At 60.9% G+C, this 57,671-nt stretch carries 44 protein-coding genes and 3 tRNA genes (2 of these 47 cut by a window edge); 17 read left to right on the top strand and 30 right to left on the bottom strand.

All coding sequences use genetic code 11. The annotated features are described in order from the left end of the window. The 6 genes from FGE05_RS22135 to FGE05_RS22110 all read left to right on the top strand — a co-directional run. Positions 1-1,351, top strand: the 3' portion of a protein-coding gene (locus FGE05_RS22135; RefSeq protein WP_139648258.1) for an OprD family porin. Its footprint begins 68 nt before the window's first position; the window shows 1,351 of its 1,419 coding nt (coding positions 69-1,419); its start codon lies off the left edge, out of view; the stop codon is at positions 1,349-1,351. A gap of 75 nt (positions 1,352-1,426) precedes the next feature. Continuing rightward, complete coding sequence (locus FGE05_RS22130; RefSeq protein WP_139648256.1) at positions 1,427-3,022, top strand: ABC transporter substrate-binding protein; 1,596 nt, start codon at positions 1,427-1,429, stop codon at positions 3,020-3,022. Positions 3,023-3,097: 75 nt separating this feature from the next. Beyond that, positions 3,098-4,108, top strand: coding sequence for an ABC transporter permease subunit (locus tag FGE05_RS22125; protein ID WP_072388476.1), 1,011 nt, complete (start codon positions 3,098-3,100; stop codon positions 4,106-4,108). A gap of 10 nt (positions 4,109-4,118) precedes the next feature. Continuing rightward, the gene (locus tag FGE05_RS22120; protein WP_041020610.1) at positions 4,119-5,030 is read left to right on the top strand and encodes an ABC transporter permease subunit; all 912 of its coding nucleotides are present in this window, start codon (positions 4,119-4,121) and stop codon (positions 5,028-5,030) included. Positions 5,031-5,040: 10 nt separating this feature from the next. Continuing rightward, positions 5,041-6,009 carry an ABC transporter ATP-binding protein gene (locus tag FGE05_RS22115; RefSeq protein WP_041020611.1) on the top strand — a complete coding sequence of 323 codons (969 nt, stop codon included), beginning with the start codon at positions 5,041-5,043 and terminating at the stop codon, positions 6,007-6,009. Beyond that, positions 6,009-6,989, top strand: a complete 981-nt coding sequence (locus FGE05_RS22110) for a peptide ABC transporter ATP-binding protein (protein WP_139648254.1) — start codon at positions 6,009-6,011, stop codon at positions 6,987-6,989. The genes FGE05_RS22115 and FGE05_RS22110 overlap by 1 nt, the downstream gene beginning before the upstream one ends. Positions 6,990-7,056: 67 nt before the next feature. On the opposite strand, the gene FGE05_RS22105 is transcribed toward FGE05_RS22110, so the two are convergent. Together FGE05_RS22105 and FGE05_RS22095 are read right to left on the bottom strand one after the other, a co-directional pair. Next, positions 7,057-7,305: a hypothetical protein gene (locus FGE05_RS22105; RefSeq protein WP_139648252.1), complete on the bottom strand. Its 249-nt coding sequence runs from the start codon at positions 7,303-7,305 to the stop codon at positions 7,057-7,059. Between the two features lie 356 nt (positions 7,306-7,661). Beyond that, complete coding sequence (locus tag FGE05_RS22095; RefSeq protein WP_139648247.1) at positions 7,662-9,245, bottom strand: peptide chain release factor 3; 1,584 nt, start codon at positions 9,243-9,245, stop codon at positions 7,662-7,664. Positions 9,246-9,576: 331 nt separating this feature from the next. On the opposite strand from FGE05_RS22095, the gene FGE05_RS22090 reads away from it, so the two are divergent. The 5 genes from FGE05_RS22090 to FGE05_RS22070 all read left to right on the top strand — a co-directional run bounded on the left by FGE05_RS22090 (position 9,577) and on the right by FGE05_RS22070 (position 14,955). Continuing rightward, positions 9,577-10,293, top strand: a complete 717-nt coding sequence (locus FGE05_RS22090; protein WP_055126890.1) for an ABC transporter permease — start codon at positions 9,577-9,579, stop codon at positions 10,291-10,293. Positions 10,294-10,317: 24 nt separating this feature from the next. Continuing rightward, positions 10,318-11,211: a glycine betaine ABC transporter substrate-binding protein gene (locus FGE05_RS22085; protein WP_139648245.1), complete on the top strand. Its 894-nt coding sequence runs from the start codon at positions 10,318-10,320 to the stop codon at positions 11,209-11,211. Between the two features lie 10 nt (positions 11,212-11,221). After that, the gene (locus FGE05_RS22080; protein ID WP_139648243.1) at positions 11,222-11,914 is read left to right on the top strand and encodes an ABC transporter permease; all 693 of its coding nucleotides are present in this window, start codon (positions 11,222-11,224) and stop codon (positions 11,912-11,914) included. 219 nt (positions 11,915-12,133) lie between these two features. Then, positions 12,134-13,291, top strand: a complete 1,158-nt coding sequence (locus tag FGE05_RS22075; protein WP_139648241.1) for a betaine/proline/choline family ABC transporter ATP-binding protein — start codon at positions 12,134-12,136, stop codon at positions 13,289-13,291. A 500-nt stretch (positions 13,292-13,791) separates the two neighbouring features. After that, a complete protein-coding gene (locus FGE05_RS22070; RefSeq protein ID WP_024781129.1) occupies positions 13,792-14,955 on the top strand; it encodes a type III PLP-dependent enzyme in 1,164 nt (387 codons plus the stop codon). A gap of 46 nt (positions 14,956-15,001) precedes the next feature. Here the strand turns inward: FGE05_RS22070 and FGE05_RS22065 are convergent, their stop codons facing one another. The 4 genes from FGE05_RS22065 to FGE05_RS22050 form a co-directional block, all read right to left on the bottom strand. After that, positions 15,002-15,880 (bottom strand): hypothetical protein, encoded by an 879-nt coding sequence (locus tag FGE05_RS22065; RefSeq protein ID WP_139648239.1) that lies wholly within the window; start codon positions 15,878-15,880, stop codon positions 15,002-15,004. A gap of 94 nt (positions 15,881-15,974) precedes the next feature. Beyond that, entirely contained in the window at positions 15,975-18,194 is a 2,220-nt protein-coding gene (locus FGE05_RS22060; RefSeq protein WP_139648237.1) for an alpha-xenorhabdolysin family binary toxin subunit A, read from the bottom strand. A 256-nt stretch (positions 18,195-18,450) separates the two neighbouring features. Further along, complete coding sequence (locus FGE05_RS22055) at positions 18,451-19,212, bottom strand: tetratricopeptide repeat protein (RefSeq protein WP_139648235.1); 762 nt, start codon at positions 19,210-19,212, stop codon at positions 18,451-18,453. Next, entirely contained in the window at positions 19,213-19,893 is a 681-nt protein-coding gene (locus FGE05_RS22050) for a Fe2+-dependent dioxygenase (protein WP_139648233.1), read from the bottom strand. A 206-nt stretch (positions 19,894-20,099) separates the two neighbouring features. On the opposite strand from FGE05_RS22050, the gene FGE05_RS22045 reads away from it, so the two are divergent. Together FGE05_RS22045 and FGE05_RS22035 are read left to right on the top strand one after the other, a co-directional pair. Then, a complete protein-coding gene (locus FGE05_RS22045) occupies positions 20,100-22,418 on the top strand; it encodes a TonB-dependent siderophore receptor (protein WP_139648231.1) in 2,319 nt (772 codons plus the stop codon). Positions 22,419-22,686: 268 nt separating this feature from the next. Continuing rightward, positions 22,687-25,212: a sulfite reductase flavoprotein subunit alpha gene (locus tag FGE05_RS22035; RefSeq protein ID WP_139648227.1), complete on the top strand. Its 2,526-nt coding sequence runs from the start codon at positions 22,687-22,689 to the stop codon at positions 25,210-25,212. A gap of 131 nt (positions 25,213-25,343) precedes the next feature. On the opposite strand, the gene FGE05_RS22030 is transcribed toward FGE05_RS22035, so the two are convergent. From FGE05_RS22030 to ptsP, 4 genes are all read right to left on the bottom strand, one after another. Further along, the gene (locus FGE05_RS22030; protein WP_139648225.1) at positions 25,344-26,885 is read right to left on the bottom strand and encodes an alkaline phosphatase; all 1,542 of its coding nucleotides are present in this window, start codon (positions 26,883-26,885) and stop codon (positions 25,344-25,346) included. Positions 26,886-27,072: 187 nt separating this feature from the next. Then, a complete protein-coding gene (locus FGE05_RS22025; RefSeq protein ID WP_139648223.1) occupies positions 27,073-28,833 on the bottom strand; it encodes a PTS fructose-like transporter subunit IIB in 1,761 nt (586 codons plus the stop codon). Positions 28,834-28,847: 14 nt separating this feature from the next. Beyond that, a complete protein-coding gene (gene pfkB, locus FGE05_RS22020; RefSeq protein WP_139648222.1) occupies positions 28,848-29,789 on the bottom strand; it encodes a 1-phosphofructokinase in 942 nt (313 codons plus the stop codon). Further along, positions 29,789-32,653 carry a phosphoenolpyruvate--protein phosphotransferase gene (gene ptsP, locus FGE05_RS22015; protein WP_139648220.1) on the bottom strand — a complete coding sequence of 955 codons (2,865 nt, stop codon included), beginning with the start codon at positions 32,651-32,653 and terminating at the stop codon, positions 29,789-29,791. Before ptsP ends, pfkB begins: the two co-directional genes overlap by 1 nt. Before the next feature lie 288 nt (positions 32,654-32,941). Here ptsP and cra point away from each other — a divergent pair, with 288 nt between their 5' ends. Both cra and FGE05_RS22005 read left to right on the top strand, forming a co-directional pair. After that, on the top strand, positions 32,942-33,937 hold the full coding sequence (gene cra / locus FGE05_RS22010) for a catabolite repressor/activator (protein ID WP_139648218.1): 996 nt from the start codon (positions 32,942-32,944) through the stop codon (positions 33,935-33,937). Positions 33,938-33,940: 3 nt separating this feature from the next. Then, positions 33,941-34,717 carry a TatD family hydrolase gene (locus FGE05_RS22005; protein ID WP_139648216.1) on the top strand — a complete coding sequence of 259 codons (777 nt, stop codon included), beginning with the start codon at positions 33,941-33,943 and terminating at the stop codon, positions 34,715-34,717. A gap of 547 nt (positions 34,718-35,264) precedes the next feature. Here the strand turns inward: FGE05_RS22005 and FGE05_RS30475 are convergent. From FGE05_RS30475 to FGE05_RS21985, 4 genes are all read right to left on the bottom strand, one after another. After that, positions 35,265-35,969, bottom strand: a complete 705-nt coding sequence (locus tag FGE05_RS30475) for a methyl-accepting chemotaxis protein (protein WP_373682515.1) — start codon at positions 35,967-35,969, stop codon at positions 35,265-35,267. 1,621 nt (positions 35,970-37,590) lie between these two features. Then, on the bottom strand, positions 37,591-38,427 hold the full coding sequence (gene ampE, locus FGE05_RS21995) for a regulatory signaling modulator protein AmpE (RefSeq protein WP_139648212.1): 837 nt from the start codon (positions 38,425-38,427) through the stop codon (positions 37,591-37,593). Further along, positions 38,424-38,984 (bottom strand): 1,6-anhydro-N-acetylmuramyl-L-alanine amidase AmpD, encoded by a 561-nt coding sequence (ampD, locus tag FGE05_RS21990; RefSeq protein ID WP_139648210.1) that lies wholly within the window; start codon positions 38,982-38,984, stop codon positions 38,424-38,426. Before ampD ends, ampE begins: the two co-directional genes overlap by 4 nt. Positions 38,985-39,047: 63 nt before the next feature. Next, positions 39,048-41,261, bottom strand: a complete 2,214-nt coding sequence (locus tag FGE05_RS21985; protein ID WP_139648208.1) for a DUF1631 domain-containing protein — start codon at positions 41,259-41,261, stop codon at positions 39,048-39,050. A gap of 253 nt (positions 41,262-41,514) precedes the next feature. Here FGE05_RS21985 and nadC point away from each other — a divergent pair, with 253 nt between their 5' ends. Then, positions 41,515-42,363 (top strand): carboxylating nicotinate-nucleotide diphosphorylase, encoded by an 849-nt coding sequence (gene nadC, locus FGE05_RS21980; RefSeq protein WP_139648206.1) that lies wholly within the window; start codon positions 41,515-41,517, stop codon positions 42,361-42,363. A 38-nt stretch (positions 42,364-42,401) separates the two neighbouring features. On the opposite strand, the gene FGE05_RS21975 is transcribed toward nadC, so the two are convergent. After that, positions 42,402-42,707, bottom strand: coding sequence for a DUF6388 family protein (locus FGE05_RS21975; RefSeq protein ID WP_024779938.1), 306 nt, complete (start codon positions 42,705-42,707; stop codon positions 42,402-42,404). Between the two features lie 298 nt (positions 42,708-43,005). Here FGE05_RS21975 and FGE05_RS21970 point away from each other — a divergent pair, with 298 nt between their 5' ends. Continuing rightward, entirely contained in the window at positions 43,006-43,551 is a 546-nt protein-coding gene (locus FGE05_RS21970) for a hypothetical protein (RefSeq protein WP_139648204.1), read from the top strand. A 15-nt stretch (positions 43,552-43,566) separates the two neighbouring features. On the opposite strand, the gene FGE05_RS21965 is transcribed toward FGE05_RS21970, so the two are convergent. The 15 genes from FGE05_RS21965 to ftsH all read right to left on the bottom strand — a co-directional run. Beyond that, positions 43,567-43,639 (bottom strand) — tRNA-Thr (locus FGE05_RS21965). 124 nt (positions 43,640-43,763) lie between these two features. Then, positions 43,764-45,869 carry a polyribonucleotide nucleotidyltransferase gene (pnp, locus tag FGE05_RS21960; RefSeq protein ID WP_024779940.1) on the bottom strand — a complete coding sequence of 702 codons (2,106 nt, stop codon included), beginning with the start codon at positions 45,867-45,869 and terminating at the stop codon, positions 43,764-43,766. Positions 45,870-46,045: 176 nt separating this feature from the next. Further along, positions 46,046-46,315: a 30S ribosomal protein S15 gene (rpsO, locus tag FGE05_RS21955; protein WP_002555121.1), complete on the bottom strand. Its 270-nt coding sequence runs from the start codon at positions 46,313-46,315 to the stop codon at positions 46,046-46,048. A 142-nt stretch (positions 46,316-46,457) separates the two neighbouring features. After that, on the bottom strand, positions 46,458-47,375 hold the full coding sequence (truB, locus tag FGE05_RS21950) for a tRNA pseudouridine(55) synthase TruB (RefSeq protein ID WP_024779941.1): 918 nt from the start codon (positions 47,373-47,375) through the stop codon (positions 46,458-46,460). 3 nt (positions 47,376-47,378) lie between these two features. After that, positions 47,379-47,774, bottom strand: coding sequence for a 30S ribosome-binding factor RbfA (gene rbfA / locus FGE05_RS21945; protein WP_053193010.1), 396 nt, complete (start codon positions 47,772-47,774; stop codon positions 47,379-47,381). Positions 47,775-47,933: 159 nt separating this feature from the next. Then, the gene (infB, locus tag FGE05_RS21940) at positions 47,934-50,462 is read right to left on the bottom strand and encodes a translation initiation factor IF-2 (protein ID WP_053193009.1); all 2,529 of its coding nucleotides are present in this window, start codon (positions 50,460-50,462) and stop codon (positions 47,934-47,936) included. A gap of 27 nt (positions 50,463-50,489) precedes the next feature. Beyond that, positions 50,490-51,971, bottom strand: a complete 1,482-nt coding sequence (gene nusA, locus FGE05_RS21935) for a transcription termination factor NusA (RefSeq protein WP_024779944.1) — start codon at positions 51,969-51,971, stop codon at positions 50,490-50,492. A gap of 59 nt (positions 51,972-52,030) precedes the next feature. Next, entirely contained in the window at positions 52,031-52,489 is a 459-nt protein-coding gene (rimP, locus tag FGE05_RS21930; RefSeq protein WP_024779945.1) for a ribosome maturation factor RimP, read from the bottom strand. 139 nt (positions 52,490-52,628) lie between these two features. Beyond that, a tRNA-Met gene (locus tag FGE05_RS21925) sits at positions 52,629-52,705 on the bottom strand. 99 nt (positions 52,706-52,804) lie between these two features. Beyond that, positions 52,805-52,890 (bottom strand) — tRNA-Leu (locus tag FGE05_RS21920). A gap of 22 nt (positions 52,891-52,912) precedes the next feature. Continuing rightward, positions 52,913-53,296, bottom strand: a complete 384-nt coding sequence (gene secG / locus FGE05_RS21915; RefSeq protein WP_024779946.1) for a preprotein translocase subunit SecG — start codon at positions 53,294-53,296, stop codon at positions 52,913-52,915. Positions 53,297-53,300: 4 nt separating this feature from the next. Further along, the gene (tpiA, locus tag FGE05_RS21910; protein ID WP_139648202.1) at positions 53,301-54,056 is read right to left on the bottom strand and encodes a triose-phosphate isomerase; all 756 of its coding nucleotides are present in this window, start codon (positions 54,054-54,056) and stop codon (positions 53,301-53,303) included. Positions 54,057-54,122: 66 nt separating this feature from the next. Further along, positions 54,123-55,460 (bottom strand): phosphoglucosamine mutase, encoded by a 1,338-nt coding sequence (gene glmM, locus FGE05_RS21905; protein WP_139648200.1) that lies wholly within the window; start codon positions 55,458-55,460, stop codon positions 54,123-54,125. A gap of 16 nt (positions 55,461-55,476) precedes the next feature. After that, complete coding sequence (gene folP, locus FGE05_RS21900; RefSeq protein ID WP_139648198.1) at positions 55,477-56,328, bottom strand: dihydropteroate synthase; 852 nt, start codon at positions 56,326-56,328, stop codon at positions 55,477-55,479. An 8-nt stretch (positions 56,329-56,336) separates the two neighbouring features. After that, positions 56,337-57,671 carry the 3' portion of an ATP-dependent zinc metalloprotease FtsH gene (gene ftsH, locus FGE05_RS21895; RefSeq protein WP_139648196.1) on the bottom strand. Its footprint extends 576 nt past the window's final position, so only the last 1,335 of its 1,911 coding nucleotides appear in the window; its start codon lies off the right edge, out of view; it ends in the stop codon at positions 56,337-56,339.

Here is a 57,671-nt window from a genome sequence, read left to right as displayed (position 1 = left end):
GTCGCAAAGCCAAGCGGTTACTCCGGTGACCCTCAAGACCACCAGCGCACAAAGCGAAGCCAAGGGTTTTGTGGAAGGCCAATCGGTGACCGGTTCGACCCGTAACTGGTACGCCAACGAGCAATTCAAGCGTGGTGCGAAACTCTCTTACCGCCAGAACGGCGAAACACGCCAGACCGACCGCCGTATCAACTGGCTGCAAGGTACCATCATCAAATATAACTCCGGCTTCACTGAAGGCACTGTTGGCTTCAGCACCGAAGTCGCTGCCTACAACGCTATTGCTCTGGAGCGCGACCGCAAGAACCTGGCATCTGGTAACGGCGGAGCACCCATTCCAGGCGTCGGTGGTCGAGGCAACAACCGCACCCTGACCGAGAACGGCGGTGACGCTCAGGACCAATGGAGCAAGTTGGGCCTGGCTAATGTCAAAGCGCGTATTTCCAACACCACGCTGACCGCTGGTCGCCAGAACTTCAGTAGCCCCATGGTCGACGTGATCGGCAACCGGGCACTGCCTTCCAGCTTCCAAGGTGTGAGTCTGCATAGCGAAGAACTCGAGAACCTATCGTTTGATTTGGCCACGTTCGACAGGAACTCTCCTCGTACCGAGGAAAGCCAGCGTAAATTCCGCGCTGAATATGCTGACCATCTTGTCGAAATCGATCATGTTTATACGGCCGGTATCAGCTATCAGCCGTTAGCTAGTTTGACCACCAGCTTGTGGGCCACTCAGGCCGAAGACATGTGGAATCAATACTACTTTGGCGCCACTCACGTCTTGGGTGACAGCTCAGTACTGAGCCTGACCACAGGCCTGAACTACTACAAGACCGTGGACGAGGGTAAAGCCGTACTGGGCGACATCGACAATGACACTTACTCCCTGTCATTCGGCCTGGCCCATCAGGCCCATAGCCTGACGTTCTCCTATCAGGAAGTGAACGGTAACGAGTACTTCGACTACCTGCATGAAACCAACGGCATCTACCTGGCCAACTCCCTGCTGTCGGACTTCAACGGACCGAACGAGAAATCTTTCCAGATTGCCTATGGCCTAAACATGGCTGAGTACGGGGTACCGGGCCTGAAGTTCAACATTTACCAGGCTCGCGGTTGGGGTATCGACGGTACACACTATAAGGGCGGCGAATACGCCAGCGTGCAGTCGATGGACGGTGAGCACCACTACGAATACGGCATCGGTGCATCCTATGCCGTCCAGAGCGGCCCGCTGAAAGCCACCGCGATCCGCGCGACCTACACCGCGCACCGCGCCAGTGAAAACCAGGCAGACGGCAGCCTCAACGAGTTCCGTCTCGTCACCACCATCCCGTTCAACATTCTGTAAACCCTGCGCCGGACGGTCGACTCACGAGGTCGGCCGTCCGGCTTTGCCGTTCCACCGATTGCAGAGGATATGACGATGAACATGATCCCCCTACGCGCAGCCATCGCCGCTGCGCTGCTGAGTGTCGCCGTTGGCGCCACGGCCAAACCCCTGGTGGTTTGCACAGAAGCCAGCCCGGAAGGCTTCGACATGGTCCAGTACACGACTGCAGTCACTGCCGACGCCGTGGCGGAAACCATTTTCAATCGCCTGGTCGATTTCAAGCCCGGCACCACCGAAGTGATTCCAGGCCTGGCCGAGTCCTGGGACATCAGCGACGATGGCCTGACGTACACGTTCCACCTGCGCAAAGGCGTCAAGTTCCATACCACCGAATACTTCAAGCCGACCCGCGACATGAACGCCGACGATGTGGTCTGGAGCTTCCAGCGCCAGCTGGACCCGAATCATCCGTGGCACAAACTGTCGAGCGTGGGCTTCCCCTACTTTGAAAGCATGGGCTTCAAAGAGCTGTTGAAAAGCGTCGAGAAAGTCGACGAACACACGGTCAAGTTCACCCTGACCCGCCGCGAAGCGCCGTTCCTGGCCGACGTTGCCATGGCCTTCTCCTCGATCTACCCGGCCGAATACGCCGACCAGTTGCTCAAGGCCAACAAGGCCGGCGACCTCAACAGCAAGCCGGTCGGCACCGGGCCGTTCATCTTCCAGCGCTACAACAAGGACGCCCAGGTTCGCTTCAAGACCAACCCGGACTACTTCCGCGGCAAGCCGCCGGCCGATGCACTGGTACTGGCCATCGCCACCGACAACAACGTGCGCCTGCAGAAGCTCAAGGCCAATGAGTGCCAGGTCGCGCTGTACCCCAAGCCCGATGACATCCCGAGCATCAAGAAAGACGCCAACCTGAAAGTCGATGAACTGGACGCCATGACCGTGTCCTACGTCGCCCTGAACACCCAGCACAAATACATGAGCGATGTGCGGGTGCGCAAAGCCATCGACATCGCCTTCGACAAGGAAGCCTACGTCAACGCGCTGTTCGGCAAGGGCAACGCCACCGTCGCGGTCAACCCCTACCCACCGACGCTGCTGGGCTTCAATCACGAGTTGAAGAACCCGCCGCGTGACCTGGACAAGGCCCGCCAGTTGCTCAAGGAAGCCGGCGTGCCGGAGGGCACCGTGTTCACTCTGTTCACCCGCAACGGCGGCGGCCCGACCAACCCCAACCCGATGCTCGGCGCGCAGATGATGCAGGCTGACCTGGCGAAAGTCGGGATCAAGGTCGACATCCGCGTCATGGAGTGGGGCGAAATGCTCAAGCGCGCGAAAAACGGCGAGCACGACATGGTCTCCGCCGGATGGGCGGGCGATAACGGCGACCCGGATAACTTCCTGACGCCTATGCTCAGTTGCGAGGCGGCCAAGAACGGCGAAAACTACGCCCGCTGGTGCAACGAGAAATTCCAGGCGCTGATCGATCAGGCCCGCGCCACAGTGAACCCCGAGGAGCGCACCAAGCTCTATGAACAGGCCCAGGTGATTTTCAACCAGGACCAACCGTGGATCAGCATGGCCCACACCCGGATGTTCACGGCAATGCGCAAGAACGTAGAGGGCTACTCCATTAGCCCGCTCACCACCAACAACTTCGCCACCACCCAGGTGAAGTAGATAAGAAAGCGTCCGGTATCCCCTGATCAAAGGGGTGCCGGACATGCCTAACCGGCTGATGAGGTACACCTGAAGATGTTTAGTTTTATTGCCCGCCGACTGGGATTATTGATCCCCACGTTCTTCGGCATCACCTTGCTGACCTTCGCGTTGATTCGCATGATCCCCGGCGACCCCGTGGAAGTGATGATGGGCGAACGTCGGGTCGATCCCGAAATGCATGCTCAGGCAATGGAACGCCTTGGCCTCAACAAGCCGCTGTACGCCCAGTACCTGGACTACATCGGCAAACTGGCCCACGGTGATCTCGGCGAATCGCTACGCACCCGCGAAAGCGTCTGGACCGAGTTCAGCTCCCTGTTTCCCGCGACCCTGGAATTGTCCATGGCCGCCCTGTTGTTCGCCGGAATCCTGGGCCTGCTGGCCGGGGTGATCGCGGCACTCAAGCGAGGGTCCCTGTTCGACCATGGGGTGATGGGCGTCTCCCTCGCGGGGTACTCGATGCCGATCTTCTGGTGGGGCCTGATCCTGATCATGTTCTTCTCGGTGTCCCTGGGCTGGACCCCGGTATCGGGACGCATCGACCTGCTCTACGACATCGAGCCGAAAACCGGCTTCATGCTGATCGACACCTTGCTCGCCGATGAACCGGGCGCGTTCCTCGACGCGCTGCACCACCTGATCCTGCCGGCCATTGTGCTGGGCACCATTCCGCTGGCGGTGATCGCCCGCATGACCCGCTCTTCGATGCTCGAAGTGCTGCGCGAAGACTACATCCGCACCGCCCGGGCCAAGGGTCTGTCGCCGGCGCGCGTGGTGTTCGTCCACGGCCTGCGCAACGCGCTGATCCCGGTACTGACCGTGGTCGGCCTGCAGGTCGGCACGTTGCTGGCCGGTGCGGTCCTGACCGAAACGATCTTCTCCTGGCCGGGCATCGGCAAGTGGTTGATCGAGGCCATCGGCGCCCGGGACTACCCTGTGGTGCAGAACGGCATCCTGTTAATCGCCTGCCTGGTGATTCTGGTCAACTTCGTCGTGGACATCCTCTACGGCTTTGCCAACCCACGCATCCGTCACCAGCGCTGAGATCAAATCCATGAGTACTCCAACTCCTTCGGTAGCAGTCGATCAAAGCCTGCTGTATCCGTCCCCGTACAAAGAATTCTGGCAGGCGTTTTCCCGTAACAAGGGCGCCGTGGCCGGGTTGATGTTCATGATCCTGGTGGTGTTCTGCGCGATCTTCGCCCCGTGGGTCGCCCCCCATGATCCGAGCGAGCAGTACCGCGACTTCCTGCTGACGCCGCCGGCCTGGCTCGAAGGCGGACAGATCCAGTTCCTGCTGGGCACCGATGAACTGGGCCGCGACCTGCTGTCACGGCTGATCCAGGGTTCGCGCCTGTCGCTGCTGATCGGCTTGTCGTCGGTAGTGATGTCGCTGATCCCGGGCATCCTGCTGGGCCTGTTCGCCGGGTTCTTCCCGCGCATCCTCGGCCCGACCATCATGCGCCTGATGGACATCATGCTGGCCCTGCCTTCGCTGCTGCTGGCCGTGGCGATCGTCGCCATCCTCGGCCCAGGCCTGATCAACACCGTGATCGCCATCGCCATCGTGTCGTTGCCGTCGTACGTGCGCCTGACCCGCGCCGCCGTCATGGGCGAACTGAACCGCGACTACGTGACCGCCGCCCGCCTGGCCGGTGCCGGTCTGCCGCGCCTGATGTTCATCACCGTGCTGCCCAATTGCATGGCACCGCTGATCGTGCAGGCGACCCTGAGCTTTTCCTCGGCCATCCTCGACGCCGCCGCCCTGGGCTTCCTCGGCCTGGGCGTCCAGCCGCCGACTCCGGAGTGGGGCACCATGCTGGCCTCGGCCCGGGACTACATCGAACGCGCCTGGTGGGTCGTGAGCCTGCCCGGTTTGACCATTTTGCTCAGCGTGCTGGCAATCAACCTGATGGGCGACGGCCTGCGCGATGCGCTGGACCCGAAACTCAAGAATGCCGCCTGAGGAGATTCCCATGTCACTGCTAGAAATCAAGAATCTCAACGTCCGCTTCGGCGACGCCAACGCCGTTCCGGTGGTCGATGGCCTGGACCTGAGCGTGGAAAAAGGCGAAGTGCTGGCCATCGTTGGCGAGTCGGGCTCGGGTAAATCCGTGACCATGATGGCGCTGATGGGCCTGATCGAGCACCCCGGCATCGTGACCGCCGATGCGCTGAACTTCGATGGCAAGAACATGCTCAAGCTGAGCGCCCGCCAGCGCCGGCAGATCGTCGGCAAGGACCTGGCGATGGTGTTCCAGGACCCGATGACCGCGCTCAACCCCAGCTACACCGTGGGTTTCCAAATCGAAGAAGTGCTGCGCCTGCACCTGAAGATGTCCGGCAAGGCCGCCCGCAAGCGCGCCATCGAACTGCTGGAAAAAGTCGAGATCCCGGGTGCCGCCAGCCGCATGGACGCCTACCCCCATCAGCTGTCCGGCGGCATGAGCCAGCGCGTGGCGATTGCCATGGCCATTGCTGGCGAACCGAAGCTGCTGATCGCCGACGAACCGACCACCGCTCTGGACGTGACCATCCAGGCGCAGATCATGGACCTGCTGCTGGCCCTGCAAAAAGAACAGGAAATGGGCCTGGTGCTGATCACCCACGACCTCGCCGTGGTGGCCGAAACCGCCCAGCGCGTCTGCGTGATGTACGCCGGTCAAGCCGTGGAAGTGGGCAAGGTGCCGGAGTTGTTCGACATTCCGGCCCACCCCTACAGCGAAGCATTGTTGGCGGCGATTCCAGAGCACAGCATGGGCGCCGAACGCCTGGCGACCTTGCCGGGCATCGTTCCCGGTCGCTATGACCGTCCACAAGGCTGCCTGCTGTCGCCACGCTGCCCCTACGTGCAGGACAACTGCCGTCAACAGCGCCCCGCCCTTGACCCGAAAACCAACAGCCTCGCCCGCTGCTTCTACCCGTTGAACCAGGAGGTGGCGTGATGGCCGTCGTACTTACCGCCCGTGACCTGACCCGTCATTACGAAGTGTCCCGTGGCATGTTCAAGGGCCACGCCACCGTGCGCGCCCTCAACGGTGTGTCGTTCGAACTCGAGGCCGGCAAGACCCTGGCCGTGGTGGGCGAATCCGGTTGCGGCAAGTCCACCCTCGCCCGGGCCCTGACCCTGATCGAAGAGCCGTCCTCCGGCTCATTGAAAATCGCCGGGCAGGAGGTGGCCGGCGCCAACAAGGCCGAACGCAAGCAGTTGCGCAAAGACGTGCAGATGGTGTTCCAGAGCCCTTACGCGTCCCTCAACCCGCGGCAGAAAATCGGCGATCAATTGGCCGAGCCATTGCTGATCAACACCAACCTGTCGGCCACCGAGCGGCGGGAAAAAGTCCAGGCGATGATGAAGCAGGTGGGCTTGCGCCCCGAGCATTATCAGCGCTACCCGCATATGTTCTCCGGCGGTCAACGCCAGCGTATCGCCCTGGCCCGTGCCATGATGCTGCAACCCAAGGTGCTGGTGGCGGACGAACCGACATCGGCGCTGGACGTGTCGATTCAGGCCCAGGTACTCAACCTGTTCATGGATCTGCAGCAGGAGTTCAACACCGCCTACGTGTTCATTTCCCACAACCTGGCGGTGGTGCAACACGTCGCCGACGATGTGATGGTGATGTACCTCGGCCGTCCGGTGGAGATGGGCCCCAACGAGTCGATCTACAGCCGCCCGTTGCATCCGTACACCCAGGCGCTGCTGTCAGCCACACCGACCATCCACCCGGACCCGAACAAGCCGAAGATCAAGATCGTCGGCGAACTGCCCAACCCGCTCAACCCGCCGCCCGGCTGCGCCTTCCACAAGCGCTGTCCGTATGCCACCGAGCGTTGCAAGACCGAAGAGCCGGCCCTGCGTCCTCTGGATAATCGCTTGGTAGCGTGCCACTACGCCGAGCAGTTCCTCGACGGCGCGGCGTAACACCAGCCGAAACTGTGGCGAGGGAGCTTGCCCCCTCGCCACCGTCTTCTACTTGTCGTTCTGGAGGCTACGTCTGGCTGTCGCCTTCGTCGCCCTCATCCCCATCGTCGGTGTCGGGCTGGTCTATCGTCGAGTCGTCATCGTCCTGATCCCCCGGTTGTGTTTCGGCCGCAGCAAACATCATTGCCCCGTGCGCCCCTTGCCCGCTCGAGGCATGTTGCTCGTGGTCGACGCACTCGGCCCATACAGCGCCGGATCCCAGGGACAACATCACCAACACCTTCAGCAACAACATCACGCGTAGAAACCTATTCATAGCCGATTCCTCTTTCCTGAATAAAGCCGGGACCCCACGGCGTTCAGGAAATCTAATCCCGAACAGGCTGGCTCGTAAGACTAGGACGCAGAATCAGGGGCAGAAATGCCGCTTGGGGACAGACCGCTTTCGAATAGCGTCTATTCCGAATGGCTATGACCTGTGGGAGCGAGCCTGCTCGCGATGGCGATCTACCAACCAACATTAATGCCGAATGGGCCACCGCTATCGCGAGCAGGCTCGCTCCCACAGTCTCTGGCGTCGTACACAAATCTCATCTATCCCACAGGAAATCGAGGAGGTATAAAAAAGCCCCGCGGCTTTCGCAACGGGGCTTGGGTCTTGCGGCTCAGCGCTTAGTGATGCTCACGGGTCGCGCGGAACTTCACGTCCGGCCAGCGCTCTTCCATCAGCGCCAGGTTGACCCGGGTCGGGGCCAGGTAGGTCAGGTGACCACCACCGTCCAGCGCCAGGTTTTCCACGGCCTTGTTGGTGAATTCCTCAAGCTTCTTCTTGTCGCTGCACTCAATCCAGCGAGCCGAGTACACGGTGATCGGCTCATAGGAGCACTCGACCTTGTATTCCTCCTTCAAGCGGCTGGCGACCACATCGAACTGCAGCACGCCGACCGCGCCGAGGATGATGTCGTTGCTGCGCTCCGGGAAGAACACCTGGGTAGCGCCCTCTTCGGCCAGTTGCTGCAGGCCCTGGCGCAGTTGCTTGGACTTGAGCGGATCCTTCAGGCGTACGCGGCGGAACAGTTCCGGGGCGAAGTGCGGGATGCCGGTGAAACCCAGGACTTCGCCTTCGGTGAAAGTGTCGCCGATCTGGATCGTGCCGTGGTTGTGCAGGCCGATGATGTCACCGGCGAAAGCCTCTTCCAGCTGTTCACGCTCCGAGGAGAAGAAGGTCAGGGCGTCGCCGATGCGCACGTCCTTGCCGGTGCGCACGTGGCGCATCTTCATGCCTTTTTCGTATTTGCCGGAGCAGATGCGCATGAACGCGATACGGTCGCGGTGCTTGGGGTCCATGTTCGCCTGGATCTTGAAGATGAAGCCCGAGAACTTCTCTTCCACCGGCTCCACGGTGCGCTCGTTGGCGACCCGGGGCAGCGGACGCGGCGCCCAGTCGACCACGGCGTCGAGCACGTGATCCACACCGAAGTTGCCCAGCGCGGTCCCGAAGAACACCGGGGTCATCTGGCCATCAATGAACGCCTGCTGGTCGAATTCATGACAGGCACCCTGCACCAGCTCCAGCTGCTCGACGAAACGTTCGTACTCGTCGCCCAGGTGTGCGCGCGCTTCGTCGGAGTCCAGCCGCTCGATGATCTTGGTTTCAGTGCGCTCATGACCATGACCGGCGGTGTAGACAATGATGTAGTCATCAGCCAGGTGGTACACGCCCTTGAAATCGCGATAGCAGCCGATCGGCCAGGTGATCGGCGCAGCCTTGATCTTCAGGACCGCTTCGATCTCGTCGAGCAGTTCGATCGGGTCACGAATGTCCCGGTCGAGTTTGTTGATGAAGCTGACGATCGGCGTGTCCCGCAGGCGGCAGACTTCCATCAGCGCGATGGTCCGCGGCTCGACACCTTTACCGCCGTCGAGCACCATCAGCGCCGAGTCCACCGCGGTCAGGGTGCGGTAGGTGTCTTCGGAGAAGTCTTCGTGGCCCGGGGTGTCGAGCAGGTTGATCATGTGTTCGCGATACGGGAACTGCATGACCGACGTGGTAATGGAAATACCCCGCTGCTTTTCCATCTCCATCCAGTCGGAGGTGGCATGGCGGTCGGACTTGCGGGACTTCACCGTACCGGCAACCGCAATCGCCTTGCCCATCAGCAGGAGCTTCTCGGTGATGGTGGTCTTACCGGCATCGGGGTGGGAAATAATGGCGAAAGTGCGGCGTTTCGCGACTTCGGCGGCCTGTTTGGTCATGGGAAATCGCCTGGCAGGTGATTCAAAAAAGGGCGGCGATTATAGCTCAACTTGTGCCAGGAACCGAACCGTTGAGCACATCGAAGATGGCCAGAAGCTTCCTGACAGGGGAACCTTTTGCCCCGTGGAGACGTCCACCCCCCTGCTGCATTTATTCGTCAGGGGCTGAAAAATCAGCAAGTTAGCCTGACGAGGCTGCGCTCATGGCTCGATCCACATGCTGGTTTACCGGCATCGAAAAGAGCTGCTTCTCGCGAACGTTTTCCCGGCAACCCCATGGGTCTGCCGCCCGGGGAAGCGTGCGCCGACTGAAAGACAAAGGAGTCCGCCTGTGGCTATCCGCTATGGCAAAGGGCTGACAGGAGGCGTGGTCGTCGTCGCGCTCCTGGCCCTGTTGGTCCACTGGATCGGCATCGATACGATCCGACATTATCGCGACGACCTGTTGTTCTACCTGCAAGCCCACCTGATGCTGGTACTGGTTTCCATGCTGGCAGCCCTGATCGTGGGCATCCCCGCCGGTATCGCCTTAAGCCGCCCCGGCATGGTCGGGCGCGCCGAGCGCTTCATGCAAGTCTTCAACATCGGCAACACCGTGCCGCCCCTGGCCGTACTGGCCATCGCCCTGGGTGTCCTGGGGATCGGCAGCGGGCCGGCCATCTTCGCCCTGTTCCTCGCCTCGCTGCTGCCCATCGTGCGCAACACCTATGAAGGTCTGAAAAACGTCCAGGGTTCTCTCAAGGAAGCCGCCACCGGCATCGGCATGACCCCGCGCCAGGTGCTGTGGAAAGTCGAACTGCCCAACGCCGTGCCGATCATCGTCGGTGGCGTGCGGGTCGCCCTGGCGATCAACGTCGGCACCGCGCCGCTGGCCTTCCTGATCGGTGCCAACAGCCTTGGCAGCCTGATCTTCCCCGGCATCGCCCTGAACAACCAGCCGCAACTGTTGCTCGGCGCCGCCTGCACCGCCCTGCTGGCGTTGTTGCTCGACGGCCTGGTGACACTGGCCAGCCGCCTCTGGCTGGAACGCGGTCTGCGACCGTCATAAAGCCGGCTGGATAAAGGAATCGTTATGAAGAAGTTGAGCTTGATACTGGGCTGCGTGCTGCTGTTCGCCGGGTTTGCCCAAGCGGCGGAAAAACCGCTGATCCGCCTCGGGGCCCGGGTCTTCACCGAGCAGACACTGTTGGCGGAAATCACCGCGCAATACCTGCGCAGCAAAGGCTACGACGCGCAGATCACCGGCGGCCTGGGCAGCAACCTGGCCCGCAGCGCCCATGAAACCGGGCAACTGGACCTGCTCTGGGAATACACCGGCGTGTCGCTGGTGGCCTACAACCACGTCACGGAAAAACTCGACAGCGCCCAGTCCTACGCCCGGGTGAAAGCACTCGACGCGAAGAAAGGCCTGGCCTGGCTGGCACCGTCGAAGTTCAGCAACACCTACGCCCTGGCCCTGCCGGAGAAAGTCGCCCGCCAATACCCGCAGATCAGCAACATCAGCCAATTGAACAGCGTGCTGCAGGCCGAAGCGGACAAGAACCATCTGGTGGCCCTGGACACCGAGTTCGCCAACCGCTCCGACGGCCTGGCGGGCATGGTCGAGCAGTACGGCATGAACCTGACCCGCAGGAATATCCGGCAGATGGACGCCGGTCTGGTCTACACCGCCCTGCGCAACGGCCAGGTGTTCGCCGGGCTGGTGTACACCACCGACGGCCGGCTGAACGCCTTCAAGCTGAAATTGCTTGAGGACGACAAGCACTACTTCCCCGACTACACCGCCGCACCGGTGGTGCGCCAGGCGTTCCTCGACGCCCATCCGCAATTGGCCGCGCAGCTCAAGCCGCTGGCCGAGCTGTTCGACGATGAAACCATGCGACAACTCAATGCCCGCGTGGACGTCGACCATGAAAGCCCTTCCGTGGTGGCCGCCGACTTCCTGCGCCAGCACCCCATCAATTGAGGAAAAAGCCATGGAACTGTTGAACGCCTTTTCCCACCTCGACTGGCAGCAGGTGATGCACCTGACCTGGCAGCACATCATGCTGGTGGGCATTGCCGTAAGCCTGGCGATTCTCATCGGCGTGCCGCTGGGCATTGTCATGACCCGCTTCCCGGCGCTCGCCGGCCCATTGCAGGCCAGCGCCACGGTGCTGCTGACAATCCCGTCGATTGCGCTGTTCGGCCTGTTGTTGCCGTTCTATTCCAAGTTCGGCCAGGGCCTGGGCCCGATGCCGGCGATCACCGCCGTGTTTCTGTACTCGCTGTTGCCGATCATGCGCAACACCTACCTGGCCCTCACCGGCGTGGAACCGGGCATCCGTGAAGCCGCCCGTGGCATCGGCATGACCTTCGGCCAACGCCTGCGCATGGTCGAGCTGCCCATCGCCGTACCGGTGATCCTCGCCGGCGTGCGCACCGCCGTGGTCATGAACATCGGCGTCATGACCATCGCCGCCACCATCGGCGCCGGTGGCCTGGGCGTGCTCATCCTCGCTTCCATCAGCCGCAGCGACATGTCGATGCTGATCGTCGGCGCCGTGCTGGTCAGCCTCTTGGCCATCTTCGCCGACCTGCTCCTGCAATGGCTGCAACGCTCGCTGACTAGTAGGGGGTGTTCGCCGCAAATGACGGGCGCGCCGATGCCCCACAAAGCGCAAGACTAGGCGCGAGGAGAGAAGTTTGGTTTATCCAAATGAACGACGAGCAACGACGGATTGCGCTTTGTGGGGCTCGGCCCTACGGGTTGGAGCCGAGATCGCGCCGGGCTGCGTGGGACTTGGAAAGGGAACACCATTCCCTGCGTCCCACGCCTTGCCCGGCGCGATCTCAGCTCCAACGCGCCCGTCATTTGCGGCGAACACCCCCTACACAGGATTAACGAAATGATCGAACTCCAGAACCTCAGCAAAACCTTCAAGAGCAACGGAAAAGACGTCAAGGCCGTGGACTCGGTGAACCTGACCGTCAACGAAGGCGAGATCTGCGTATTCCTCGGGCCGTCGGGCTGTGGCAAGAGCACCACGCTGAAGATGATCAATCGCCTGATCCCGCCCACCTCGGGCAAGGTGCTGATCAACGGTGAAGACACCACCGACCTCGACGAGGTGACCTTGCGCCGCAACATCGGCTATGTGATCCAGCAGATCGGCCTGTTCCCGAACATGACCATCGAGGAAAACATCGTGGTGGTGCCGAAGCTGCTCGGCTGGGACAAGCAGAAATGCCACGACCGCGCCCGCGAGCTGATGAGCATGATCAAACTCGAACCCAAGCAGTACCTGCATCGCTATCCACGTGAACTGTCGGGCGGCCAGCAGCAACGGATCGGCGTGATCCGCGCCCTGGCGGCAGACGCGCCGTTGTTGCTGATGGACGAACCCTTCGGCGCGGTGGACCCGATCAACCGCGAGATGATCCAGAACGAGTTCTTCGACATGCAGCGGGCGCTGAACAAGACCGTGATCATGGTCAGCCACGATATCGACGAAGCCATCAAGCTGGGGGACAAGATCGCGATCTTCCGTGCCGGCAAGCTGGTCCAGTGCGACCACCCGGACACGCTACTGGCACACCCGGCCGACGACTTCGTCAGCAACTTCGTCGGCCAGGACAGCACGCTCAAGCGTCTGCTGCTGGTCAAGGCCGAGGACGCGGCCGACAACGCGCCTTCGGTCAGCCCGGAAACCCCGGTGGCCGAGGCGCTGGAATTGATGGACGAGCATGACCGTCGCTACGTGGTGGTCACCTGTGCCGAGAACAAGGCCCTGGGCTATGTGCGCCGTCGCGACCTGCACCGCCAGACCGGCACCTGCGCGCAATTCCTGCGGGAGTTCAATGCCACGGCCGCCTATGACGAGCATTTGCGGATCCTGCTGTCGCGCATGTACGAGTTCAACCGCTCGTGGCTGCCGGTGATGGACGCCGAACGGGTCTTCCTTGGCGAGGTGACCCAGGAATCCATCGCCGAATACCTGAGTTCCGGCAAGTCCCGTGGCGGCAAGACCAGCATCGTCTCGCCGGCCGAGACCGCGCAGGCTTAATTGCCCACAAACCCTTGTGGGAGCCAAGCTTGCTCGCGATAGCGGCGGCACAGCCAGCACTGCCGCCAACTGACCCACCGCCATCGCGAGCAAGCTCAGCTCCCACAGGGTTGCGGGTTTATCATCGCAATCGTCTGTCCCCAGAACGCCTCGTTAACTCATCCAACGGGAACATCAATCCGTCACACAGGTCGGTTACATCAGGAGCTGTCGCGGACCGCACGACGGATGTGTGCAAAAACGCGACATTTTTAGTTGATCTCAGGCCCCTCACGCCCTAAAGTTCGCGCCGAACGTCCATGCTGGAAACGATCCATCCGGCTCAAGTACTGACGACGAGACAGCAAGGCCAAGGGCACCACGCAGCCCATGGCCTTTTTGCTTTCGGCGACATGCCTTGGGAAGTAGGCGAACCAAAGTGGGGATACGGAGGACGTTCACGGGGGCAGCTTGCCCTCAAACCCATTGATCCTGATGTTTGCCAGTAGGAGTCCCAACGTATGTCGATCCAGGTCGAAGATTATTTCGCGCGCGAAACCTTTCAGAAAATGAAGGCGTTCGCCGACAAGCAGGAAACCCCGTTCGTGGTGATCGACACCGCGATGATCTCCCAGGCCTACGACGACCTGCGCGCAGGTTTCGAATTCGCCAAGGTCTACTACGCCGTCAAGGCCAACCCGGCGGTGGAAATCATCGACCTGCTCAAGGAAAAAGGCTCGAACTTCGACATCGCCTCGATCTATGAGCTGGACAAGGTCCTGAGCCGGGGCGTTACCCCCGACCAGATCAGCTACGGCAACACCATCAAGAAGTCCCGGGACATCCGCTACTTCTACGAAAAAGGCGTGCGCCTGTACGCCACCGACTCCGAAGCCGACCTGCGCAACATCGCCAAGGCAGCGCCGGGCTCGAAAGTCTATGTACGTATCCTGACCGAAGGTTCGACCACCGCTGACTGGCCCCTGTCGCGCAAATTCGGCTGCCAGACCGACATGGCCATGGACCTGCTGATCCTGGCCCGTGACCTGGGCCTGGTGCCATACGGCATCTCGTTCCACGTTGGCTCGCAACAGCGCGACATCAGCGTCTGGGACGCCGCCATTGCCAAGGTCAAGGTGATCTTCGAGCGTCTCAAGGAAGAAGACGGCATCGAGTTGAAACTGATCAACATGGGCGGCGGTTTCCCGGCCAACTACATCACCCGCACCAACAGCCTGGAAACCTACGCCGAGGAAATCATCCGTTTCCTCAAGGAAGACTTCGGCGACGACCTGCCGGAAATCATCCTCGAGCCGGGCCGTTCGCTGATTGCCAACGCCGGTATCCTGGTCAGCGAAGTGGTGCTGGTCGCCCGTAAATCCCGTACCGCCGTCGAGCGTTGGGTCTACACCGACGTGGGCAAGTTCTCCGGCCTGATCGAAACCATGGACGAAGCCATCAAGTTCCCGATCTGGACCGAGAAGAAAGGCGAGATGGAAGAAGTGGTCATCGCCGGCCCGACCTGCGACAGCGCCGACATCATGTACGAGAACTACAAGTACGGCCTGCCACTGAACCTGGCCATCGGTGATCGTCTGTACTGGCTGTCGACCGGCGCCTACACCACCAGCTACAGCGCCGTGGAATTCAATGGTTTCCCACCGCTGAAGTCGTTCTACGTATAACGCAACCTGTCGATAGAAAGGTCCATGCAGCATGCATGGACCTTTTTTATTTGCGCAGCCAGCTCTCGAAATCCTCCAGCAGCGCCATGCATTGACCTAGCGCTTTCATGGCAGCGCTCAAGGTCGAGTTCAGTTCTCCCAACCGCACTGCGTAGCTTGCGCGCCTGAGTGTCAGGACCACGTCCTCCATACGCTGATATAAATCCTGCGCCAACAAGCCCATCTGTCCGTTCAGGTTCTTGAATGCCTTGAACAACAGGGCAATGTCGGCCTTGTATTCCATCGCCCTGATCGAAGCGTCCCGAGAGGAATAAACCAGGTTCCAGGCGGGTGTGGTAATCGCCTCTTGAAATAACATCTGCGCCACGCTCGGTTGGGTGTGGCAACGACAAGCGCGGTGATCCATGGCGCTGGTGAACGCCGGGTTCAACCCGAGCGACTCTCGATACAGTTCATCGAAACGAAACACCCACTGCCTGATCGCGCTTCTATGGTTGATAAAGCGCAAGTGAAGCTCATGAGTCAGGTCCTCGACCTTCGTCGGAGGAGCCAGCAACCATCGCGCTGAACGGGACAAACTGAACAGCCTGAAATCCACGTGTTCAATCGCTTCCCTTCTGGAGAACCGCGCGGTGATGTCGAGTGCATCCCGGCTGAAAACCGCCAGTACATCCACATCCTTTTTCAAGGACATTTTGAGCTCATTGACGTAGCGCCAGAGCGCCGATAGATACTGTCCGTTGAAGAATGCGTTGTTCCATCTTGAATCCATCGCCAACACGGATGGCTGATGGCCCGCACTTCGACGCCGTTCAAAAGCGCCCGAGATGTTATCCAGGATCGAGCTCAGGGAACCCAGGAAGTGGGCGTAGCGCTCCAGGGTCCTTCGCTGCGCTCCCGTCCATGCATAGCCAAGTTGATCCATAGGCTGTCCTTGGCGATGGCAGACATGGGTCCACCATCGCTTCATTAATGGAAATGTCCATTGCGGTCAGGAAGACTCCGCTCCGATGCGTGGGTTAATCACGGAGGGGGCGCAAATGGTTGATCATGCCTGGGATAAGATCACATGCGCTGCGTACACGCGCCTCGACAGGTTGCGACTTCTGCGGCTCGAAAGCCCCCGCGAACTGTTCAAACGCAGCCACGATATTCAGGAACTCCTTAAGAAAATTCCCACGTCCACTGTTCAATGCGTCAAGCGTCTGGACCAGTTCAACTTTGCCCTGGATCAGGGCGATGTCCCTGGTATACGCCTCTGCCTCCAGGCGCAGTTGTCTGGCCCGTTCCTCAAGCCGGTTGTACCCGGCAACCATGTTGAGATAGGAAATGGTTTCGGCGATGCCGGAGAGCGTTTTCTTCAGCGTGTCCATGGCCAACATCGCAATTTGCACCTGAGGAGGCGCCATGCCCATCGCCATCAGATTATCCACGGTCAATTGGGCCTGCTGACCGATTTTTTCCACGCCGGCTCTTCCAATCAACTCAATCGCATCGGCAACCGATTTCATCTGCGCATCCAATTCGACTCGCTTGGCCTCGACCTTGTTTTTTTGCGCCTCCGCAAACGCCCGGTCTTGCTCCAGTGTGGCGATCCATTGCGCCGAGGCGCTCTTGTCATAGCGGACACCCAAATCGACTTGGAGTGCTTTCAATTCGCGGGTCTGCTGCGCGACGGCGACGAACACCTCTTGAAGCTCATCTTCCATTTCCCTGGAAATTTCAAGTTGCTCATTCCTGTCATGGGCGTTTTCAAAATCCTCCTGAATCTGCTTGAGGTTGCCGAGCGCCCGGTCCAATACATACATCGTTGTCTGCGCACGGCTGCGCAAGCCAAACGTCGTACTGTCGATCACAAGCGCCAGGCCGGTCATTCTCTCTACCACACCCGGCAGATAAGCGTGCCGCTGAAACAACATCTGTGCCCGAACGCTGGAGTTCTGAACGCTCGAGTTATGACCGCGTAACGCCATCACCTCAAAAGCCGGATAATCGGCAACCCTCAACATCATCCGCCCCATCCTCCTTGATACCAAATTACCCATTTCGTACTCCCGTTGAGCTTCTGCAAACACTGCAAGCAATGCATCGGAACTGGTGCGGATATACCGCCAAGGCGTGAGCACTTTTTTCACGTTCCGGATAAACCGACTCAAGTTCACGGCGTTATTTATTTTATCCACCTCCTTTACCGAGGAATCGATATACAAGCCGAGCGCTTCCCATACCAGCATGAGGTTCTGGGTTGCCACTTCAGCTTCAATCGTAACGGCACTCAGGTTCTGCAGATCGCCGCGCACGCGATTCAACGAACTCAGTGTCTGGCTCTTGCTGGCCATGTTCTGGATGGCAATGTCCTGTACTTCTTTCAATTGTTTGCGTTGATTGCGTATTCTCTCGGCCTGGACCCCTTGGTAGATGCCAAGAATCAACCCGCCGACATTGAGGGTGGCGGCGGCGACAATCGCTTCCTTCACCATCTGATCGTACTTCTTATTAAGCTCATCGAGCTCCGCGGCACGCTGATCGATATCATCCTGAAGCGCTTGAATGTCTTGCCGATAGGAATTTTCGCTCACCGCTTTCAACCGCAGCTTGACTTCCGGCAGCACCTTTTCCCGCAGGTCCGTGCCGAAGCGGTCCAGCTCCGACCTGACACTTTGCGCCTTCGCCTGGCAATCCTTCACATCAGAAAGCATGGCATTGAGGTAGTACTTGATCTCTGGAATATCTCCCGAAGGCAGCGTCACGTCGGGGAGCCTGGGGTGTTTGAGCTTGAGCTGCAGGTATTCCTCTACGGTGTTGATTCCATGTTCCCTGAGGTGTTTCGATATCTCACTGTCGTCATAAATCTCAACGATCCCTGCGCCATTCTCGAGGATCTTTTCGGCAAACAATTTCAGATGAGTGCCGGTCAGCATGATCTCCCGACGCAACGGCGCCCAACGCTTGGCATGGTCATAGGTCATTGTGAAGGTGCGCAGAAAATCCCTGGCTGTCAGCCCGAGACCGCCATCATCACCTGCGCCATAATTCAAATAGGCAACCACATCGTTATAACGGTAAGGTAGCGACAAGCCGAGCACCTCATACCTGCGCAGACTGATGATCTGCTCTTTGGTAAGTTGTATGCCAGGTTCCCGGTTATATTCGCTCCCACCGCCCAAAGACGCCTCTATAAAAACCTTGGGCGCTTGCGCTGCGGCCTCGACGACCTTATCGTCAAAGTTAAATTCCATCGTAGACTTCCTGTCTTCTAAAGTTCATTTAAGTTGCGCCGATGGTAATCCGAGTGAAACATCACAAACATAGTTACCGATCGCGCAAAATGACTCTAAAGCAGTTGCGCGCACGCCCACTACTCTTCAACTATTAGAAAACAAGACAATGGCCCGAGAGCCCGGACAAGCGCTGAGCCAATGGCAAATATTCAGTCATTACCAAGCGTTAACAACGCTTTATCTGGAGCCAGAATAATGAGCGGAGCCGACGCAACTATTGCAACTGGGTCAGTTGCAATAAACGTTGTCGGTAAATATGCGCCATGGCGCGAATCTCAGGGTGGGAGGCCCGCGACAACGATTCACCGCTCACCCGCAGGAAATTCACATTCCCGGCAGCCAGCGCCTTGCGCAACCAGCCCAAGGCCTCGTCAATGAGCCCCTCCCCCGCCAGCACCGCCGCATGGCTGAACTGCCCCCGAAAGTCGCCACCTTCGGCCGACCGTCGATACCACTGAACCGCCGCCAACGGATCCGCCGGACAATAGCGTCCATCTTCCAGGTAACGCCCCAGCAGATTCATCGACTTTGCGTGGCCCGCCTCGGCGGCGCGACGGTAGAGACTCAAGGCCTGCGCCTGGTCTTCGGCCACACCTCGACCGGTCGCCAGCAGGTTGGCGTAGTTGTACATCCCCCAGTCCAACCCCGCCTCGGCGGCCAGGCGATAATGCCGGGCGGCGACGCTGGCATCGGCGACACAACCCCAGCCGTGTTCATGGCAACGTCCCAGCATGTTGCGCGCCATCGGATGCCCGCGCCGCGCAGCAATACCGAACCAACGTACCGCCAGGGCCGAATCCCGGGCGATGCCCTGGCCGTCGAGCAGGATCTGCCCCAACAACGCCTGGGCATCGAGCACGCCTTCAGCCGCCGCGAGCAGGATCGCCTGGGCGGCCCGCGCCGGGCTCTCTTCAAGCATGGCCTTGAGACGTTCGCCGTCGAGCGCTTCCTTGCGGCGCAGACGAAAATCCGCCATCTACACCTCGACCCAGCGGCGCAGCAGGTTGTGGTAAGTGCCGGTCAGGCGAATCAACGAAGGATGATCCGGCACGTCGCGGGTCAATGCCTGGATCGCCCCGTCCATCTCGAACAGCAACGCACGCTGGCTGTCTTCGCGCACCAGGCTCTGGACCCAGAAGAACGACGCATAGCGGGCACCACGAATCACCGGATTGACCTTGTGCAGACTGGTGCCCGGGTACAACACCATGTCTCCGGCCGGCAGCTTGACCCGTTGGGTGCCGTAGGTGTCCTGGATCTCCAACTCGCCGCCGTCGTAGTCCTGGGGATCGCTGAAGAACAGAGTGGCCGACAGGTCGGTGCGCACCCGTTCTGCGCTGCCCTTGGGTTGGCGCACGGCGTTGTCGATATGGAAGTCGAAACTGCCGCCAGCGCTATAGCAGTTCAACAACGGCGGGAACACCTTGTGGGGTATCGCGGCAGACATGAACAGCGGATTGCTCCACAACCGTTCAAGCATCGCAGCGCCGATTTCCTTGGCCAAGGGATGGCCCTCGGGCAATTGCAGGTTGTGCTTGGCCTTGGCCGACTGGTAACCGGCGGTGATTTTCCCGTCCGCCCACTCGGCCTGTACCAGCGCCTCGCGGATGCGCTGCACTTCGTCAGGAGAAAACACACCGGGAATGTGCAGCAACATGAGATCAAGCCTGTGGATAAAACGGGCGCCAATGGTAGTGATTCTTATTGACTGTGCACAACCCCCACGACGTATCACGTGATCAACACCGTAAAGACAAACTGTAAAGAATGTAAATTCCTCTCAAATGGCAATATTTCGCAATTGATACAAATACCCGTTTACCCTATATTCCGCCGCCTCGAAACCTTGGGGAAGGCACCTTCATGTCGCGTCAACCATCACAATTACCGCTCCAATCACCCCGCTTGCTGGCATCCGCCATTGGCGTCGCGCTGAGTGCGACATCTGTGGTCCAGCTGGTCCAGGCGGCGGAAAATGCCGATGAGAAATCCCCGCGCGAGGCCATTGCCCTCGATGCCACCAGCATCACCGGCGAGGCCCAGGACACGACGTCCTATCAGGTCGAAAAAGCCTCTTCCCCGAAATACACCGCGCCGCTGGTCGATACCCCGCGCTCGGTGACTGTCATCCCCCAGCAAGTGCTCAAGGACACTGGCGCGCTCAATATGCAGGATGCCCTGCGCACCGTGCCGGGCATCACCTTCGGCGCCGGTGAAGGCGGCAATCCCCAGGGTGACCGTCCATTCATCCGCGGTTTCGATGCCCAGGGCGACACCTATCTGGATGGTGTGCGCGACACGGGCTCGCAAAGCCGCGAAATCTTCGCCGTGGAATCCATTGAAGTCAGCAAGGGGCCGAACTCCGCTGTCGGCGGTCGCGGCGCGGCCGGCGGGACCATCAACCTGGTGAGCAAGAAAGCGCATCTGGGCGACTCCTTCGACGGTGGCTTCACCTGGGGATCGGACCAGACCCAACGCTACACCCTGGATGGCAACTATCAGTTCAGCGACAGCGCCGCCGGCCGTCTCAACCTCATGAGCCACGAAAGCAACGTCGCCGGCCGCGACAAGGTCAATTACGACCGCTGGGGCATCGCACCATCGCTGGCGTTCGGCCTCGGCACGGACACTCGGGTCAACCTCGACTACTACCATCTCGAAAGCAACGACCTGCCAGACTCGGGCATCCCCTACAGCATGCCAGCCTCGGGGAGAACGGCCGACCGCACCCAGTCCAACCCGGACAAGCCCAACGACGGCGGCGACAGCAGCAACTTCTATGGCCTCACCGACCGCGATTTCCGCAAGACCCGCGTCGACACTGCGACCTTCGCCATCGAGCACGACTTGAACGATGCCCTGACGGTCAAGAACACCCTGCGCCACGGCTCCAGCATGCAGGACTATATTCTGACCCAACCCGACGACAGCAAAGGCAACGTCAATAACGGGACAGTCTGGCGTCGGGCCAACAGCCGGGTCAGCAACGTCGACACCACCACCAACCAGACCGACCTGTTCGGTGATTTCTACGTGGCCGGATTCAAGAACAGCTTCTCCACCGGCATCGAATTGAGCCGCGAGAAAGGTGAAAAATCCTCCTACACCATCAACACCGACACCGTACCGGGCACCACTGCCGCGAACACCAACTGCACCCCATCGATAATCGGTGCATCGAGTGGCTTCAACTGCACCTCGTTGTCCAACCCGAACCCGAACGATCCGTGGAACGGCACCATCGCACGCAACTATGCGGGTACCGACACCACCAGCGTCACCCGTGCGCTCTATGTGTTCGATACCCTGGAGCTGACGCCGCAATGGCTGGTGAACATGGGCCTGCGCTACGATCATTTCGATACGAAGTACAAGACCTACAACGCCGCCGGCACCACCACGTCCAAGGGTGACGATGTCAGCGAGTTCGTCACCGGTCAGTTGGGGCTGGTCTGGAAGCCCGCCGACAATGGCAGTATCTACGTCTCGTACGCCACCTCGGCCACACCGCCGGGCAACATGGTCGGCGAAGGCACCGAAGGCAACCCGTTGGGCGGCACGCCGGACCGCAACGGCAACCTGTTGGCAAGCGACATGGAGCCGGAAACCACCAAGAACTACGAAATCGGTACCAAGTGGGACCTGCTCGACAGCCGCCTTTCGCTGACCGCGGCGGTCTTTCGCACCGAGAAGGAGAACGCCCGGGTCCAGGTCGATACCACGACTTATGAGAACGCCGGCAAGACCCGCGTCGACGGCCTCGAACTCTCGGCCAGCGGCAAGATCACCGACAAATGGCAAGTGTTCGCCGGCTACAGCTACCTGGACAGCGAACAGGTCGATGGCGGTCCGTTGAGCGTCACCGACGGCAATGAGCTGCCAAACACGCCAAAGAACAGCGCCAGCGTCTGGACCACTTATGCGCTCACCTCGAAGCTGACCATCGGCGGCGGCGCCTTCTACGTCGACGACGTGTTCGGCAGCGTGGCCAATACCACCATGGTCGACTCCTACGTGCGCTACGACGCCATGGCCAACTACAAGGTCAGCAAGCATCTGGACCTGCAACTCAACGTGCAAAACCTGACGAACGAAACCTACTACGACAAAGCGTTCTCGACCCACTTCGCCAACCAGGCGGCGGGGCGTACGGCGCTGTTGAGCACCAACTTCCATTTCTGATCGGAAATGGCTGGGGCCGTGATGCGGTCACCTGTGGGAGCGAGCCTGCTCGCGATAGCGGTGGATCAGTCGACCACACTATCGCCTGACATGCCGCCATCGCGAGCAGGCTCGCTCCCACAGGGTTTGCTTTCGACATCGCAGGCCGTACGCAAAAGCCCCGCTCATCTTTATGAGCGGGGCTTTTATGTGTGTTTATGAATGCTTCTCGATAACACACGGCATAATGCACGCCGTGATGAACAGTAATGAATGAAAGGCGGGCGACGTGTTGAAGAAAACCCTGTTCCAGTTGCACTGGTTTTTCGGCATCAGTGCCGGACTGGTCCTGGCGTTTATGGGCATTACCGGTGCGGCGGTGTCGTTCCAGGACGAGATCCTGCGGGCGCTGAATCCGCAGGTGCTGACGGTGGAGAAACAACCGGCTGGTGTCCTGCCGCCCGCAGAACTGGTGGAGCAGATCGAGGCCACCGCCGGTAAAACCGTCGCCATGCTCTGGGTCGAGACCGACAGCGGTAATGCCGCACGGGCGATCTTCGCCGCGCCGCCCGGGGAAAAGCGTGGGGCCATGCGCTACTTCAACCCGTACAACGCTCAATTCATGGGCAATGTGGTGGGCCAGGACTTCTTCGGCCTGATGCTCAAGCTGCACCGCATCCTGGCCCTGGATGACGTGGGCCGGCAGATCACCGGGGCGTGCACGTTGATCCTGGTGTTTTTCTGCCTGTCCGGGCTGTACCTGCGTTGGCCGCGCCAGTGGAATAGCTGGCGTGCCTGGCTGACCCTCGACTGGAAGAAGAAAGGCCGCAGTTTCAACTGGGACCTGCATTCGGTGGCCGGCACCTGGTGCCTGGCGTTCTACCTGTTGGCGGCGCTGACGGGGTTGACCTGGTCCTACGACTGGTACAACAAAGGCGTGACCCGCCTGCTCTCTGACTCACCGAAGCAAGAACGGGTGCGCAACCGCGGCCCCGCGCCCGAAGGCCCGCTGCCGGTGGTCGATTACCGGGCCATGTGGAGCAGCATCTACAGCGCCGCCGGCCCGGACCTGGCGTCCTACAACGTGCGCCTGCCGCCGGTGGCCGGGCAACCGGCGACGGTGTTCTACCTGTTGAAGAATTCGCCCCATGACCGGGCACTGAACCAGATCGTCCTCGACCCAGCCACTGGCGTCGTCAGCCAACACAGCCGCTACAGCGACAAGAGCCTCAAGGCGCAACTGCTGACCAGCGTCTATGCCCTGCATGTCGGCAGCTATTTCGGCCTGATCGGACGGATCCTGGTGACAGTGGCGGCACTGACCATGCCGCTGTTCTTCATTACCGGATGGTTGCTGTACCTGGATCGTCGCCGCAAGAAACGTCAAGTCCGGCAGGCGCGCCAGGGGCTGGCGGCCAGCCACGGCGACACGCCCGCATGGCTGATCGGCTTTGCCAGCCAGAGCGGCTTTGCCGAACAGTTGGCCTGGCAGACCGCCGGCCAGCTCCAGGCCGCCGGGCTGCCGGTGAACGTCCAGCCATTGGCGGGCGTCAGCGAGCAGGACCTGAGCAATTCCACCCACGCCTTGTTTGTGGTCAGTACCTTCGGCGACGGCGAAGGACCGGACAGCGCCCGAGGTTTCGAGCGCAAGGTGCTGGGCCGCCCCCTGGGCCTGGAGCGCCTGCAGTATGCGGTGCTGGGCCTGGGCGACCGGCAGTACGACAACTTCTGCGGTTTCGCCCGACGCCTGCACAGCTGGCTGGCGGAACACGGCGGCAAGACCCTGTTCGCCCCGGTGGAAGTCGACAGCGGCGACCCTTACGCCTTGCGTCATTGGCAACAGCAATTGGCCGAACTGACCGGGCAGGCGCCGGCGGACACCTGGAAAGCCCCCGATTTTGAACATTGGACGCTCAGCCAGCGCACCTTGCTCAACCCCGACAGCAGTGGTTCCGGCGTGTACCTGCTGGGCCTCAGCGCCCCTGGGCCAAGCAGTTGGCTGGCCGGCGACCTGGTGGAAATACTGCCGCGCAACGACCTGCTGGCCATCGAGCATTTTCTCGAAGGCCTGGGTATCGCCGGCAACGCTCGCGTCCAGGTCGACGGCTTGCCGCAAGGCCTGGAGCAGGCCTTGGCGACCCGTCAGTTGCCGGAAAACCGCGCCCATCTGGTGGGCCTGCACGCCCAGGCGTTGCTGGACGCACTGGCCCCGCTGGCGCCGCGTGAGTATTCCATCGCCTCGATCCCGGCCGATGGCGTGCTGGAACTGATCGTGCGCCAGGAACGCCATGCCGACGGCAGCCTGGGCGTCGGCTCCGGCTGGCTCACCGAATACGCCCCACTGGGCAGCGCCATCAGCCTGCGGGTGCGGCGCAACAGCGGCTTCCATCTGCCGCCCCAGGGTGTGCCGATGATCCTGTTGGGCAACGGCACCGGGCTGGCAGGCCTGCGCAGCTTGCTCAAGGCTCGCGTCACCGAGGGCCCGCAACGCAACTGGCTGCTGTTTGGCGAGCGCCAGCGCGAGCATGATTTCCATTGCCGCGATGAGCTTCAGGAATGGGTGACCTCCGGCGACCTGGAACGCCTGGACCTGGCGTTCTCCCGGGATCAGGAGCAGAAAATCTACGTCCAGGATCGCCTGCGCGAGTCCACTGCGCTGCTCAAGCAATGGCTGGCCGACGGTGCGGTGATCTATGTCTGCGGCAGCTTGCAGGGCATGGCGTCGGGGGTGGATCAGGTGCTCAACGACGTGCTGGGGGCCGAGGAAGTGGAGCGGTTGATCGAGCAGGGGCGGTATCGGCGGGACGTTTACTGACCGACTCTACACTTTCCTTGTGGGAGCGAGCCTGCTCGCGATAGCGGTGCATCAGACAGCATTTCTGTCGACTGACACACCGCATCGCGAGCAGGCTCGCTCCCACAGGGGGAATGTTGTGCGGCAGGAATTCACACCGGCTGCAGCTTCTTCTCGAACACCGCCACCCCTTCCAGATCCCGCAACACCACGTTCATCTCCCCGCTCTGCCCGTCGATGTTCACCTCGCCAAAGAACTGATAGCCGGCAAACGGCGAGGTGTTCTGGGCCGGTGGCGCCTTCTGGAACACCACTTCGGGGCCGAAGGTCTTGTCCAGGACGTTGGGGCCGAAACTACCCGCGTTCAGCGGTCCGGCGACAAACTCCCAGAACGGCTCGAAATCCTGGAACGCGGCCTGTTCCGGGTGGTAGTGGTGGGCGGCGCAATAGTGGACATCGGCGGTGAGCCAGACGTAGTTGCGTACCTGATGCTTGCGCAGGTAGCCGAGCAGCTCGGCCATTTCCACTTCGCGGCCCTGGGCCTGGCCCGGGTCACCGTTGGCGACGGCTTCCCAGCGTTGCACGCCGGGGCTGACTTCGCCGTCGGGCACGCCCAGGCCGATGGGCATGTCGGCGGCGATGACTTTCCATTGGGCACGGGATTGCTTCAACTCGCGCTTGAGCCAATCCAACTGCTCACGACCGAGGAAAGGTTTGGCCGCGCCGAGGTTGGCGTCATTGGCTTCGCGGTAGCTGCGCATGTCGAGCACGAACACATCCAGCATCGGTCCATAGGCGAGCTTGCGATAGATCCGCCCGCCGCCATCGGCCTTCTGCAAGCGCATCGGCGCGTATTCCAACCAGGCCTGGCGCGCGCGGCCCACCAGGGTGCCAATATCCTTGGTCTGGTAGCGCTCGTCCAACTGCTTGCCCGGCGACCAGTTATTGACCACCTCGTGATCGTCCCACTGCCAGATCTGCGGCACCTCAGCGTTGAAACGCCGCACGTTCTCGTCCATCAGGTTGTAGCGGTAGTTGCCGCGATACTCGTCCAGCGTCTCGGCCACCTTGCTCTTGGCTTCGGTGGTGAGGTTGCGCCAGATGCGCCCGCCTTCCGTGGTGATCTGGGCCGGCACCGGGCCGTCGGCGTAAATCGTGTCGCCGCTGTGGATGAAGAAGTCCGGCAGGCGCAGGCGCATGGCTTCGTAGATGCGCATGCCGCCAAGGTCAGGGTTGATCCCGAAGCCCTGGCCGACGGTGTCGCCGCTCCAGACAAAACGGATATTGCGCTTGAACTGCGGGGCGCTGCGCAGATGGCCCAACCAGGGCTCACTGGCAACGCCGCTCCGGGCGTCTTCGAAGTGTACGCGGTAGAAAATCGCCTGGTCGGGCGGCAGGCCGGTGAGCTCGACCCGGGCGGTGAAATCGCTGCGGCTGTCGGCCAGTGGCGAGACAACGCGCCGAGGGTTGGAGAAGCCGCTACGGGTGTCCCAGTCCACCACCATGCGTGCCGGACGGTCGCTGCGACTCCAGATCATCACCCGATCACCCTGCAAGTCACCGGATTGCACACCATCGGTCAGTACCGGCCGATCCTTGACCGAGGCAATCACCGCCGGCGCCAACCCCGGCAACAACAACCCCGCCCCCACGGCCTGCATCACACGACGACGGCCCAGGTCGAATTCGCTCATGGTGTTCCTCCCAAATGGGAAAACTAGAACATGCTCGTGTTAATCGGGTGTGACAACCATCCCCTGGACACCCCAAACAACTGTGGGAGCGAGCCTGCTCGCGATTGCGGAGGGTCAGTCAACAGAGTCGTTGGCTGATACACCGCTATCGCGAGCAGGCTCGCTCCCACAGGAGGATTGCGTTGGCTCAGGCCTTGGCAGGCTCCAACGCCATCTCGACTTGCTCCGGCCGCTTGAGCAGTGCATATGCCACCGCCGTCAGCAGGCTGCCCGTCACAATCGCCAGCAAGTACAGCAACGCATGGTTGATGGCGTTGGGGATCAGCATCACGAACAGCCCGCCGTGGGGCGCCATGAGCTTGCAACCGAAGTACATCGACAGCGCACCGGTCAGCGCCCCACCGGCGATGCTGGCCGGGATCACCCGCAGCGGGTCCTTCGCCGCGAACGGAATCGCACCTTCGGAAATGAAGCACAGCCCCAGCACCAAGGCCGCCTTACCGGCCTCGCGCTCGGTCTGGGCAAACTTGCGCCGGGCGATGAAGGTGGCGATGCCCAGGCCAATTGGCGGCACCATGCCAGCGGCCATGGTCGCGGCCATCGGCGCGTAACTCTGCGACGCCAGCAGGCCCACCGAAAACGCGTAGGCGGCCTTGTTGATCGGGCCACCAAGGTCGACACACATCATCGCCCCCAGCAGCACACCCAACAGAATCGCATTGGTGGTGCCCATGCTGTCAAGGAAATGGGTCAGGCCTGCGAGCATGCCCGCCACTGGCTTGCCCACCACGTAGATCATCACCAGCCCGGTAAACAGACTCGCCAACAGCGGGATGATCAGGATCGGCTTGAGCGCTTCCAGGCTTTGAGGCAGACGTGCGTAACGGTTGATCGCCTTGGCCGCGTAACCGGCTAGGAAGCCGGCGATGATCCCGCCGATGAACCCGGCACCCAGGGTGCTCGCCAGCATCCCGCCGATCATCCCCGGCGCGAGGCCCGGACGGTCGGCAATGGAATAGGCGATATAACCGGCCAGCAACGGCACCATCAATTTGAATGCGCTTTCGCCACCGATCTGCATCAGCGCGGCGGCCAAGGTGCCAGGCTCCTTGAACGCGGTGATGCCGAACACGAACGACAACGCGATCAACAGACCACCGGCCACCACCATCGGCAGCATGAACGACACGCCAGTCAATAAATGCTTGTAGACGCCGGTCTTCTCCGCCTTTGCCGGCCCCGCACTGCTACTGGACGCCGTTTCCTGCTGTCCCTCGGCCAAGGCTTTTTTCAGCGTTGCCTCCGCTTGCTTCAAGGCGATGCCCGTGCCGCAGCGGTAGATCTTCTTGCCGGCAAAACGCTCGGTGGCGACTTCGATGTCGGTCGCCAGCAGCACCACGTCCGCCTCGGCAATGGCCTGGGGACTCAACGGATTGCGCGCGCCCACCGAACCCTGGGTTTCCACCTGCAAGTCGTAGCCCAATCGCGCCGCGGCCTGCTGCAATGCTTCGGCGGCCATGAAGGTATGGGCCACGCCCGTCGGGCACGCGGTGATGGCAACCAGGCGCGGCGCATGTTCGCTCACTGCTGCGGACGATTGCGCAGCAACAGCCGCCTCCTGCTGAACATCCGACTCCACCAGGACCGCTGCCTCTTCGGCGCCACGGCGCAGCACCGAATCGACATCCTGCAGGGCCTGGGCCGGGGTGCTGCGGAACAACCGCTTGCCGACGAACCGCGACAAGTCCACCGGGCCGCTGGCAACCAGCAACACCCACTCGGCGGCCTCAAGGGTCGCCGCCGACAACTGGCGCTCCGGATGGGCCGCGTCATGGACTTCGACACTGGTGCTCCATCCCTGGCGCTGGGCCGCCGCGTCCAGCAGGCGGGCGCACAACACACTGGTGACCATGCCGTTCGGGCAGGCCGTCACAATGGCTAATTTCATTCTCGCGAACCCTCTTATTGTTCTGTCAGGGGGCGCACGCGCACGCCCTGTTCAAGCGACGCCAGCAACGCGGTGTCATGAATGCCGAAACCGATCTGCGTGACCGCCATCGCGGCGATGGCCGTGGCAGTGCGCAGGGTCTGCTCCGGCGTATGCGCACCGAGCAGGCCATGCAGCATGCCCGCCAGCAGCGAATCCCCGGCGCCCACGGTACTGGCGACGGTGACCTTGGGGGGGGAAGCGTGCAGTGCCGAACCGACACTGAACCAATTCACACCGTCGGCACCGTGGGAAATCACCACATGCTCGACGCCCTGAGCGTGCAGGCGTTGCGCCGCTTGGGCCTGGGCCTGCTCGGTCACCACTTCGCAGCCCAATGCATCGGCCAATTCCTCGGTGTTCGGCTTGATCAGCCACGGCCCGGCGGCCAATGCAACGCGCAAGGCTTCGCCGCTGGTGTCGAGGGCCACCTTCAGGCCGAGGGTTTTCAGGCGTGTGACCAATGCCTGCAACCACTGTGGGCTGACGCCCCGGGGCAAGCTGCCCGCCACCACCACGACATCGTGCCCAGGGGCGATCTGTTCCAGACGCGCCAGCAACGCCTGCTGCGCCGCCTCATCGACCCTCGGGCCGGGGCCGTTGAGGTCGGTGATACGTCCATCCTGCTCGGCCAGCTTGATGTTGCTGCGGGTTTCCCCGGGCACCCGGATAAAGGCGTCGACAAAACCGCGTTGAGCGAACAACGTCTCGAACGCCTGGGCGTTGTCTTCACCCAAAAAGCCGCTGACGGTCAGCGTATGCCCCAGGTCAGCCAGTACCTGGGCCACGTTCACGCCTTTGCCGGCGGCGTGGCTGTGCATGGCATCGCTGCGGTTGACCTGGCCCGGTTCCAAGCGCGCCAGTTCCACCGTGAGGTCGAGCGCCGGGTTGAGGGTCAGGGTAAGAATCTTCGCCATTACAGCGCCTCCACTAATGCGCGCACGTCATTGGCACTGCCCACGACCAGTGCTTCGCGAGCCAGGGTCTGTGCCTGTTCGAGGCTCAGTTCGCGTACTCGCGCCTTGACCTCGGCAATGCTGCGGGCCGACACGCTCAGTTCATCCACCCCCAGGCCCACCAGCACCGGTACGGCCAGCGGGTCGGCCGCCAGTTCGCCACACACACCCACCCATTTGCCATGGGCATGGGCAGCGCGCACGGTGATGTCGATCAATTGCAGCACCGCCGGGTGCAAGCCGTCGGCCTGGGCGGAAAGACTCGGGTGACCACGGTCGATGGCCAGGGTGTACTGGGTCAGGTCGTTGGTGCCCACGCTGAAGAAGTCGACTTCCTTGGCGAGCACCGGCGCGAGCAACGCGGCGGACGGCACTTCGATCATGATCCCCAGTTGCAGGTCCGCCACCGGTATTTCCAGGCGCAGGCGCTCGGTCATTTCCCGGGCCTGGCGCCATTCTTCGACGCTGCCCACCATCGGGAACATGATCCGCAACGGACGGTTGTCCGCCGAACGCAGCAAGGCACGCAGTTGCGCCTCCATGATCTGCGGGCGCTGCAAGGTCAGGCGGATGCCCCGCACACCGAGGAACGGGTTTTCTTCTTTCGCGATCGGCCAGTACGGCAGCGGTTTATCGCCGCCGACATCCAACGTGCGCACCACCAGCGGTCGGCCGGCCAGGCCATCGAGCACCTTGCGGTATTCGGCCTCCTGGGTCGCTTCGTCCGGGGCCTGAGTGTGGGCCATGAAAATCAGTTCGGTGCGCAACAGGCCGATGCCTTCGGCCCCCTGCTCCACCGCGCCGGCGACACCGGCGCTTTCACCGATGTTGGCGAACACCTCTACCGGGTGACCATCACGGGTCAGCGCAGGTTGGTGACGCTGTTCGGCGGCGGCCTTGAGGCGTTGCTCACGGGTGTCGCGTTCCTCGACGGCGCGCTGCAGGGTGACGGCATCAGGCTCCACGTGCAGGCGACCGCGCTGGCCGTCCAGCAACAATGAAGTGCCCGGCGCCAGCAGCAACACCGAGGCTCCCGCCCCCACCAGCGCCGGAATACCCAGGGCCCGGGCGACAATCGCGCTGTGAGCGGTGGCGCCACCACGGGCGGTGAGAATCCCCGCTACACGGCTCGGGTCCAGGCGCGCCACGTCGGACGGCCCGACTTCATCCATCACCAGGATGTACGGTTGCTCGGGTTCGTTCGGGGTTTCGACGCCGCATAATTGCGCCAGCACACGGCGGCCGACGTCGCGCAGATCGGCAGCACGCTCGGCGAGCAGTGCATCCTGCAAGGCTTCCTGCTCTTTCGCGGCGGCTTCAATCACGCCCATCCAGGCCGCTTGCGCACTTTCACCGAGCTTCAGACGGGTGTCGACTTCGTCAGTCAGCTCCGGGTCGTCGAGCATTTCCTGGTGAGTAATGAAAATTTCGCGGATGGCCTTGGCCTTGGCGCGCTCGATCAGGCCTTCGATGTCGCGGCGCACCTGATTCAAGGCGTTTTGCAGACGCTCACGCTCGATGGCAGCCGACTCGCCACGCAGCGGATAGTCGATGGCTTGCAGGACCTGGATATGGGCCGGGCCAATGGCGATGCCCGGAGCGGCAGGCACCGCCTGGATCAAGCTGCCGGATTCGGGAGCCAGCATCACGGTCGCAACCTCGGCCATCGGGCTTTCCTGCGGCGTACTCGGTGGCGGCAGCGGTTCGACTTCTTCGCCCAGGCCTTCTTCGATGGCCGCCAGCAATGCTGGCAGCGCATCGGCGGCAATGCTCGGTTCAGCGATGAATTCCAGAACCTGACCGCGACGGGCGCCCAGGCTCAGCAGCTTGCTCAGGCTCTTGGCCGACACGGCGCTATCCTGGCCGTCGACGATGCGCACGCGGATCTCGCCTTCGAAGCTTTTCGCCAGTTGCGCAAGGACCTTGGCCGGACGCGCGTGCAAGCCATGGGCGTTGGCCAGGCCAATTCGAGCACTGGGCCAGTCGGCAGGCAGTTCGCCCCCCAGCACTTCCAGCACCTTGCGGCTGCTGGTGGCGCGGCCCAGCTCGTGGCCGCGACCTTCGATCAGCAAGGCGCAGAGTCGTTCGAGCAACGCCTGGTGAGCTTCGCCGAGGCTGGCGAGGCAGAACAGGCCACTCAAGGGCTGTCCCAGATAACGGATGGGCTTGTCCGGGGTCACGAAGGCCAGGCCCGGGCGCTTGACGGTCTGTTCGCTGTGCAGCCACCACAGGCCATCGCCCAGGGGCAGCGCATCGACTTGCTGCAACACCCCGGCAAAGCCGTTACTCACGCAATCGGCCTGGCGCAGCAAACGGGCGCCACGCCACACCAGCTCCTCGAAATCGTCGGCCGACACGCCAAGCCCGATCATTTGCGCATCCAGGGCCAGCTCCTGCGGCGCACCTTGCAGCAACTTCAGCAAGGCTTCGGCGGAACCGGCACGACGCAGCGCCTGACCCAGGTCGGTCTCGCCGAGGGCGCGGGTCAGCAGTTGCAGCAGGCGCAGGTGCTCATCGGACTTGGCCGCGATACCGATCGCCAGGTAGACGATTTGCCCGTCGCCCCAGTCCACGCCGTCCGGGAATTGCAGCAAACGAACACCGGTCGAGTGCACCAGGTCGCGGGTTTGCGGCGTACCGTGGGGGATGGCGATACCTTGGCCAAGAAAAGTCGAACCCTGGGCTTCGCGGGCCTGCAAGCCGGCGAGATAACCTTCGGCCACCAGGCCATCGGCCACCAGTTTGTCAGCGAGCAATTGCAGCGCGGCGGCTTTATCCACGGCGGTTTGAGCCATGGATATCTGCTCTGGATTGAGCTCGAGCATGCTTTCTCCTTTTTGGCGTCGGGTTGGCGCCAGGTATTGTTTTGAATGACAGCTTAGCGTTACAGGACGGCTTTTGGCGGTATCGCGGCAGTGCGGCCAGAAAAATCCTGCTAGCCTTGAAAATACGCTTGCTGAAACGTTTAATCTAGAAAGATTGGCACGTTACTCGATAATCTCTCATCCTTGAAGTGCAACTTGTCGCCAGTGTTTGGACAACGACCGTCGCGCCGAATCGGGTAGGATGGGCGCTCAGTGTCGGGCAAACTCGAAAAAACAAGGAAAAACGGGTTGAAACTCAGTGATATCGCCCAACTGGCCGGTGTGTCCGTCACCACCGCCAGCTATGTCATCAACGGCAAGGCCGAACAGCAACGCATCAGCAATGCGACCGTCGAACGGGTGCGTGCGGTGGTCGAAGAACATGGCTTCACGCCTAACCCCCAGGCCGCCGGATTGCGCAGTCGGCATACCCGTACCCTGGGCTTCATCCTGCCGGACCTGGAAAACCCCAGTTACGCCCGCATCGCCAAGCTGCTGGAACAGGGCGCCCGGGCGCAGGGCTACCAGTTGCTGATCGCCAGTTCCGATGACGCGCCAGAAAGTGAGCGGCAGCTGTTGCAGCTGTTCCGCGCCCGGCGCTGCGATGCGCTAATCGTCGCCAGTTGCTTGCCGGCCGGGGATGACAGCTACCGCCAGCTCCAGGCCAAAGGCATTCCGATCATCGCCATCGACCGAGTGATGGAGCCTGAGCACTTCTGCTCGGTGATCAGTGACGACCGCCAAGCCAGCCTGCACCTGACCCGCAGCCTGCTGGAGACGCAACCTCGGCAGATCGTGCTGGTCGGCGCGCGTCCCGAGTTGAGTATCAGCCAGGAACGGGCCGCGGGCTTTCGCGAGGCACTTAGCGGATTCGAAGGCCAGGTGCTGGTCGAGCACGGCGAATCGTTCAGCCGTGAATGCGGCCGCCAGTTGATGGACGACTTGCTCATGCGCCTGGGGCATCTGCCCGATGCGCTGATCACCACTTCCTACGTACTGCTGCAAGGGGTGTTCGACGCCCTGCACGACTTCCCGCTCAAGTCGCGCCCGCTGCGCCTGGGCACCTTTGGTGACACGCAACTGCTGGATTTCCTGCCGCTGCCGGTCAATGCCATGTCCCAGCAGCATCAATTGATCGCCAACAAGGCACTGGAACTGGCCCTGGCGGCCATCGAGAACGGCGACTACCAGCCTGGCGTGCAGGCCATTGCGCGGACCTTCAAGCAGCGTATCCACCAGGACTGAATCGTGGAGCTGATCGACACGCACACCCACCTGGACTTTCCCGACTTCGACGCGGATCGTCCAGCGCTGCTGGCCGCAAGCCGAGCCCTGGGTGTCCGGCAGATGGTGGTGCTGGGGGTGTATCGGGACAACTGGCAGCGGGTCTGGGACCTGGTACAAAGCGACCCGGACCTGCACGCCGCACTGGGCCTGCACCCGGTGTACCTCGACCAGCATCGCCCCGATGACGTGGCGCACCTGCGCGACTGGCTGGCCCGTCTGGCCGGGCATCGGCAATTGTGCGCGGTGGGTGAAATCGGCCTGGACTACTACGTCGAGGGCCTGGACCGTGAGCGCCAGCAGACGCTGTTCGAAGCGCAATTGCAACTGGCGGCGGAATTCGAACTGCCGGCACTCATCCACGTGCGTCGCAGCCATGCGGCGGTGATCGCAACCCTCAAGCGCCTTCCCCTGAAACGCGCGGGGATCATCCACGCCTTCGCCGGCAGTTTCGAAGAAGCCCGCGAGTACATCAAGCTCGGCTACAAACTCGGCCTCGGCGGTGCCGCCACCTGGCCCCAGGCCCTGCGCATGCACAGGGTACTGGCGAAACTGCCGCTGGAAGCGGTTGTGCTGGAAACCGACTCCCCAGACATGGCCCCCGCGATGTTCCCCGGCCAACGCAACAGCCCGGCGCACCTGCCAGCGATTTGCGAGGCCCTGGCCGCAATCATGGCGATCAGCCCGGAGCAACTGGCCGAGGCCAGCACCGCGAACGCCCGGCAATTGTTCGACTGGTGACCGCACTCTCCTGTGCGGACTCGCTCGCGAAAGCGGTCAGCCTGGGTAAGAGAGGTTGGATGTACCGACGCCATCGCGAGCAGGCTCACTCCCACAGGGGGAACACGTACGCTCAAAAAGCAGGTCGGCGGCAAAGCCGCCTTGCTTTTGCTTTGCTTTGCTTTGCTTTGCTTTGCTTTTGCTTTTGCTTTTGCTTTTGATCTCCGGGCCCCGTTAACCACGACGGCCGAACGCAGGTATTGCGTAGTGGGCAACCCGGCATGGATGCCGGGTTAGCCGCGCTGGGCCATGGATGGCCCTTCGCGGCGGGCCCACGGAGCAATGCCGGAGTGAGGGCACACCGAGCCTAGGCGAGGTGCCGAGTGGTGGGGCCAAGCCTTTTTTGCTTACTTTTTTTGGCGTTTGAAAAAAAGTAAGCCGCCGTAAGGGCGGAACCCTAAGCCGCCGTTACCGCAGCAACGGATATGTACTCGACCCAAAACCCCGGCCAATCACAAGGCCGCCAATCGCGAGCAGGCTCGCTCCCACAGGGATTCCGCAACGATCATCACACCCGAAACGCATTGATCAACACCTTGAGCTGCCCCACCTGGACCGACAATTCACGACTGGCATCCTCAGTCTGGTGCGCCCCCTCGGCCGTGCGCTCACCCGCACGGTTGATCTCGACAATGTTCTGATCGATATCATGGGCCACCGCCGTCTGCTGCTCCACCGCAGCGGCGATCTGCTGGTTCTGGTCGACGATCATGCCAACGGCACCGAGGATATTTTCCAACGCCCGCTGCACCTTCTCCGACTGACCGACCGTGCCGCTGGCCATTTCATGACTGGTGCCCATAGCCTTGACGGCGGCGTCCACGCCACCGTGCAGACGGCTGATCATCGCTTCAATCTCCTCGGTCGATTGCTGGGTCCGCTTGGCCAGGGTCCGCACTTCATCGGCCACCACCGCGAAGCCACGTCCCTGCTCACCGGCCCGAGCCGCCTCAATCGCGGCGTTGAGGGCCAGCAGGTTGGTCTGCTCGGCAATGCTCTTGATCACATCCAGCACGCGACTGATGGCCTGGCTATCGGTCGCCAACTGATTGATCACCTGCACCGATTGATCGATCTCGCTGGCCAGGCGGACGATGCTGCCCTGCTGGGATTCCACCAGCCCGCGCCCGCTAAGCGTTTCATCATTCACACTGTGAGCGCTGCTGACCGCCGCAGCGGCACTGCGGGCCACCTCCTGGGCCGTGGCCGACATCTGGTTCATCGCCGTGGCGACCAGTTCGATCTGGCTGCGCTGGCCGGCCACCGCCTGATTACTCTGGGCCGATACCGACTCCACTTGCCCAGCCTGGCGTTCCACCTCGACGACGGTCTGACCCACCCGTTCGATCAGGTCGTGGATCTTCGCCACCGTGCCGTTGAACACCTCCCCCAACTCTCCCAGCTCGTCTTTGCTGCGGGCCACGAAATTGACCGTCATGTCCCCTGCCGCCACTTTGTCCATCATCCGCCCCAGATAATGGAGGGTGGTACGAGTGGAGGCATAGAAGCCGGCATACAAATAGAAAATCAGCAGGAACACCGCCACCAGCGCCACGGCTTGCAGCACCATGTGGCTGCGATTCTGCTCCAGGCGATGCTGCAATTGGACACCGAGGAAATCCAGCGCTGCGCTATTCAGCCGGTAGGTCTGCTCCATCAGGCTGCTGACCTGATCGAAAAATGCCGGCCAGGGCGCATCGAGGGCGTCGGCCATCACCACCTGTTCTTCGATCAGTTCAGCGGCCTTCTTCAAAGTGCCCTTGCTAGCGTCAGCCGGGCCAGCAAGGGCTTGGCCGGCCGCCTGACTGGAGACCAGCGCATCTTGCAGCTTCAAGCCATATTCACCCTGGATTTTTTCGATCTGCGCCAGCAGCTCATCGAACCGGGTGCTGGAGGCAGAATTGAGAAACCCCAGGCCCAAGGCCGAAGCACCCAGCGCGCGGCCCTCACCCAGGATCTGGGTGACATCGGGGGTCACGCCGGTAATCAGTTCGCCGAGCTGACGAATATCGCTCTGGTTGTCACGACTGAGCCCCGCCTGGCTGGCGATGATCTGGCTGAATATCTGCGAGCTGTTGAGCAGCTTGCCGATCAGCGCACTTTTGCTTTGCAGGGAGCTTTCGGCCTGCTGGGCCTTGAACGCGGCGATTATTTCGTCGCGCTTGGCGTCGAAGAGACTCGCCTGTTCAGGCTCCACGGCCATGGCGGTCATGCCTTGCAGCCGCGCAAGGATCTGTTGCTCGAGGGTGCCTATTTTCGCGTCCACATCGCCGGCCTTGCCGGACTGGCCCAGGCTGGCGTTGATCTGCACCAGGTTGTTCAGGGTTTCCAGATCTCGGCGCAGGGTCAGGCTGCTGCCCAGCAGGTCGAGGCTTTGCAGTTCCACGTGCGTTCCTTGGAATTCACGGTAGGAATCGCGCACCAGAAAGAAGTTGGTCGCTAGCATCGGCAGCAGGAACAACACGCTGATCAGGCTGAACTTCATGCCGAAACTCAGGCGGTTCATCAGGGCGACGGCGGGCCAGAGCAAACTCTTCACAAGGAAGTCTCCCGGGAATGTTTTTATTGTTATGGGGCATGCGCACAGAGACAGCAGAAAGCCACTATCGGGCGCTGTCCCTGTATAGCCTAAATCGGAGGGGAGATTTGTAACTTAAGGTTAACGGCGCCGGGATGGGCTCCGTTCCTTTCCTGGGAGGGTATTTGTCCGTGGGAGCAAGGCTTGCCCGCGATTACGGTAAGTCAATCAGCAACAATGTTGACTGGCTTGTCCCTATCGCGAGCAAGCTTTGCTCCTACAGTTTGTTCCACACAATAAAGGATGAACTCGTCGCCTAAGCCAGCACCGTCCACAAGGCAAACCCGGCATACCAGAGCACCGCCGCACGCAGCAGCAATTCCCAGAGCCGATCGAGGCTGTTGATGCCGTCCGGCCCGGCCACGGGCTCAGGAATTTCGCCAGCCACCAGGCCGACCTTGTCGACCAACTGAGCGGCGCTGATGTTCCAGTTCAGCAGCTCATGCAGCATCACCCGGCTGACCGCCACGAAGTTGCCCACCAAGGCGAAACTCGCCGCCAGCAGCCGCACCGGCAACCAATCGAAGGCATGGCGCAGTTGCGCTGCCCGCTCGGCCACGCCGGGGTTCTGGCTGTGCTCGGCGGCCAATGCCAGCAGGCGATAACTCAAGGCCGCCACCGGGCCCAGCAGGAAGTACCAGAAGATCACCGCGAAAAAGCTCTGGTAGGCCTGCCACAGCAGATGGGCCTGAACACGTCCCAGCAACTGCTCGCCACCGTCGGCTTCAATGCCCAGGTCGCGCTTGGCCACGTGGGTGGCCGCTTGCAGGTCTTCGCGGCGCCAGGCATCGCGAAACGGTCCCAGCTCGGCCAACAGATCCCCACGCCCCAGGCTGTAGATCACCACCAGCAGGTGCACCGGTAGCACCAGCAGCCCGTAGGCCAGCGGCTCCAGTACCCACAGCAACAACGCCAGCAGTGCCACGGGCAGCAGGACCATCACCAGCAGCACCATCCAGGGCCAGTTGGCCCACCGCGGACTCGCCTCGATCCGGTTCAGTTCGCCCAGCCACGCGCCATCGCGCTGGAGCCGCTGGCGCAAGGCCGAGAACTTCTCGATCCAGACCGCCAGTAGCAACACCAGAAAACTCATTGTCCTTCCCCTTCTGTCAGGGCCGCTCGATAGCGTGCCCAATCGAACGCTGGTCCCGGATCGGTCTTGCGCCCCGGAGCGATGTCGCTGTGCCCGCAGATGCGCTGCACGGTGATCGCCTTGAAGGCCGCTTGCAACTGCCGCGTCAGTTCCACCAACGCGGTATATTGCGCGTCGGTGAACGGCAGGTCATCGGTGCCCTCGAGCTCGATGCCAATGGAAAAATCGTTGCAGGTTTCCCGCCCCTCGAAACACGACACGCCCGCATGCCACGCACGCTCCAGACAAGAGACAAACTGAGTAACGGTGCCGTCACGCTCGATCAGAAAATGCGCGGAGACACGCAAGTCGGCTATACCGGCAAAGTAGGGATGTTCCGTGACATCCAGGCGATTCTGGAAGAATTCCTGCACCTTACCGGTGGCGAACTGAGCGGGCGGCAGGCTGATGTTGTGGATCACCAGCAGGGAGATTTCGCCCTCGGGGCGCGCATTGAAGTTGGGTGATGGGCAATGACGCACGCCATCGCACCAACCGCTCGCGGGGTCCAGCTGCATACAGGTTCCTTCGAAGACGACGGGGATGCCGTCAGTATGCCGTGATCGACCCGGACTGTGCGATTACTTGCCGCGATTGAGTTGACGCAGATTGCCGAGCACGGACTCCAGCGCCCGGTCGAACAGCAGGGTGTCGTCCAACAGGCGTGCAGCCCCCCGGCGAAACTCCAGGGCCAGGCTGGTGCGACTGTGCTCTTGTACCTTGAGGCCGGTACGATTGACGAAGATATATTTGCCGGTGCTCTGGATGATCGCCGCCAGCTTGCAACGCAGGCTGTTGTCCTCATCCTCCTGGAACTCGACCCAACTCCCCAGGCGCAACTGGTCGACCTGAAGCAGACCCACGTCATCGGCCGGCAAGCGCACCGTCACGTTGTCCGCCGGGGCTTTGTACGCGGGACGTAGGACAATCTTCTCCCGCACCTCGATCATCACCGGCGCATCCGCCGACTGGGCCTGATCCGTGGCTTGGCCCATACGCTGCAAAGCCTGCACGTGCAGGACTTCCAGTTCGCTGAAGAATTCGCTGGTGGCGAACGGGTCGAATGCCGAACGGCTCAGCCCTTCGCGCAAAGCCTTGAGCAGCTCCGGCACCATGGCCAGCAAGCGCAGGCCCGCATCCGGCTCATCGTGATACTGGACACTCCAGATCAGTTGCTCCAGGGTCAGGACATCGGCCTGCCATTCGGCCGACCGCTCGCCATGCTTGAAGCCGGTCAACAGCAGCACCTGGCTCCAGGCCTGCTGCACGAATTCCACTACGGCCTGGGGCAGCACCTTGCCGAACATGACCTGATTCAACGCGCCCTCGACTCGCTGACGGGCCAACTCCGCCTTGGCCCGCCCCTCCTCGGCATCCCGGATGCGCTGTTCGAGCAGTTCGCTGCGGCGCCGCTCATCACTGGTGAAGGCGAGAAACTCAGCCAGCACTTCGGAGAAAATCGCCGGGTCATCGACGAAGTCGTTCAACAGGCGTTGCACCACTTGTTCGATACGCTGATAAAGGCTATCGCGCTGATGATCGTCGCAATCGCCCCAGCCCATGGCGGCAGCGGCAATTTCGTTGAGCAGTCGGCGGGCGGGATGATTGCCACGACTGAAGAAACTCTTGTCCTGCACCGCGACCTTGAGCATCGGGATTTGCAGGCGGCCGATCAAGGCCTTGAGGGTGTCTGGCAGATTGTGGTCATCGAGAATGAATTCGAACATCATCGCGATCAGGTTGATCACGTCCTCGTCGGCGCCTTCGACCACACGGGACTTGCCGCTCTTGACGCTGACCCGGGTGAGCAGCTGTTCGAGCTGGCTGCGCAGGTCGAACTCGTCCTGGAGCGTGGGCGCCGGCACGTATTGCTGCAAATGGGAAAGCAGGCGCAGCAGGTCACGGGTCGAGATCGGCTGTGCCGGTGCGCTGGGCTCCAGGGTCGGTGCCACGCTGCCACGCACCTGCATCACCAGTTTCTGCAAGGCGGAGAACACTTCCTGCACGCTGTCATCGACCTCGGCGGCCCGGGGCTTGGCCGCACGCTCCGAGGTGGGGCGCGGAGCATCGTCGACACGATCCGACGCCCGCCGGGACGGCGAAACCTTGAGGTCCGACAAAATACCCGTGGCCGCCAGCAACTGATTGGCCTCGGCATAAAACTGGTCGCACTCGCTGAGGACATAGCGCTCGAACAGCTTGAGCAGGATCAGCTTGACCTTGATCTCCACTCCCAGGTTGCGCCCGGCTTGCAGAAAGGTCTCGCACAACAGCGCCGGGCTCAGGGGGTTCTGTGAGGTCGTCATCGGTCGGGCCAGCAGTACGCTGAGCCGGGCCGTCAGTTGATCCAGGGAAGCCCCATCGCGACTGAGCACCCGGGTGACCATGGCTTCTACTGCCAGATGGCGCTCCAGATCGTCATGGGTCGACTGGACCGGGGCACCGGGGGCGATGGCAGTGTTCAAGGAGGCATGGGTCAGGTCGTACTGGGCGAGGCTGACGAACGCCTCGAAGAACTGCTCGATGAATTCGCGCTCGATACTTTTGCGTTTCAGGCGCAGGTCCCGCATGGCTTCGAAGAACAGATTCTGCTCGACATCGTTGCGCGCCCGGTCGGCCATTTCGAACAAGGTGTCGTCGGCGTTATCGAACAGCCTCTGCAAACCCAGGCGCAGCTGTTGTGCAGCCTTGTCGCGAACCTGGAGCAGAATCACAGGCAAACGGGCGAGTGGCGAGCGATTCGCCTGATCGGTAGGCACCTTATGCAAAGGCACTACATTCCCGTCGTTGTGCATCCTGGCCTCCTGAAACGGTGTTCTTCGGTTGGTAACGTCAAAGCCATGACGTCAATCGAAAGGCGGATTATCTGGCAAAAGAACCCCGTCGCACCAGAGGACTCTGTGACCCAGCTCGAAATACATCCCAATAAATGACCGGGAAATCGGGGAAACGTTGCGAAGAGCCGACCAAATGCAGGTCAAGGTGAACAATGTTTGTACAACAGGACACTGGCCCTATAATCGGCCCACTTTGCCTGTGGAGCCCGTTATGCCGAACCTACGTCTCGCCGACCTGACCGCCGAAATCGAAGCCAACGTGCGCCGCGCCTTGCTCGAAGACATCGGCAGCGGCGACATCACCGCGCAGTTGATCCCCGCCGAACGCTTGGCCAAGGCCACCATCATTACCCGCGAAGCCGCGATCATCAGCGGCACCGCCTGGGTTGACGCCGTGTTCCGGCAACTGGACCCGCGTGTCGCGGTGCACTGGCAAGTGCGTGACGGCGACCGGGCCAACCCCGACCAGGCGCTGTTCCACCTCGAAGGCCCGGCCCGCTCACTGCTGACCGGCGAGCGCAGCGCGCTGAACTTCCTGCAGATGCTCTCGGGTGTCGCCACCCGCGCCCGCTACCTGGCCGACTTCGTCGCGGACACCCAGGTCAAGCTGCTGGACACCCGCAAGACCCTGCCCGGCTTGCGCCTGGCGCAGAAGTACGCCGTCACCTGTGGCGGCTGCCATAACCACCGCATCGGTCTGTACGATGCCTTCCTGATCAAGGAGAACCACATCGCAGCCTGCGGTGGGATCGCCCAGGCAATCGCGGCCGCCCACAAGATCGCACCGGGCAAACCGGTGGAAGTCGAAGTGGAAAGCCTGGCGGAATTGAAAGAAGCGCTGGCGGCCAATGCCGACATCATCATGCTCGACGAACTGAGCCTGGACGACATGCGTGAAGCCGTGCGCCTGAACGGCGGCCAGGCGAAGCTGGAAGCCAGCGGCGGGATCAACGAAAACACCTTGCGGCCGATTGCCGAGACCGGTGTGGACTACATCTCGATCGGGGCGATGACCAAGGATGTGAAGGCAGTGGATCTGTCGATGCGCTTGAGTCTCTGAGCATAAAAAAACGCCAGCCCTGAAGGCTGGCGTTTTTTTCAGACCACCAGATTATTCATCTCGCAGTACTCATCCCAATCCACACCCAGCACCTCGGCAGCCTCCTTGTGCAAGGCAAGACGCTGCGCCTCGAACTCTTCAGGTGTGCTGGTGTACTTGAGCGTCAGCTCCCAAGGCTGCAAGCCCTGGGCTTCGGCCTCGTCTTCGAAAGCCCACTGAATCTGGTCTTTCTGCTCATCGGCGCTCAGGTTCCCGATTTCTTCCAGTAACTGAGGCGTATCCAGGGCGTATTTGCGCAGCGCTTCTTCGTGTCTGGCTTCTTGGGTCAGTTCTTTAGCCGTCATGTCGTTCTCGCTGATCGAAGGAATGGAAGATGGGACTGGATCATCAAGGATCTCTCTGACACAGAACCGCTGGCAGCGCGGTTTTCCTGGTCCTTGGAACCATTCGTGGATCATTTGAAAACTGCTGGGCAATGCTCATGCAGGCAACGAATATAGGACGTTTTGCCGATGATTTACACGGCTCTTTACATCTGCCGCACAAAAACCTTATGTCCACGTACGGAAGAGGTCGAGGAACATCTATCAGAATCCCGAGTCATAGCGATGTGCCATATCGGCACTTCATAAGGATTCTGTAATGCGCAGCTTTCCAAGGTTAACGTCTATTCGGCGGGCTACCACGACCCTGCTACTCGCCAGCCTGGTATTGACCGGCGCTGCGCAAGCGGCAGTTGAGATCTCGTCCAATTATCCAGAACCATCCGATGAAATTTCGGCCCTTCGCAGCTCATTTGGCAACGACGTCTTCTACAAAACCGGTATCAGCATCGATAACTTGAAGGACATGCAGCAAGCCGCCAAAGCCAACGCTATCGAACTGGAAAGCCAGAAGCGCACCCTCGCCGAGCAGGCCCGGCAGATCGAAGAGCTCAAACGCAACAGCGGTTCCAGTTCCAACTCCAGCAGCCGGGAAATTGAAGAACTCAAACGCACGGTCAAGGAACAGGAGCGCGACCTGAACGACCTTGGCAAGCAAGTGGAAGAGCTCAAGCGTAATAGCGGCTCCAGCTCGAGTTCGAACAACAGCGAGATATCGACGCTGAAAGGAAAGATCAGCGATCAGGATCGCGAGATGGATCAGCTCAAACGCATGGTTGAGGAGTTGAGCAGGAAGGTGAAATAAGGAGAGAGGAGATCTTGCCCGAGACAGGAATCGAACCTGCGACCTTCGCGTTACGAGTGCGCTGCTCTACCGACTGAGCTACACGGGCGGTGAGCTAACCTAGCATCCAGCCCGTGACCAGGCAACCTGTGCCACAAGGATTTTCCACACACAGCAAAACGCCCCGAACCAGTCGGGGCGTTTTGTTGTTCAGCAGTCAGGCGAAGGGGTGATTAAACGCCCGATGCCTTGGCCGCCGCCACGTCCTTGATGGACAGCTTGATACGGCCGCGGTTGTCCACGTCCAGTACCAGCACTTCCACTTCCTGGCCTTCTTTCAGGATGTCGGTCACTTTCTCGACGCGAGCATCGCTCAGCATGGAGATGTGAACCAGACCGTCCTTGCCCGGCAGGATGTTGACGAAGGCGCCGAAGTCGACGATGCGCTCAACCTTGCCGACGTAGATCTTGCCGATCTCGGCTTCGGCGGTGATACCCAGGACGCGCTGGCGTGCTGCTTCTGCCGCTTCCTTGGTTTCGCCGAAGATCTTGATCGAACCGTCGTCTTCGATGTCGATCGAAGCCTTGGTTTCTTCGCAGATCGCACGGATGGTCGCGCCGCCTTTACCGATGACATCACGGATCTTGTCGGTGTCGATCTTCATAGCGATCATGGTCGGAGCGTTTTCCGACAGTTCGGTACGGGACTGACCGATCACCTGGTTCATCTGGCCGAGGATGTTCAGGCGCGCTTCCAGGGCCTGGCCCAGGGCGATTTCCATGATCTCTTCGGTGATGCCCTTGATCTTGATGTCCATCTGCAGTGCGGTCACGCCTTTGGCGGTACCGGCTACTTTGAAGTCCATGTCGCCCAGGTGGTCTTCGTCACCCAGGATGTCAGTCAGGACGGCGAATTTCTCGCCTTCCTTCACCAGGCCCATGGCGATACCGGCAACCGGTGCCTTCATTGGCACACCGGCGTCCATCAAGGCCAGGGAAGCGCCGCAGACCGAAGCCATGGAGCTCGAACCGTTGGACTCGGTGATTTCCGATACTACGCGAATGGTGTACGGGAACACGTCGGCGTCCGGCAGCATGGCCTGGACCGAACGACGGGCCAGACGGCCGTGACCGATTTCGCGGCGACCGGCGCCACCCATGCGACCGCACTCACCCACCGAGAACGGAGGGAAGTTGTAGTGCAGCATGAACGGGTCTTTCTTTTCGCCTTCCAGGGTGTCCAGCAGTTGCGCGTCACGGGCAGTGCCCAGTGTAGCAACGACCAGGGCCTGGGTTTCGCCACGGGTGAACAGCGCCGAACCGTGGGTCTTCGGCAGAACGCCGACTTCGATGTTCAGCGGACGTACGGTGCGGGTGTCGCGACCGTCGATACGTGGCTTGCCGTTGACGATGTTCTCGCGAACGGTCCGGTATTCGATTTCACCGAAAGCGGCCTTGACGTCGGCAGCCGATGGCTGGCCTTCTTCGCCGGACAGCTTGGCAACGACCTGGTCCTTCAACTCGCCCAGACGCGCGTAACGGTCGGCCTTGACGGTGATGGTGTAGGCCTGGGAGATCGCTTCGCCGAACTCGGCACGGATCGCGCCCAGCAGCTCGGTGGCTTCGGCTTGCGGAGCCCAGGTCCAGGTTGGCTTGGCGGCTTCGGCGGCCAGTTCCTTGACGGCGTTGATCACCACCTGGAACTCGTCATGGGCGAACAGTACGGCGCCCAGCATCTGGTCTTCGGTCAGCTCTTTGGCTTCGGACTCAACCATCAGCACGGCTTCGGAAGTACCGGCAACGACCATGTCCAGGCTCGAGGCCTTCAGTTGCTCGTAGGTCGGGTTCAGCAGGTAGCCGGTGCTTTCGTGGAACGCAACGCGGGCAGCGCCGATCGGGCCATCGAAAGGAATACCGGAGATGGCCAGCGCAGCCGAGGTACCGATCATCGCAGCGATGTCCGGATCGGTCTTCTTGCTGGTGGAAACGACGGTGCAGACAACCTGCACTTCGTTCATGAAGCCTTCTGGGAACAGCGGACGGATCGGACGGTCGATCAGTCGGGAAGTCAGGGTTTCTTTCTCGGAAGGACGGCCTTCGCGCTTGAAGAAACCGCCAGGGATCTTACCGGCAGCGTAAGTCTTTTCCTGGTAGTGAACAGACAGAGGGAAGAAGCCCTTGCCTGGATCGGCTTGCTTGGCACCGACAACGGTCACCAATACGCTGACGTCGTCGTCAACGGTGACCAGCACTGCGCCGGAGGCCTGACGGGCGATACGGCCAGTCTCGAGGGTAACGGTCGACTGACCGAACTGGAATTTTTTGATTACCGGGTTCACGGTGTCCTACCTTCTTTGTGGCTCTTGGGGGAACTTGTCTTCTTGCGAAATTCTTGGGCAGTGCGGGGAATCGGCCCAACGACTGTCCAGATAAAACTTGAGGCTGGGAGCCTGCCGGTTGCCAACGCAAAGCGTAGGCAACTGACAGACCACCAACCTCATAGCGCAATCGCTTATTAGCGACGCAGACCCAGGCGGCCGATCAAGGCGCTGTAACGACTTACGTCCTTACCCTTCAGGTAATCCAGCAGCTTGCGACGCTGGTTTACCATGCGGATCAGACCACGACGGGAGTGGTGGTCTTTACCGTTGGCCTTGAAGTGACCTTGCAGTTTGTTGATGTTGGCGGTCAGCAGTGCAACTTGCACTTCTGGCGAACCAGTATCACCAACAGCTTGCTGGTAGTCGGTCACGATCTGAGCTTTTTCTTCAACGCTGAGTGCCATGTGGCTTTCCTCTTGTGAGGTACCGTTTCCGAGGAAACCGTACCAACAGGCCAGGGACAGATCCCTGTATCTATAAATGAGTAGTGACCGTGCCTGTTAACAGCCACACTCGCCCGCCTGCTGTTACACAGACGGGTTCCGGTCATTCCGACCGAATCAGTCGACGCGGCGCAATGCGCCCGTCTTCGCTCACTTCACCGATACCGATGAAGCGACCGTTGTGATCCTGTACCCGGACCATGCCGAATTTCGGCGCATCCGGGGCACGCACCGGCTGGCCATTGAGCCAGTAGAATGCGCTGTGTTCCGAGAACTGCAACAGCGGCCAATCCAGCAACCCACTGTCCGATGGCATCAGGAAGCGGTCGACCGCTTCGTTGCCGCCTTCGGCATGTACCGCTTCGAGCTCTTCCAGCGTGACCGTCTGGGCCAGCGTGAAGGGTCCGGCCTGGGTCCGGCGCAACTCCGCCACGTACGCACCACAGCCGAGCTGCTCACCAATATCCTCCACCAGGGTCCGGATATAAGTGCCTTTGCTGCAATCCACGGCTAGCCGTGCAGTATTACCGTCAAAGGCCAGCAATTCCAAGCGCGCAATAGTAACAGAACGTGGTTCACGCTCCACTACTTCGCCTGCACGGGCCAATTTGTACAAGGGCTGCCCATCACGCTTCAGGGCCGAGTACATCGGCGGTATCTGACTGATTTGCCCACGAAATCCGGGCAGCACCGCTTCGATATCAGCCTGACCAACGGTCACCGGCCGCTCGCGTAAAACCTCGCCTTCGGCATCCGCCGTGGTGGTGGTCTTACCCAATTGCGCCAGGGTTTCATACCCCTTGTCGGAGTCGAGCAGGTACTGGGAGAACTTGGTCGCCTCGCCGAAACACAGCGGCAGCACGCCGGTGGCCAGCGGATCGAGGCTGCCGGTGTGCCCGGCCTTCTCGGCATTGAGCAGCCAGCGAACCTTCTGCAAGGCGGCGTTGGAGGTGAACCCCAACGGCTTGTCGAGCAGGATGATACCGCTGACGTTACGACGGATACGTTTGACCTGAGCCACCGGTTACTCCTTGGTGTCTTCGGGTTCAGCCGCGTGTTGACTGTCTTCAGCCACCGCGCGCTCGATCAAGGCCGACAGGTGCGCGCCCCGGGCGACGCTCTCGTCGTAGTGGAAATGCAGCTGTGGAACACTGCGCAGCTTCATTTCCCGGGCCAATTGCATGCGCAGGAAACCGGCGGCCGCGTTGAGCACCTTGATGCTCTGGGCGACGTCATCGGCGCCGTCCTGCCCCATCACCGTGATGAAAATCTTTGCGTGACCGACGTCACGGCTGACTTCCACAGCGGTAATGGTGACCAGGCCGACACGCGGGTCCTTGACTTCGCGGCGGATCAGTTGGGCCAGCTCGCGCTGCATCTGATCGCCGATTCGTTGGGTACGGCTATATTCTTTTGCCATGTCTTGCTACCTGTTACTGCCCCACGGTGAAACCCGTGAGGTCTGAAAGCGGCAAACGCCCGGCCTGACAAAAGCCAGACCGGGCGTTGCGTTTAGAGTCCGCCAGCGAAGCAGCGCATGTTCATGCGGCTACCCGATGTGGCTCTTGAAGTGCGCGAGTCAGAGGCTGCGAGCAACCTGGACCTTCTCGAAGACTTCGATCTTGTCACCGACCTTGACGTCGTTGTAGCTCTTGACGCCAATACCGCATTCCATGCCGGCACGTACTTCGGAAGCGTCATCCTTGAAGCGACGCAGGGATTCCAGCTCGCCTTCGAAGATCACGATGTCTTCACGCAGTACACGGATCGGACGGTTACGGTGAACGACACCTTCGATCACCATGCAACCGGCGATGGCACCGAATTTCGGCGAACGGAACACGTCGCGAACTTCGGCCACGCCCAGGATGTTCTCCCGCACGTCGCTGCCCAACATACCGGTCAGGGCTTTCTTGACGTCTTCGATGATGTCGTAGATCACGTTGTAGTAACGCATATCCAGACCTTCCTGCTCGACGATCTTGCGAGCACCGGCATCGGCACGCACGTTGAAGCCGAACAGTACTGCATTGGAAGCCAGTGCCAGGTTGGCGTCGCTTTCGGTGATACCACCGACACCGCCGCCGACCACACGCACTTGCACTTCGTCGTTGCCCAGGCCGTTCAGAGCACCCTGCAAGGCTTCCAGCGAACCACGGACGTCGGATTTGAGGACGATGTTGAGCGTCTTCTTCTCTTCCTGGCCCATGTTCTCGAAGATGTTTTCCAGCTTGCCGGCATGAGCGCGAGCCAGTTTGACTTCGCGGAACTTGCCTTGACGGAACAGAGCCACTTCGCGGGCTTTCTTCTCGTCAGCCACAACGCTCATCTCGTCACCAGCGTCCGGCGTACCGTCCAGGCCGAGGATCTCGACCGGGATAGCCGGACCGGCTTCCTTGATCGGCTTGCCGTTCTCGTCGAGCATGGCGCGAACGCGACCATAGTTCGAACCGACCAGCACCATGTCGCCCTGACGCAGCGTACCGTCCTGAACCAGGACCGTGGCCACCGGACCGCGGCCCTTGTCCAGACGCGATTCAACCACGACACCACGGCCAGGGGCCGATGGGGTGGCGGTCAGTTCGAGCACTTCGGCTTGCAGCAATACCGCTTCGAGCAATTCGTCGACGCCGGTACCCATCTTCGCGGAAACCGGAACGAATGGAGTATCGCCACCCCAGTCTTCCGAAGTCACGCCGTGAACCGACAGCTCGCTGCGGATGCGATCGAGGTCGGCGCCCGGCTTGTCGATCTTGTTCACCGCAACCACCAGCGGCACGCCAGCTGCCTGGGCATGCTGAACAGCTTCGATGGTCTGTGGCATCACGCCGTCGTCCGCCGCGACCACCAGGATCACGATGTCGGTCGCCTTGGCACCACGGGCACGCATGGCGGTAAACGCGGCGTGACCCGGGGTATCGAGGAAGGTGACCATGCCACGATCGGTTTCAACGTGGTACGCACCGATGTGCTGGGTGATACCGCCGGCTTCGCCAGCAGCTACCTTGGCACGACGGATGTAGTCGAGCAGCGAGGTCTTACCGTGGTCGACGTGGCCCATGACGGTCACGACCGGCGCACGAGGAACCGCTTCACCTTCGAACTTCAGGGACTCGGCCAGGGAATCTTCCAGGGCGGTGTCGCTGATCAGGGTCACTTTGTGGCCCAGTTCTTCGGCAACCAGCTGGGCAGTTTCCTGATCCAGTACCTGGTTGATGGTGGCCGGCGTACCCAGCTTGAACATGAACTTGATGATCTCGGCAGCCTTGACCGACATCTGCTGGGCCAGATCGCCCACAGTGATGGTCTCGCCGATCTTCACTTCACGCACGACAGGGCCGGTCGGGCTCTGGAAACCGTGGGCGTTGCGTTTCTTCAGCTTGGCCTTGCCGCGACCGCCACGACGGAAGCCATCGCTTTCTTCGTCGGTGGTACGTGGAGCAACCCTTGGAGCCGGCGCCTTTTCCTTGACCGAAGCACGATGCGGAGCGTTCTTGCGCTCGCCATCACCACCGCCACGACGGTTCTCGTCGGCACGTGGCTTGTCCGGACGACGCGGTTCGTCGCGTTTGCGAGCGTCAGCCGCAGGGGCAGGAGCTGCCTCCAGGACCGGTGCACTTTCACGCACGGGCTCAGCCACCTGGGCAGGCGCCGCTACGGCTTCCGCCGGAGCAGGTTGCGCAGCGGCCGGGGCAGGCTGACGACGCGCTTCTTCTTCGGCGCGGCGCTTGGCTTCTTCTTCAGCCTTCTGGCGCGCGGCATTTTCTACTGCGCGACGTTCATCCAGTTCGCGTTTGCGCTCGGCTTCGATTTCTTCCGGGCTGCGCTGGACGAAAACTTTCTTCTTGCGTACTTCTACGCTGATGCTTTTGCTACCGGCAACACGCAGGGTGCTGGTGGTTTTACGCTGCAGAGTGATCTTGCGCGGTTCTTCCACTTTCGCCTTGTGACTGCTCTTCAAGTGGGTCAGCAGGGACTGCTTCTCACTGTCGGTCACATGTTCCTCGGCGGCGGTGTGCGGCAGACCTGCCTCACGCATCTGCTGCAACAGGCGCTCTACCGGTGTTTTGACCTCATCGGCCAGTTGTTTCACCGTGACTTGCGTCATGCACTTCTCTCCTCAGGCCGCGCCTAATTACTCGAACCAGTGGGCTCGGGCGGCCATGATCAACTTGCCGGCACGATCATCGTCAATGCCGTCGATGTCGAGCAGGTCGTCAATAGACTGCTCGGCCAGGTCTTCGCGGGTAATTACGCCGCGCACCGCCAGTTCCATCGCCAAATCCTTGTCCATACCCTCAAGCGAGAGCAGGTCTTCGGCCGGATGGGCGTCTGCCAGCTTTTCCTCAGTAGCGATGGCTTTGGTCAACAAACGATCCTTGGCCCGAGCGCGAAGCTCGTTGACGATGTCTTCGTCAAAGCCGTCGATGTTGAGCATTTCCTCCACCGGCACGTAGGCAATCTCTTCCAGGCTGGTAAAGCCCTCATCCACCAGTACCTGCGCCAGCTCTTCATCGACTTCGAGTTCTTCGATGAAGTTGCGCAGGATGTCACCGGTTTCAGCTTGCTGTTTGGCCTGGATGTCCGATTCGGTCATCACGTTCAGGGTCCAGCCCGTCAGCTGGCTGGCCAGACGCACGTTCTGACCACCACGACCGATGGCCTGAGCCAGATTGTCTGCGCCAACGGCGATGTCCATGGCATGGGCATCTTCGTCAACGATAATTGCCGCCACTTCTGCCGGCGACATCGCGTTGATCACGAACTGAGCCGGGTTATCGTCCCAGAGAACGATGTCCACACGCTCACCGCCCAGCTCGCCGGATACGGCCTGGACACGCGAACCGCGCATGCCGATGCAGGCACCTTGCGGGTCGATGCGCTTGTCCTTGGAACGGACCGCAATCTTGGCACGCGATCCCGGATCACGGGAGGCAGCCATGACTTCGATCAGGCCTTCGGCGATTTCCGGCACTTCGATGCGGAACAACTCGATCAGCATTTCCGGCGCAGTACGCGACAGAATCAGCTGCGGGCCGCGGTTCTCGGTGCGGATTTCCTTGAGCAGCGCACGCAGTCGCACGCCCACTCGGAAAGTTTCGCGAGAAATGATGTCTTCACGAGCCAACAGCGCCTCGGCGTTGTTGCCCAGGTCGACGATCACGTTGTCGCGGGTAACCTTTTTCACGGTGCCGGAGATGATCTCGCCCAGCTTCTCGCGATAGGCGTCAACGACTTGCGCGCGCTCGGCTTCACGAACCTTCTGCACGATGACCTGCTTGGCCGTCTGTGCAGCGATGCGACCGAATTCGATGGACTCGATCTTCTCTTCTACTACGTCACCTACCTTGGCGCCAGGATGCGTTTCTGCAACCTTGCTCGGCCAGGTTTCGATAGCCGGATCATCCAGGTCGGCTTCCTCGACCACCGTCCAGCGACGGAAAGTTTCATAGGAACCGGTGTGGCGATTGATCTCCACACGCAAATCAACTTCGTCTTCAAACCGCTTCTTGGTAGCAGTGGCCAGAGCCAGCTCCAGCGCTTCAAAAATAACGTTAGCCGGTACGCCCTTTTCATTGGATACCGACTCAACAACCAGCAGTACTTCTTTGCTCATCGTACGCCTCGCCTTTCGCAAGCCATTGGATCCGCGGGATCCGCAGTATCTGGCACGTATCAGTCAAAACTGGGAATAATGTTGGCCTTGTCGATCATATCGATCGGCAACAGGAACTCATGGTCATCTACCTGCACCACGACGTCCTGCTCTTCTACACCGCGCAGAAGGCCTTGAAAGTTGCGTCGACCCTCGAAGGGCGAACGCAGCTTGATCTTCACTTGTTCACCGGCAAACGAAGCAAACTGTTCAAGGCTGAACAGTGGGCGTTCCATGCCGGGCGAGGAAACCTCAAGGGTGTATTCGGTGCTGATTGGATCTTCAACATCCAGCACACCGCTGATCTGACGGCTGACGATGGCACAATCATCCACCAACACACCGCCTTCCTTATCGATATAAACGCGCAACAGTGAGTGGCGACCTTGAGCCGAAAACTCAATACCCCAGCATTCATAGCCAAGGGCCACGACCACCGGGGCCAACAAGGCCTGCAACTGTTCTAGCTTGCTCGACACCTGAACCCCCTCGTGCATGTTTGTGCATGCTGTGCAAATAAAAAAAAATGGGCGAATCGCCCATCCCTGAAACGCCGTTGAACAGCGGCGTTATAAAGTGTCCAGCTAACAAAAAGCCCCTTGGAAGGGGCCCTAAAACTGGTTGCGGGAGCCGGATTTGAACCGACGACCTTCGGGTTATGAGCCCGACGAGCTACCAGGCTGCTCCATCCCGCGACAAAGCTGGGGCGGAAGTATACGACCGATCCTCTACAGGGTCAATGTAACCCTTCCACCTACAAGAAAGCCCGCTATTGCGGGCTTTCTTGATTCAATTGGTACCGAGAAGGGGACTCGAACCCCTACACCCTATGGGCACAACCACCTCAAGGTTGCGTGTCTACCAATTCCACCACCTCGGCAAATACAGCGTTTGAAACCTTCTTACTTCTGCTCTTGAGCTGGAGGTACGTCAGTCGCCGGGTTGGCCGACTTTTGCTCTTGAAGCACCGGGACATCATCAGAAGCCGGTTTTTGCTTTGGCGCTTCCAACACCGCTGGGCTTGGCAAACCTACTTGAGTCAGCTCATGAGCTTTCTCTTTAGCAAAGTAACCTAACCCTAAGCTGGTCATGAAGAAACCGGCGGCAAGTATAGCAGTAAACTTACTAAGAAAGGTAGAGGAACCTTGGCTTCCGAACACAGTATTTGAAGCACCTGCACCGAAAGACGCACCAGCATCCGCACCTTTACCCTGCTGCAGCAATACCAGAGCAACTACGCCCAATGCACCCAGCAGATGAAAAACGACTACGACTGTTTCCAGCATTTTTTCAGTTTCCCGCGGCGCGACAGATCGCACCGAACTCATCTGCATTCAGGGAAGCTCCACCAATGAGCCCCCCATCGATATCCGGCATGCCGAACAGTTCGACCGCATTGGCCGCCTTCACGCTGCCGCCGTATAGAAGCCGCACACCTCGTGCCACTTCAGAATTCTCTGCCGCCAACTGGGCGCGAATGGCGGCGTGCACATCCTGCGCTTGTTGCGGTGAAGCAGTCAGCCCGGTACCAATGGCCCAGACCGGCTCGTAAGCAATGACTGCCTTTGCAAAAGCACCGACACCCAGATCCTCGATGATGCTGCCCAGCTGACGCCCGACAACTTCAAGGGTCTTCCCGGCTTCACGCTGCTCGAGGGTTTCCCCTACACACAGCACCGGAGTCAGACCGCAGGCCTGAGCCGCTGCAAACTTGCGAATCAGGGCCTTGTCCTGCTCACCCATGATCAGGCGACGCTCGGAGTGCCCGACAAGCACCAGGGAACAACCTGCATCCACCAGCTGACTTGGCGCAATTTCACCGGTCAGCGCACCTTGCATGGATTCCACCGCAGAATTCTGCGCGCCGATCGAAATCGACTTGCCCTTCAAGCCATCAATCACTTGATTGATATACAAGCAAGGCGGGAATACCGCGACATCAACACCGCTTGGCAAGGCCAGATGACGAAGGCCATTGATCAGCTCGGCGACGCTGGCGCGGGTACCGTGCATCTTCCAGTTACCAGCTACCATAGGGCGACGCATGCTGTACCTCGTCGGTCAAAGTGGGCGCAGATGTTACCCAACCGTTTCATGACTGGCAAGCCGAATTCAGGCAGAAACTTCAGTAACGAGCTTTGCCAGTTCTTCGGCATAACCGCGAACCTGCGCTTCGTCCTCGCCTTCGACCATGACGCGCACCAACGGCTCCGTGCCAGACTTGCGCAGCAGCACGCGTCCACGCCCCGCCATCGCCTGCGTCACACGCTCGCTGGCCTGCTGGACCGTGGCATGCTCGATGGGATTCGCCCCACCGCCGAAACGCACGTTGATCAACACCTGCGGACATTTGCGCAATGCCTGACGTGACTGCGCAAGGCTCTCGTTGCGCGCCTTGAGCGCCATCAGCACTTGCAAAGCGGCAATGATCGCATCACCGGTGGTGGTGTGATCGAAGCAAACGATGTGACCGGAGTTCTCGCCCCCGACGACCCAGTTGCGCTCCAGCAGCTCCGAGATGACATAGCGGTCACCCACGTTGGCCCGCACGAATGGAATATCCAGATCCGCAAACGCCAGCTCGAGCCCCAGGTTACTCATCAGCGTGCCGACCACCCCGCCCTGCAGCTTGTCGCGCTCATGCAGATCGCGCGCGATGATGAACAGCAGTTCATCTCCGTCGACAACAGTACCGGTGTGATCCACCATCAGGACACGATCGCCGTCGCCATCGAAGGCGATCCCGAGATCGGCCTGCTCGGCCAGAACCGCTGCCTGCAATGCGTCGGTATGAGTGGAACCACAGTTGTGGTTGATGTTCAGCCCGTTAGGCTGGGCGGACAGCACCACCACCTCGGCACCCAACTCACGAAATACACTCGGCGCGACTTTATAGGTCGCACCGTGGGCGCAATCGACGACGACTTTCAGCCCCTCGAAGCTGGTGCCGGTCGGCACGCTGCCCTTGCAGAACTCGATATAACGACCCGATGCATCATTGATCCGCGACACTTTGCCGATCTTGCTCGACTCGACCACCGTCATCGGCGTATCCAGCAGCTCTTCGATCATCAGCTCGACTTCATCTGGCAATTTGGTGCCCTTGCCAGAGAAAAACTTGATGCCGTTGTCATCATGGGGGTTATGGGAAGCGCTGATCACGATACCCGCCTGGGCATGGAACGTGCGCGTCAGATAGGCAATGGCAGGAGTCGGCATCGGCCCCAGCAACATCACGTCAGCACCCGCCGAAGTCAGGCCGGCTTCGAGAGCCGACTCGAACATGTAACCGGAAATTCGCGTGTCCTTGCCGACCAACACCTTGCAGGCGCCCATCTTGCGGAACGCCATGCCGGCAGCCCAACCGAGCTTGAGCATGAAATCAGGGGTAATAGGGTATTCGCCGACCCGACCACGGATACCGTCGGTGCCAAAATATTTCTTGCTCATAAGTGCTCCGTCATTCTTATTCGGCTGAATCCACTGCTGCGATCATCCGCACAACATCCATCGTTTCGGTCACATCGTGCACCCGCAATATGCGCGCGCCTTTGGTAATGGCCAGCGCCGCGAGAGCGAGGCCGCCATACAAGCGCTCGCCCACCGGACGCCCCAAGGCATTGCCTATCATGCTTTTTCGCGAAACCCCGACCAACAGCGGTCGCCCCAGGGCATGCAAGGCTTCCATATGCTTGAACAGGCTCAGATTATGCTCCAGGGTCTTGGCAAAGCCGAAACCGGGATCCAGCACCACCCGCTCGGCAGGAATACCCGCCAGCGCACACTGATTCATGCGCTCGACCAGAAATTCGCCAACCTCCCGGGTCACATCGCCATAGTGCGGGTCGTTCTGCATGGTTCCCGGCTCACCGAGCATATGCATCAGGCACACCGGCAATCCGGTAGCCGCCGCGGCATCCAGGGCACCATCTCGCTGCAGGGAGCGGACATCGTTGATCAACCCCGCCCCCAACCGAGCCGTCTCGCGTATGACCGCTGGCGTGGACGTATCGACCGAGATTATGACATCCAGTTCACGGTGTATGCGCTCCACAACCGGCGCCACCCGTTCCAGCTCCTCGACAGGCGAAACAGCCCGCGCGCCCGGCCGGGTCGACTCGCCACCGACATCGATCAGCGTCGCACCGGCAGCCACCATGGACTCAGCATGCCGCAGCGCAGCATCGAGCTGACCAAACCGGCCGCCGTCGGAAAAGGAGTCGGGAGTGACATTGAGAATGCCCATGACATGCACACGGGCCAAATCAAGAACCCGGTTGCCACAAGGCAACCGGGTCGAGGACTGAACAGAAGTCATTTCAAGCCTTAGACATCAGCAGCGGGACCGCCGATCGGTGTTTCCGGGCGCTCGCCCTGTACCGCCGGAGGCGTACCAGGCGTACCCGTACCACCCGTCCAATCCCGCGGCTCGCGAGGCGGACGCCCCGCCATGATGTCATCGATCTGTTCGGCATCGATGGTTTCATACTTCATCAAGGCATCAGCCATGGCATCAAGCTTGTCACGGTTGTCCGTGAGGATCTGCTTCGCGGTGCCATAGCACTGGTCGATGATGCTGCGCACTTCGGAATCGATCAGCTTGGCGGTTTCACCGGAGAAACTTGCATGCTGGCCGCTACCGCCGCGACCGAGGAATACTTCGCCCTCTTCTTCGGCATACATCAGCGGACCGAGCTTCTCGGAAAGGCCCCACTTGGTCACCATGTTCCGTGCGATCTGGCTGGCACGCATGATGTCGTTCGACGCACCAGTGGTTACACCGTCGAAGCCCAATGTCATCTCTTCGGCGATACGGCCACCGTAGAGCGAGCAGATCTGGCTGATCAGCGCCCGCTTGGACAAGCTGTAGCGATCTTCTTCCGGCAGGAACATGGTCACACCCAGCGCACGGCCGCGCGGAATGATCGAGACCTTGTAGACAGGATCATGCTCAGGCACGACGCGACCGACGATGGCGTGACCCGCCTCGTGGTAAGCCGTGTTCTGCTTTTCTTTCTCCGACATGACCATGGATTTGCGCTCGGCGCCCATCATGATCTTGTCTTTAGCCAGTTCGAACTCTTTCATCTCCACGACGCGCTTACCGGCGCGAGCGGCGAACAGCGATGCCTCGTTGACCAGGTTGGCCAGGTCGGCGCCGGAGAAGCCCGGCGTGCCGCGAGCGATAACCGCCGCAACCACATCGTCGCCCATCGGCACTTTACGCATGTGGACCTTGAGAATCTGTTCACGACCGCGGATATCCGGCAGCCCCACCACGACCTGGCGGTCGAAGCGGCCCGGACGCAACAGCGCGGGGTCGAGCACGTCCGGACGGTTGGTGGCAGCAATGACGATGATGCCGTCATTCATTTCGAAGCCGTCCATCTCCACCAGCAACTGGTTGAGGGTCTGCTCACGTTCGTCGTGACCGCCGCCCATGCCGGCGCCACGATGGCGACCAACGGCGTCGATCTCGTCGATGAAGATGATGCATGGCGCGTGCTTCTTGGCCTGTTCGAACATGTCACGAACACGGCTGGCACCCACACCAACGAACATTTCAACGAAGTCGGAACCGGAAATGGTGAAGAACGGCACCTTGGCTTCGCCGGCGATAGCCTTGGCCAGCAAGGTCTTACCGGTACCCGGAGGGCCGAC

Origin of the sequence: Pseudomonas sp. ICMP22404 (genome assembly GCF_006227205.1) — a bacterium.
Classification (GTDB): Bacteria; Pseudomonadota; Gammaproteobacteria; order Pseudomonadales; family Pseudomonadaceae; genus Aquipseudomonas.
The sequence above is the reverse complement of the archived record's forward strand: the minus strand, read 5'-3'. Positions and strand labels throughout refer to the sequence as shown.

Excerpts from the sequence above, each read along its gene's own strand:
- rpsO (WP_002555121.1), bottom strand. The coding sequence starts at position 46,315 with ATGGCACTCAGCGTTGAAGAAAAAGCTCAGATCGTGACCGACTACCAG.
- pfkB (WP_139648222.1), bottom strand. The coding sequence starts at position 29,789 with ATGGCGAAGATTCTTACCCTGACCCTCAACCCGGCGCTCGACCTCACG.
- FGE05_RS22080 (WP_139648243.1), top strand. The coding sequence starts at position 11,222 with ATGGAACTGTTGAACGCCTTTTCCCACCTCGACTGGCAGCAGGTGATG.
- ampE (WP_139648212.1), bottom strand. The coding sequence starts at position 38,427 with ATGAGTTTTCTGGTGTTGCTACTGGCGGTCTGGATCGAGAAGTTCTCG.
- tpiA (WP_139648202.1), bottom strand. The coding sequence starts at position 54,056 with ATGCGTCGCCCTATGGTAGCTGGTAACTGGAAGATGCACGGTACCCGC.
- FGE05_RS30475 (WP_373682515.1), bottom strand. The coding sequence starts at position 35,969 with ATGTCGGCCACGGCCCAGGAGGTGGCCCGCAGTGCCGCTGCGGCGGTC.
- FGE05_RS22075 (WP_139648241.1), top strand. The coding sequence starts at position 12,134 with ATGATCGAACTCCAGAACCTCAGCAAAACCTTCAAGAGCAACGGAAAA.
- glmM (WP_139648200.1), bottom strand. The coding sequence starts at position 55,460 with ATGAGCAAGAAATATTTTGGCACCGACGGTATCCGTGGTCGGGTCGGC.
- FGE05_RS22055 (WP_139648235.1), bottom strand. The coding sequence starts at position 19,212 with ATGGCGGATTTTCGTCTGCGCCGCAAGGAAGCGCTCGACGGCGAACGT.
- FGE05_RS22045 (WP_139648231.1), top strand. The coding sequence starts at position 20,100 with ATGTCGCGTCAACCATCACAATTACCGCTCCAATCACCCCGCTTGCTG.
- FGE05_RS22060 (WP_139648237.1), bottom strand. The coding sequence starts at position 18,194 with ATGGAATTTAACTTTGACGATAAGGTCGTCGAGGCCGCAGCGCAAGCG.
- FGE05_RS22125 (WP_072388476.1), top strand. The coding sequence starts at position 3,098 with ATGTTTAGTTTTATTGCCCGCCGACTGGGATTATTGATCCCCACGTTC.
- folP (WP_139648198.1), bottom strand. The coding sequence starts at position 56,328 with ATGACTTCTGTTCAGTCCTCGACCCGGTTGCCTTGTGGCAACCGGGTT.
- FGE05_RS22065 (WP_139648239.1), bottom strand. The coding sequence starts at position 15,880 with ATGGATCAACTTGGCTATGCATGGACGGGAGCGCAGCGAAGGACCCTG.
- FGE05_RS21970 (WP_139648204.1), top strand. The coding sequence starts at position 43,006 with ATGCGCAGCTTTCCAAGGTTAACGTCTATTCGGCGGGCTACCACGACC.
- FGE05_RS22025 (WP_139648223.1), bottom strand. The coding sequence starts at position 28,833 with ATGAAATTAGCCATTGTGACGGCCTGCCCGAACGGCATGGTCACCAGT.
- FGE05_RS22030 (WP_139648225.1), bottom strand. The coding sequence starts at position 26,885 with ATGAGCGAATTCGACCTGGGCCGTCGTCGTGTGATGCAGGCCGTGGGG.
- FGE05_RS22110 (WP_139648254.1), top strand. The coding sequence starts at position 6,009 with ATGGCCGTCGTACTTACCGCCCGTGACCTGACCCGTCATTACGAAGTG.
- FGE05_RS22095 (WP_139648247.1), bottom strand. The coding sequence starts at position 9,245 with ATGACCAAACAGGCCGCCGAAGTCGCGAAACGCCGCACTTTCGCCATT.
- infB (WP_053193009.1), bottom strand. The coding sequence starts at position 50,462 with ATGACGCAAGTCACGGTGAAACAACTGGCCGATGAGGTCAAAACACCG.
- FGE05_RS22085 (WP_139648245.1), top strand. The coding sequence starts at position 10,318 with ATGAAGAAGTTGAGCTTGATACTGGGCTGCGTGCTGCTGTTCGCCGGG.
- FGE05_RS22070 (WP_024781129.1), top strand. The coding sequence starts at position 13,792 with ATGTCGATCCAGGTCGAAGATTATTTCGCGCGCGAAACCTTTCAGAAA.
- ampD (WP_139648210.1), bottom strand. The coding sequence starts at position 38,984 with ATGCAGCTGGACCCCGCGAGCGGTTGGTGCGATGGCGTGCGTCATTGC.
- FGE05_RS22130 (WP_139648256.1), top strand. The coding sequence starts at position 1,427 with ATGAACATGATCCCCCTACGCGCAGCCATCGCCGCTGCGCTGCTGAGT.
- FGE05_RS21975 (WP_024779938.1), bottom strand. The coding sequence starts at position 42,707 with ATGACGGCTAAAGAACTGACCCAAGAAGCCAGACACGAAGAAGCGCTG.
- FGE05_RS22120 (WP_041020610.1), top strand. The coding sequence starts at position 4,119 with ATGAGTACTCCAACTCCTTCGGTAGCAGTCGATCAAAGCCTGCTGTAT.
- FGE05_RS21985 (WP_139648208.1), bottom strand. The coding sequence starts at position 41,261 with ATGCACAACGACGGGAATGTAGTGCCTTTGCATAAGGTGCCTACCGAT.
- nusA (WP_024779944.1), bottom strand. The coding sequence starts at position 51,971 with ATGAGCAAAGAAGTACTGCTGGTTGTTGAGTCGGTATCCAATGAAAAG.
- FGE05_RS22105 (WP_139648252.1), bottom strand. The coding sequence starts at position 7,305 with ATGAATAGGTTTCTACGCGTGATGTTGTTGCTGAAGGTGTTGGTGATG.
- rbfA (WP_053193010.1), bottom strand. The coding sequence starts at position 47,774 with ATGGCAAAAGAATATAGCCGTACCCAACGAATCGGCGATCAGATGCAG.
- FGE05_RS22050 (WP_139648233.1), bottom strand. The coding sequence starts at position 19,893 with ATGTTGCTGCACATTCCCGGTGTGTTTTCTCCTGACGAAGTGCAGCGC.
- nadC (WP_139648206.1), top strand. The coding sequence starts at position 41,515 with ATGCCGAACCTACGTCTCGCCGACCTGACCGCCGAAATCGAAGCCAAC.
- FGE05_RS22115 (WP_041020611.1), top strand. The coding sequence starts at position 5,041 with ATGTCACTGCTAGAAATCAAGAATCTCAACGTCCGCTTCGGCGACGCC.
- secG (WP_024779946.1), bottom strand. The coding sequence starts at position 53,296 with ATGCTGGAAACAGTCGTAGTCGTTTTTCATCTGCTGGGTGCATTGGGC.
- ptsP (WP_139648220.1), bottom strand. The coding sequence starts at position 32,653 with ATGCTCGAGCTCAATCCAGAGCAGATATCCATGGCTCAAACCGCCGTG.